Raw genomic sequence first — 57,671 nt, 5'->3', positions numbered from 1 at the left:
TCGACGACAGCAGTAAAATCTTTTCGTACCAAAGGCTCACCTCCGGTTAAACGGATTTTTTTGACACCGAGGGATGTAAATACTTTGGCAATACTAAAAATTTCATCCGTTTGCATTAGTTTTTGAGGCGGCATTAGCGAAATAGACTCTTCCGGCATACAATAGGTACACCGGAAATTACAATTATCCGTTAACGATATCCGGAGATAATCGTGGATTCTATGGTGTGTATCTTTTAGCATTTGTTCGAAATTAAGAGGGTGGGAAGTCCGTTTTTAAGTTACTTTTTCCGGTAAAAAATACAGCCATAGTACACTTGCCAGAAACAGGACTAAAGAAGCGATAAAAGTACTGTAAGCTACTTCCGGATGTCCTTCCAGGGCATTGTTAAGGGCGGTATACAACAGCCATATCTGGAGCAGCAGATTCACGAGTAAGACAGTGATCAGGGCAGACATGATCATGCTTTTTTTCTGCGGATGGGCTTGTTCCTGTGTGGTTCTGAAATTACTCATACGGTTTCATTTTTAGGATGTTGAACATAAATAGTGTCACCTTCAAAAGTGACATCCAGTTTTTTCAGAGGTCGTGGCGGTGGCCCTTGTATAACATTGCCAGTTTTTACATCAAACCATCCGTTATGACAAGGACATTCAATGGTTAATGTACCGGGTTTATAATATACAGCACAGGACAAATGGGTACATTTTTGTTCGTAGGCATAAAATTCTCCTTCTTCCGTATGGATCAGGATATAGGGGATGGTTTCATTTTCTAAAACAAACGATTTGGTTCCGCCAACGGGAATTTCATTTTTGGCGCAGATTTTTTGTTTTTTTTCATTTTTTGGCTCGTTAAAGAAAGCGGCTTTTGCTGCAATAGCGCCGTTGCCAACAACCATTCCGCCGGAAACCACAGCGAGTAACTTTGCAAAATCCCTTCGGCTTACCTGATTGGCTTGAGATCTGTTAATCGGGAAATCTTTTTTCCAGTGTTTATCCTGATGACTCATTATCGTGTTTTTTAAAATATTTTTAATTCAGTACTCCCTTTGGGCATCATAATGTTGACTTTGGTTTTTACTACCTCCTGACCAAAAACAAACTGATTGACAGGAGAGGAGTTAGGACGCATTTTTTCCATTTCTTCCCGGGTTCCGTAAAACAAGGCTCCACTAGGGCAAACGGTAGCGCACATCGGTTTTTTACCCACACTGGTTCTGTCGTAACACATATTACATTTCATCATCAGATCGTAGTGTTCTACTTTTTTCGGCACGCCAAAAGGACAGGCCATCACACAGTTAGAACATCCGATACAGCGCGATGTATTGGCCGTATGTACGATTCCGAATTCATCTTTGGTAATGGCATCTGCCGGGCAGACATTCGCACAAACCGGATCTTCACAATGCATACAAACCTGTACGGTGGTTTGAATCGTTACGGCCCGGTCTACATAATTGACGTGAATCATCGGCTCATTGCCGTTCGTTTCACATTCGGCACAGGCCGCTTCGCACGATTTGCAACCGATACAACGTTGCATATCTACAAAGAACTCTTCCTGTAGTTTATAATAGTGATGCATATTTTTGTAATTAAATTAAACCAAAGCGGATAATTGAGATCCGTTTTAGCAAAGACATAAAATGATCAGAGGGAGGGATTATTTCTATTAATTGCTTTTATAGTCGGGAGCATCTTTAGCGACATAGGCTTGTTTACCGGTCGGAATAAGCTGGCAGGCACTCACTTTAAATTCGGGTATTTTTGAAATAGGATCCAAATGACCGCTGGTTAATTGATTGGCCGATTTTTTCCCCGGCCAGTGATAAGGAATAAACACTGTATCTTCCCGGATGGTTTCGACAATATTAGCCGGAAATAAAGCTTCACCACGTTTAGTAATTACCCGGACTTCCTCATGTTGCTGTATATTATATTGTGCGGCCAGTGTGGGATGAATTTCGAGCAACGGTTGTGCAAATTGCTCGACCAGTTTTCCGATTCTGCGCGTCTGGGTTCCGCTGAGATACTGGGAAACCACACGACCAGTGGTTAGGATAACAGGATATTCTTCGTCTACCGGATCCATACTGGGATGGTACTGTACCGGATTAAAATGAGCTTTACCATCGGGTGTTTTAAATTTTTTATCTTCCCATAATCGTGGCGTACCGGGATGATCCAGATCCGGGCAAGGCCAGAAAACCCCCATATTTTTTTCAATTTTAGCGTAGGTGATCCCATAATAATCGGCCGTTCCGCCTTTGGAAGCTACGCGAAGCTCATTAAAAACGGCCTCACTATTTACAAAATTGAATTTATCCCCGGCACCCAATCGCTGTGCCAGTTCCATTAAAATTTCGGAATCGGTTCGGGCATTTTTCGGTGGATCAACTACTTTACGGATACGAACGACACGTCCTTCGGCAGTGGTTACGGTACCTTCCTCTTCCTCGTGAAGCGAACCGGGTAGGATGATGTCGCAATGACGCATGGTTTCACTCATAAAGAAGTCGATGCCAACATAAAACTCCAGTTTTTCCAATGCTTCACGAACATAATTATTGTTGGGTAAGGACACCAGCGGATTAAAGCAGAGCGAAAGCAATCCTTTGATTTCATTGCGATGAATAGCCTCAATGATTTCGTAGGCCGACAGCCCTTTACCGGGGAGTTCTTTTTCATCAATGCCCCAGACCTCGGCAATATACTTACGATGTTCCGGGTTTTCGATATCCCGGTTTCCCGGTAATTGATCACATTTATGACCGTGTTCGCGACCTCCTTGTCCGTTTCCTTGTCCGGTAATCGTACCGTAACCACAATAAGGTTTTCCGATCCTACCAGAAGCCAGTACAATATTGATACAACTCAGTACATTTTCGACACCTTTGGTATGGTGTTCAATACCTCTTGCATGTAATAAAAACGAAGTAGCTGCTTTTCCCCAAAGTTGTGCCGCTGCTTCAATTTTTTCTTTTTTAGTTCCGGTAATGGTTTCAGCCCATTCCAAAGTATAGTCTTTTACGGCTTCTTTGGCCGCTTCAAAACCGGAAGTATAATTATCTATAAAGTTATGATCAAGCATATCATGCTCAATCATATAATGGAGTATTGCTCCAAAAAGTGCCGAATCGGTTCCGGGACGTATATCGAGGTGAATATCTGCTGTTCGGGCCAATGGAATGATTCGCGGATCGACAACAATCAGTTTGGCACCATTATCCCGGGCGCGCCATAACCAATAAGTGAGTGTCGGGAACGCTTCAGACACATTTGCTCCGGTTACGATAATCACTTCGGCTTTTTCCAGATCATCATAATTATTGGATGTCCGATCCAATCCGAAAGCTTTTTTATTTCCGGCACCGGCCGATACCATGCACAAACGTCCGTTGTAATCGAGATTTTTAGTTTTTATAGCCGTCCGCGCCAATTTCCCAACCATATAGGACTTCTCATTAGTTAGAGAAACTCCGGAAAGAACGGCAAAAGCATCTTTGCCATGCAGGGACTGTATTCGCTTTATTTCCGAGACGGTTATATCCATCGCTTTTTCCCATTGTATCGGACTATAACCTTCGCCGGGCACATTTAAAAGAGGAGTTGTCAGACGATCAGGATGATTGTCCTGCATATAGCGTTGAACACCTTTTGGACATAAGCGCCCCTGATTGAACGGAAATTCCATCCAGGGTTCAAAACCAACGATTTTATTGTTTTTTGCAAGTAGTTTAATACCACATTGCATACCACAGAAACAACAATGAGTTTCGACCACTTTGTCTGGCTCGTCCCTTCCCGGAATACCTTCCGGCTTCGGAAAATTGAGTGTTGGCCCAAATTGTTCGATAATACGATCGATGTCGATAGGAAGTTTTGCCATACTAAATATAGTTTATCGTTTCAAACCGGATTTTTTATTTTTCGATTAGAAACCTGTTAGACATTTATTTTAGTAGGTTTTTTGATTTGAGTGGGTTATCCGAAGTAGGTTCCGGATTCTTGCCGGGCTTTTAAATGTGCGATCGCTAATAAATCTCTTTTTCCTTCGGGGCTGTATTCCAGTAGCGATTGTCCGTTTTTTGATTCGAGTTGGAATCCCAATTGACGGGTCAGTTTTTTTAAATCAGCAATATGGAGTTGCGTGGCATATTCTTTTCCGGTATGCTTACAAACCTGCATACCACGTTGTTTACCGACTTTCCTATAAATGTGTGCCCCGATTTGAGCCGGTCGCTGGATAATATGGAAGAATTTACCAAACGGCATCCAAACGAGAAAAACGATTACAAAAAAAGCATGGGTAACCGCCATAAATTCATACGTCTGTCCTTTCATAAATTCATAATCGAGCGTTAATCCCAGTCCGGTTAGCGATATTAATATCAGTAATAGTAAAGGTAGGATATCGCCTTCAAAGGTCTGAGTAGCGATTAGTCCGGGATCTTTTAGTCGTTTTTGCAGAAAATAGGAAGCACCGATTATTACCAGTAACGAGCACCAGTTTAAGGCTCCGAATGTTAGAAATCCAACGACAGATTTTACCGGAAAATGCATTACATCAAATCCGAAAAAATGGGCCGTATAGATAGGTTCCAGATGAGGATCTAATCCGGAAGCCGGATATAAGGAAAAGTGAATCCAGCCAAATGTAAGCGGAAAAGTAATGGCAAATGCGATTGTACAGCCTATTGCCATTGCTATGTGCGCAAGACCTCTTTTTTTTCCTCTTTTAAAAATAAAATTCTGAACGACTATATTTTTAAAGAAATCCTTAATAACATATAGCAGATAATAAACAAATTCCTTGGAAAAAAGAATCCGGAAGCTATTTTTAAAATATAGCTGGGTAGGTGGCCTTTGAATCCATACTATATAGCGATACACTATTCCGAAAATCGCGAATAATGTTCCAAACAGATAAGCGACCAAAGCGGCATCAAAATTTTGCAGGCTACGGGATCCGATAAGCACCAGCAGTAAGGTCAAAATTGTAGCAATACAGGCTACAAAAAAGGCTTTAAGGTTGATTATTTTTAACATAATATGAAAAAAAATATTTATTTTGTGATATAAAGTTATAAAAAATAAATAAATTAAATAATATGTTATAAAAATATTTTTTCTTACCTTTACAAACTAAACCCCAAGTGAACAGCTGTTTATGGCTATTCACTGGGGTTTTTTTTATTATTTGTAATCAATAAAAATTGAGTTTATGGAAAATAATCTACGATCGGCACACAAAATTCTTTTTTTGAATACATTGGCTTTTACCTTTTGTTTTGCCTGTTGGACAATGAATGGTGTTTTAGTCACATATTTGGTAGATAATGGGATATTTAACTGGTCGGTTGTTGAAACCGGATGGCTTTTGGGAATACCTATTTTATCCGGTTCCATCACGCGATTGCCTTTGGGCATACTTACCGATAAATATGGTGGGAAAGTGGTTTTTGTCTGGCTGTTGTTATGCTGCTCGGTTCCACTTTTTTTAACCTATTTTGTTAATTCCTATTGGGTCTACTTTTTATTAAGCTTCTGTTTTGGTATGGTAGGAGCCAGTTTTGCTGTTGGAATTGCATTTACCTCGATCTGGTATCCCAAAGAATGGCAGGGAAGAGCATTGGGTATTTTCGGAATGGGAAATGCGGGTGCTGCGTTAACAACTTTTTTAGCACCGGCTACTTTAAATGCTTTATCAGCCTCTGATCCGCAAAACGGATGGCGTTGGTTGCCGGTAATCTACGGCGGTATGTTAATTCTTATGGGACTTATTTTCCTCTTCTTTGTAAAAAATAAAAAAGTAACAGGTCAGGTAAAAACAACAACGGAATTACTTGCTCCGCTAAAAAAAACACGGGTATGGCGTTTCGGGCTATACTATTTCCTGGTTTTCGGTTTGTTTGTAGCTTTTTCACAATGGTTATTGCCCTACTATGTAAATGTGTACAAAACATCGTTGGTATTAGGTGGTTTACTGACCTCAGCATTTAGTTTACCGAGTGGTGTGATTCGGGCTTTGGGAGGTTATCTGTCGGATAAATTCGGCGCCCGAAAAGTAATGTACGGGGTATTGTATTCCTCGCTGATTATAAGCGGATTACTGATGTTACCCAAAATGGATATCCTAACACCGGGGAAAGGTATAGTCACTAAGAAATCGGCTGTTGTTACGGAAGTTACCGAAAATAAAATCGTATTGGGTAATGAAATAATCACGGTAAAAGAAAAGCCGGAAATTCCGGAACAAACGAAGATACTACCTGAGTTTTTTTCCTGGCAGGAAATAGTGATCAAACAAAATCAGGAAGTCCGTAAAAAAGAACTTTTAGCTGAAGGCGTTACCTTGATCAAATTTGAAGCTCATATCTGGGTGTTTTCCCTGTTGGTCATTGCTATAGGAATTGTTTGGGGAATAGGAAAGGCTGCGGTCTATAAACATATTCCGGAATACTTTCCGAATGAAGTGGGAATAGTGGGCGGAATGGTTGGACTTATAGGCGGATTAGGCGGATTTATCGGACCAATTCTATTCGGTTACCTATTGGATTTTTCAGATTTATGGACGAGTTCCTGGATTTTTGTCTTTGTCATTTCGGCCGTTTCTCTTTACTGGATGATCCACACCATTAAAAAAATGACTTATAAAGAAGCGCCTCACCTTAAACACCGTATCGAATAATTGAGTATAGGAGTTGGAACATTAACCTACCAACACAGCTATGCGAATAGAACTGTTAACATAAAACTATTTTATATGAATTCACAATGGCTGACGAATTATGATCCCAATGATAAACAGTTTTGGGAAAAAACAGGCAAAAAAATAGCCTGGAAAACACTTACTATTACAACAATTGCACTAACAATTTCTTTTATCACCTGGTTTTTGTTTAGCGTAGTAGTGATTAAATTACCAAAAATCGGATTCGATTTTTCGGATGACCAGCTTTTCTGGCTGGCGGCAATGCCTGGTTTGGCTGGCGGTTTGCTACGAATATTGAATACGTTCCTGATTCCGCTTTTGGGAACAAGAAAAGTTATTACGATTACGACATTAATTAAAATTATTCCGTTGTTAATGCTCGGTTTTGCGGTGATGAACCCGGAAACGTCGTATCGCTATTTTATGCTGATAGCCTTTTTAATGGGAATTGGAGGAGGCGATTTTTCGTCATATATGCCTTCAACCTCTTTATTTTTTCCTAAAAAAGAATTAGGTACGGCATTGGGAATACAAGCTGGAATTGGAAATTTTGGCGTTTGTTTGGTTCAGTTACTGTCGCCGTTAGTACTGAGTCTGGGGATTTTTTCCTTTGTAGGCGGTGGTGAAATTATTGCCGAAACCGGGCAGGTAATATTTTTGGAAAACGTAGCTTTTATCTATGTTGTTCCTTTGTTTCTGGTTGGAATCTGGGCCTGGGTTTCGTTAAAAAATATCCCGGTAACGGCTTCATTTAAAGAACAACTGGATATATTCGGAGACAAGCATACCTGGTATTGTACTTTGACTTATTTTATGACGTTTGGAACATTTGCCGGTTTGGCAGCAGCTTTTCCGATGATGATAAAAAGTCTATATGTACCGTTGGAAGCCGATTTGGATCCGTTAAAGTATGCTTTTTACGGTCCGTTAATCGGTTCTTTGGTTCGTGTAATTTTTGGTAAAATTGCAGATAAAACCGGAGGCGCTATTCTGACACATATTACAGGTATCGCTTTGATAATCCTATTTGCAATATTGATTTTAGGAGGCTATCTGACACCAACGGCTATCGAACAATTCCCGGTATTTGTGACGATCATATTGTTGATTTTCTTTTTCACCGGAGTAGGTAATGCCGCAACATTTAAACAATTCCCGATTATCTTTTCGGATTCTCCGAGAAGAGCTGCCGGCGTAATCGGATGGACCTCGGCCATTGCTGCTTTTGGCCCTTTTGTCTTTAATGTGTTAATTACGCAGTCCAGAACCATCACCGGTGATACCCGCTTGTTTTTCGGATTGGTGTTTATAATCTGTATATGGGCCACTTTTGTCAATTGGAAATTCTATACCCGAAAAGGGTGTGAACGACCAAGCTAAAAAAATAAAAACTCCCCTTTTAGTAAAAATTGATTTTTTCGTCATAAAGCTACCCCATAAACTAATTATTAATTAAAAATCAGGATATGTTAAAAAAAGTAATGATATTTTGCCTTTGCTGTGGCTATTATTTTACCAATGCACAGGTCGACAGTCTTAAAATGAATATTGATTTCAGAACCCGTTCGGAATTAGATAATGGTCAGAAGACTTTGATTCCGAAAGGAAAAAATGCAGAAACTACGATATTTTCCAGAGCCAGAATCGGATTGGATTATTACTATCAGAATCTTGAAGTCTATTTCTCGACTCAGGATGTAAGAGTTTGGGGGGAAACAGCATCTACTCAAATTAAAAATCAAAATTTTACGGTCAACGAAGCCTGGGCGAAATATCAGTTTAATCCGAAAGCCACACTAAAGATAGGACGTCAGATACTTTCGTATGACAATGAAAGACTGGTAGGAGCTTTGGATTGGGCTATGCAGGGAAGAAGCTTTGATGCCTTAAAAGGGATTTTCTCACTGGGAAAAAAGTCAAAGTTAGAAACAGTAGTGACCTATAATAACGATGGTGATGATACAAACGATACACCAACTAATGAAGTATATGGCATTGCTGACAGTGGTGAAAAAACAAAATCATTGCAATTGCTGCATTACCAGTATAAAGATTCGAACAAATCACAATTTTCCGTTATTGCGATGAACAATGTATTGCAAAATACAGATGGAACACATTATGATATGCTGACAGCAGGAGTGAACGCCGGAAAATATTTTGAGAGTTTCGGGATTTTTGGATCCGGATATTACCAAACCGGTAAAAATACAGCAGGACAAAGTAAAAAAGCGTATCAGTTTTCGCTTAACGCCGATTTTATTGTGAGTAAACAATTTAATATAGTAGTCGGAACGGAGTGGTTATCCGGAAATAATTATGATACGGCTGCGACCGAAAACCGATCTTTTAGTCCGATGTATGGAACCAATCATAAATTCAATGGTTTTATGGATTATTTTTATGTAGGGAACCATTTTAATACATTCGGGCTTAACGATTATTATATCCTGACAAAAACGAAATTCAGTCCAAAATCCAATCTGACAGGGAATATCCATGCTTTTATGACAAATGGAAAACAAAGTATGGATAGTAACGGAAAGGACTTATCTAAATATCTGGGAACCGAATTGGATCTGGTATTTCAGCACAAATTAAATAAGCAATTCGGACTCTTTATCGGACATTCTTTTATGTTTGCATCCGACAGCATGAATACGCTGAAAAATGTCAGTAATCCGAAAAATTTGCAAACCTGGACCTGGCTGGCGCTACACTTTAACCCGTCGTTTAAATTAAAATAAAACCATTTTGAGGTTACCTATACAAGCAAAACCCCGGAAACCATTGGCTTCCGGGGTTTGTTTTTTATAATAATCTGAATTAGTTTAGCTCAGCAAAAGTATCTCCTTTTCGGATATCGCCGGTTTGATAACCGCGTTTAAACCACTCGATCCGTTGTGCCGATGTACCGTGTGTAAAAGAATCGGGAGTAACATGGCCCTGCATTTTTTTCTGGATAGCATCATCACCAACCGCTTGTGCAGCGCTAAGTGCTTCCTCAATATCACCTTCTTCCAGGTATTTCTGATTGTAATGTGCCCATAAACCGGCATAGAAATCAGCCTGTAATTCCAATGAAACCGAAAGTTTATTAGCCGCTGTCTGACTAAGTCCCTGTTGTAATTTTCGAACTTTTCCGGACGTTCCCAGTAAGGTTTGAACATGATGACCAACTTCGTGTGCAATCACATAGGCAATAGCAAAATCACCTTCTTTGGCGCCAAAACGGGTTCGTAATTCTTCAAAAAAAGCCAGATCCATATATACTTTGCGATCGGCAGGACAATAGAAAGGACCGGTAGCAGAAGTAGCACTACCACAGGCAGTGGAAACATTGTCGTTAAACAATACCATTCCGGGTTTTTCATATGTCAGTTTATTTTCGTGAAAAACTTTTGCCCAAATACTATCATTGTTCCCTAACATGGTAGCCGCAAAATCACCTAATTCCATTTCTTTCGGAGTTAATTCGCGTTGTCGAACCTGTTCAGTAGATTGTCCCTGTTGTAACTGCTCTAAAAGAGGAGTGAGTTGCTGGGCATTTTCGCCACCAAACATATTGATCAATAAAATAATAAGACCGATAAGACCACCACCGGCAGCAATTTTACCACCGGAAGACATACCGCGACGGTCTTCTACGTTTTCGCTTTTACGTTGGCCTTTCCATTTCATAGGCTTGGATTTTAAAAGGTTAGTTAGATTCGTATCGGCCGATTTCTTCTATTTCGTTTTCATCGGAACCAAAAATATTTTTATAAATAGTGTAATGCATACAATAAATATACGGAATAGTAAAAAACACACCCAAACAAAAAGCGATAATACCTATAATAGCTCCGATACCGGCAACAATGAGTGCCAGAAAAATAGTTAGAGGCGCTTTATTGACCAGTGTAATACTGTTTATAATGGCATCTTTAACGGATAGATTTCCTAAGATAAGAAGTGGTAGGGTAAGGCAGGTCAGGAAACTAATGATCATACTCACAAATGTTCCTACGAAGTTCATATTTAGCAATTGTAATAACGCTCCGATTAAAGCTGATGTCAATGCAATGATAAGACTGGCCGTAAAAACAGGAATAAACTTCGTTGATTTATAATATTCGAAAGCCGTACCGACACTAAATTCACGATTGTTATCCGCATTGGAAGACATTTTGATGATTCCGGCCGAAAACGGAGCTGTAATAGCGGCGATTACCGTATTAACCAGGGCTGAAATAATAATAAAATTACGGGATAAACCATTTTGCTCCAAATGAGAAAAATCCTGTACATACTGCTCCAGTCCATAAAAAACGGAGACACCGCCAACCAGGAAAACAGTAATAATAATGGCTAGGATTAAAAAAGCCAACCCGGCCATCAACGCTATTTTTTTATAGTTCTCAAAACTCTGGTCGATTAGCGCACCGGTTTCCAGATGCAATCCATTTCTATTAATTTCTTCGAGCTTTTTTTTAATGTTTTGTTGCATTTTTTGTTCTTTTAATTATGATTTTGGAGTTTAAAAGCCAACCCGGAAACCTAAATAGGCATCGGCTTGTTTGGAATTATTTAATAAGGCGGTTACTATAGATCCCGAACCCAGATAAAATCCGCCTAAACGGAACCCGATACCTCCGGTTATTCCGGAAATTTCGTTGCTGGACCAGGGAGAATAAATCTCGTAGTCCTGAGCGGAAAAACGAGGTGTGATTGTAACGACATTCTGAGCCGTAGCCAGGTCATTTTTAGTATCGTCAACGACTTTTTGTTGCATATAGGCGGTTACATACCACTTATTATGGACATGTACATCGGCATAAGCTGAAATAAGTGTTGGCATTTTTACTTTAAAATCTTTGGTTGTATTATCAATGGTAACATAGCCACTGTTGATCAGGATCTGTTCGATTTCTTTTACGTTGTCAACACCTTCAAACTGGTTCAGGTCAAAACTCTGTAAACCTTCAACCGACAGGCTGTAATTTCGGGAAACATTATTATCGGCTTTAAAAGTCATACTTCCGATGTTTCGAACGGCCAGTCCGGCATTAATTTTATAGCCACTGTCATCTTGTTCTTTCCACTGGTAATTTACGCCCAAATCAACGGCATAACCATGGATTCCATTACCAAAAAACTGATTAAAATTGCTACTGTCGGTAAAACCATCGGCCAACGCACCGGAATAGGAAACATTCAGGGCGGCATGCGCATTGGTCAGTTCCACATCGCCTAAAACATTGGTTACGGTACCGCTAAATTTATCCGCGGCAATATTGGCATAAGAACCCGGGAAAAGCAATTTAAAAGTAGCACCACCGCTAAATTTATGCTGATGATCTTCAAAAATGATACGGGAAGCCGAAAAACCGATTTCACCCCATGTTAAAGCATTGACACGTTGGTTGTGGTCGAGTGCAATCACAGCCGAACCGATAAATGAGTTCCGTACGGCATTGGCTAAATTGACGTCAACATCGATTAAATTAGCTTTAATTTTTGCAGAAGAAGTAACCGCAAAAGCCCATTTATCGTGTTTCATAGCGAAAGAAGGGCCTAGAATTTCGGCATCCAGACGCATATTGACCGCTTTGTCCCCTTCAAAAATTTTATCTTCAAGATTACCACCGTTTACAATATCCTTAAAACTGATTTTATTATTGGAAACGTTTACGCTGGTATTAAAAATATTGACTTCATACCGGTTACTAAGATTACTTAATTCCGCCGGATTTACCGAAGCATTCAGAATTCCGGTTCTACGGGTGGTATTGATACCGCTGAAATGCTCCTGTGCATATAGAGACGAAATAAACAGACAACAGGAAGCGACAAGTATTATTCGCATATAAAGAAAGATTAACAATTAAGTGTTAAAAATAATAAAAAAAAATCAAATGCTTTTCCAAATACTGTCATCAGGTGTTGGTGCCGTTAGTACCAATACTTCTTTACTGACCGGATGGGTGAGTACCAGTTTTCGGGCGTGAAGATGAATACCGCCATCGGGATTGCTACGATCGGAACCATATTTCAAATCGCCTTTAATCGGACTTCCGATAGCTGATAATTGCGATCGGATCTGATGGTGTCTTCCGGTATGCAAATCGATTTCCAGAGCGGTATAATTTTGAAGTACTTTGATCACCGAATACGTAAGACGGGCCATTTTGCTATCCGGAACTTCTTTCGGATAGGCCCTGGAAGTATTGTTTTTGGGATTTCGCTTTAAAAAATGAACCAGAGTGGCAGTATCTGGTACAGGGCGGTTTTTCACCACCGCCCAATAGGTTTTTTGGGTTTCCCGGTTTTTAAACAATTCGTTCATACGGGTAAGTGCTTTCGAGGTACGGGCAAATACAACGATACCGGTTGTAGGACGATCCAGACGGTGAATAACACCCAGAAAAACTTCTCCCGGTTTGTTATATTTTTCCTTCAGATATTCTTTAACCACATCGCTAAGTGGCTTGTCACCGGTTTTATCACCCTGTACAATATCACCTACACGCTTATTGATCACAATAAGATGATTGTCCTCGTAAATAACCTGTAAATTATCTTTGTTGGAAACGGTTTTTTCGTTCACAGATACGATCGTATTAATATTGTTCGTTGGCATTCGGGAAATCCTGTGATTTTACATCACTTACATAGTTTCCGATTGCTTTGCTCATATCGTCATAAAGGTTCATATAGCGTCTTAAAAAACGCGGACTGAATTCGTGTGTCATACCAATCATGTCATGGAGCACCAATACTTGTCCGTCGACACCACTTCCGGCACCAATACCAATTACCGGTATGGAAATACTTTCGGCTACTTTTTTGGCTAATGCCGATGGAATTTTCTCCAGTACTACGGCAAAACAACCGATTTTTTCAAGCATTTTGGCATCCTCAAGGAGTTTTTCCGCTTCGGCTTCTTCTTTGGCACGAACGGTATAGGTTCCGAATTTATAAATGGATTGTGGGGTTAACCCCAAATGTCCCATTACCGGTATTCCGGCATTCAGGATTCGTTTGATACTGTCTTTGATTTCACTTCCACCTTCCAGTTTTACAGCATGAGCGCCGCTTTCTTTCATAATCCGGATGGACGAACGCAAAGCTTCTTTCGGATCCGATTGATACGTTCCAAAAGGCAAGTCAACGATAACCAGAGCACGGTCAACTGCGCGAACAACCGAAGAGGCGTGGTAGATCATTTGATCCAAAGTGATGGGCAATGTAGTTTCGTGTCCCGCCATAACATTAGAAGCGGAATCACCAACAAGAATAGCGTCGATTCCGGCACTGTCAACGATTTTTGCCATGGTATAATCATAGGCCGTTAACATGGAGATTTTTTCTCCGTTGCTTTTCATTTCAATCAACGATTTTGTTGTAATTCTTTTGTAGTCTTTTTTAGCAACTGACATAAGTTTCAAATTTTGGAAACGTAAAAGTACTACAATTTCTATCAATACTGTAACATAACCGGGATTAATCCTACTGATGATGTAACCAAAGCGTATAATTATGAAATATAAACTACTGTTAGTCATGGCCTGTCTGTCATTTGGAATGTATGGACAGGAAAAGGACGTTGAAAATACCATCCGTACTTTTTTCGACGGATTTCACGCAAAAGACACGCTAAAAATAAAGTCGGTTTGTCATGATAAAATGATTTTACAATCGATACAGGAAAGCCCGAAAGGCAACCGACTGACAGAGGAAACAGCGGGCGCTTTTTTTAAAGCGATTGCTACTTTTCCGGCACAAATGATGTTTCAGGAAAAGATCCTGAGCTATAAAATTCAGATCGATGGTATGATGGCACACGCCTGGACACCGTATGAATTTTATATCAACGGAAAATTAAGCCATTCCGGAGTCAATTCGTTTCAGTTATTTAAAGAAAACGGAACCTGGAAAATTATTTATATTGTTGATACAAGAAGAAAATAAGGATCTATAAAAAAAGCGGAACCGATTATCGATTCCGCTTTTTGGTTTTATAGCTAATCCGATTAACAATCGGCCATATTTACAGCCACGGCCAATCCGCCTTCGGAGGTTTCCTTATATTTATTATTCATATCTTTTGCCGTTTGCCACATCGTATCCACTACTTTGTCCAATGGTACTTTTGCATTTTTTGGATCGGTTTCCAAAGCCAATTCGGCTGCATTGATCGCTTTGATGGCACCCATGGTGTTACGTTCGATACAGGGGATTTGTACCAGTCCGCCAATAGGATCGCAGGTTAAGCCCAGATGGTGTTCCATCGCGATTTCGGCCGCCATTAATACCTGTTCCGGGGTTCCGCCCATTACTTCGCACAGCGCAGCGGCAGCCATTGCAGAGGAGACCCCGATTTCGGCCTGACAGCCACCCATTGCAGCTGAAATTGTGGCCCCTTTTTTAAAGATGCTGCCAATTTCTCCGGCTACCATCAGGAATTGTTTGATCTGTTTTTCGTTGGCTTCATGGTTTTCGATTACCATATAATACATTAAAACGGCAGGGATTACACCGGCACTTCCGTTGGTCGGAGCGGTCACAACACGGCCTAAGGATGCATTTACTTCGTTTACAGCCAGAGCAAAACAGCTGACCCATTTCAGGATCTGACGGAATTTTACTTCTGTCATCCGGATAATTTCCAGCCAGGATTGTGGATTTTCATAAGGTAATACGCCAATCAGATTTTTATGCATGTCGTAGGCGCGACGGCGAACATTTAAACCGCCTGGTAAGGTACCTTCGGTATGACATCCAATATACATACATTCCAGCATCGTATTCCAAATCCGTAGCAATTCGCTGTGAATTTCGGCTTCCGAACGCATGGATTTTTCATTTTCATAAACGATTTCCGAGATTTTCTTTTGTTCGGCTTTGCAATAGGCTAAAAGTTCTTCGGCTTTTTCGATCGGAAACGGAAAATTGTGTTTGGTTGTTTCTTTAGCCGTATTTTCTTCCTGCGTTTCTTTTACCACAAAACCACCTCCAATCGAGTAGAAGGTTGAAGTATATTCCTGCGTATCGGTATAAACGGTAAACGTAAGTCCGTTGGCATGAAATGGCAGGAAGTTCCGGTTAAAAACAATATCTTTTTCCGGATCGAATGGTATGATAATTTCGTTGCCTAAAAAGAGTTCTTTTTTATTCGTAATGGCAGAAATGATCACATCGATACTTTCTACCGGGATATATTCCGGATCGGCACCGCTAAGTCCAAGCATGACAGCCAGGTCGGTGGCATGACCTTTTCCGGTCAGTGACAGCGAACCGTATAGGTCTACGGTAATACGGTTTACATGATCAATAAGGTTACGATTTCTGATTTCAACAAGAAACTGTTCGGCTGCACGCCAGGGGCCTAAGGTGTGCGAACTCGAGGGGCCGACACCGATTTTAAGCATATCAAATACAGAAATACACTCCATAATACTAATCTAAATGTTTATTTGCTAAAGCAAAGATAATCCGATAATTCAATAAATAAAACGGATATAACACACTTTTAGCGCTACGGATGATTTCTGTGTGTGGTTTTGTCGTTAATTACTTCATGTTCTTTAAAATGCCGGCACTGTCAGTCGAAATAAATACGATAAACTCACAAAGGGAGTGGAGCTTGTGATATTATTTTGAAAGTCTGTAGGGATAGCAGTTGACGGTAAAAATGTCATCTTGTCAGTATTAAAAAGGTGAAAAATACGGTATTTATGACAATTTTTAACACTTTTGGCGAATGGCACAATCATTGACTTATACCAATCAAGTTGAAAAAACGAAACGAAAAAAAATATATAATAAGGAGATTTAATTATGAGTAAAATTATTGGAATTGACTTAGGAACGACTAACTCTTGCGTATCTGTAATGGAAGGTAATGAGCCGGTAGTAATTCCTAATGCAGAAGGAAAAAGAACGACACCATCTGTAATTGCTTTTGTAGAAGGTGGTGAAATCAAAGTAGGAGATCCTGCCAAAAGACAAGCAGTGACAAATCCAACGAAAACGATCGCTTCGATCAAGCGTTTTATGGGTAACAAATACTCAGAAAGCCAGAAAGAAGCAGGAAATGTTGCGTACAAAGTGGTAAAAGGAGATAACGACACCCCACGTGTTGATATTGACGGAAGACTTTATACGCCGCAGGAATTATCGGCAATGACACTTCAGAAAATGAAGAAAACAGCCGAAGATTATTTAGGAACAACAGTAACAGAAGCCGTTATTACGGTACCGGCCTACTTTAACGATGCACAACGTCAGGCGACTAAAGAAGCCGGAGAAATTGCAGGTTTAAAAGTACGTCGTATCATTAATGAACCAACGGCTGCAGCTTTGGCTTACGGATTGGATAAAGCCGGAAAAGATCAGAAAATCGCAGTTTATGACTTAGGTGGAGGTACTTTTGATATCTCAATCCTGGAATTAGGAGACGGTGTATTTGAAGTATTATCAACCAATGGTGATACACACTTAGGAGGTGACGATTTTGATCAGGTAATTATCGACTGGTTGGCAAACGAATTCAACAGCGAAGAAGGTGTTGATTTACGTAAAGATCCAATGGCTTTACAACGTTTGAAAGAAGCGGCTGAAAAAGCGAAAATTGAATTATCGGCTTCAGCGCAAACAGAAATCAACTTACCTTATGTAACGGCTACGGCTTCCGGACCGAAACACTTGGTAAAAACATTAACCCGAGCGAAATTTGAGCAATTGGCAGACGAATTGGTTCGTCGTTCGATGATCCCATGTGAAAAAGCCTTAAAAGATGCCGGAATCTCAAAATCGGAGATCGACGAAGTAATCTTGGTTGGAGGTTCTACCCGTATTCCTAGAATTCAGGAAGAAGTAGAGAAATTCTTTGGTAAAAAACCATCAAAAGGAGTAAATCCGGATGAAGTAGTAGCGGTTGGAGCTGCGATTCAGGGTGGAGTATTAACCGGAGACGTAAAAGACGTATTATTATTAGACGTTACACCATTATCCTTAGGTATTGAAACTATGGGAAGTGTAATGACAAAATTAATCGACGCCAATACGACTATTCCAACTAAAAAATCACAGGTTTTCTCGACCGCGGCCGATAACCAGCCATCTGTAGAAATCCACGTGTTACAAGGGGAAAGACCAATGGCAAACGATAACAAAACAATTGGTCGTTTCCACTTAGACGGAATTCCGCCTGCACCAAGAGGTGTACCGCAAATTGAAGTAACATTCGATATCGATGCCAACGGTATTATTAAAGTATCGGCTACTGATAAAGGAACCGGTAAATCACACGATATCCGTATCGAGGCTTCTTCAGGATTAACTCCGGAAGAAATCGACAGAATGCGTAAAGAAGCGGAAGCAAATGCGGAAGCCGACAAAGCAGCTAAAGAGAAAGTGGATAAATTGAATGAGGCCGACGGAATGATCTTCCAGACCGAAAAACAATTAAAAGAATTCGGAGATAAATTATCAGACGGAAACAAATCGGCTATCGAAGGTGCTTTGGAGGAATTGAAAAAAGCGTACGATACAAAAGACGTAGATACAATCCAACCGGCATTAGACAAAATCAACGAAGCATGGAAAAATGCATCGGAAGAATTGTATAAAGCACAGGCTGACGGTCAGGCTTCTCAGGCACAACCACAAGGTGGCGATGCAAACCAGGGCGACCAGACACAGGATGTAGATTACGAAGAAGTAAAATAATCCAAACCTTACAGGTAAAAAACCGGGACATTTGTTCCGGTTTTTTTTATGTTCTATCGCGAAATACAGCCTGATATGTTAAAAAAATGTTATAATAAGATTTTTCCTGTAACGAAATAAAAAGTGTCGCGTCTAAACTGTAACAATCAAAAATAATTTAAAAAATCAATCATCATGAAAAAAACGATCTTTATTTTAGGAATGGCTTTAGTAGCTTTTACAAATGTTGCTACAGCTGCTACAGTTACAGAAACAAAAGTGTATGCTGTAAATGCCTATGGTGCCACACCACTTTGTACAGCAATCAGCAAAGGTGACGTTGAAACAATTAAAAAATTCATCGAGTACGGAGCTGATGTTAACGAAAGAACCAACAATCTTACTCCGTTAATGTATGCAATCCGTTACAACAACCTTGAAATTGTAAAATTATTGGTTGAAAAAGGAGCCGATTTAACAGCAGTGGATCAAAATGGAAATACCGCTTTAAAAATTGCTGAAATGTTTAAAAACAATGACGTTATTGAAACATTAAAAACGGCTGGTGCCAGAAAATAATTGAAACGTAAAAAACAGGAATAGGGAGTCGGAAGGCTCCCTTTTCTTTTTTAATTCATGACCATCACATCAAAATAAAATTGACCGGTCCAGCAATTCGATGTCTGACTGGCAAAAAGATCGGCCCGTGCAATATTGACCGTTATTGAGTTTTGCGATTTATTAGCATAATTGATCACAAAGGTATCCGGATAGCCACTTGAATTATAGGCGTTAAAAATAATTCCCAGCGGATTAAAAGGCAATTGTGGCGAAAAATCATAGCGTACCTGTAGACGTTCGGCGGTTACAGGAGCCAGTGCAACCGTATTGCCCGATAATGTAGCAGAACCGCTTCGGATTTGTTTGGCCAGTATCGTCCAGGTAACCGTAGTGGTTACACCTCGGATTGGAATTGTAAAAGAACCCGTACTTCCATTCGAATAGGAATCACAAACAGGAATGATCATCCCTTGAAAAGTAGCAATATCCGGTAGGTTGGTACTCTTCCAACTCGCATAACCATTGGCATCCGAAGTCAAAACTTTCCCATTTCCCTGACTACCATCCACAATACGAACCGCCGGTAAAAGCGTTTGTGTATTGGCAATCACTACCTGATCGATAAAAGCGGCATCCAAACCGGAATTGGAAGAACTATCTTTTTCATAACGCCAGGATAAGGTATGACTGCCTGCTGTTAAGCTTCCGGAATAAGTTGCCCAGGCCACCGTTCCGGACCATTGATTTTGTTGAACACCATCGATATAAAAACGAAGATAATCATAACCCGATTCACTATCCACACGATAATTAAAGGAAAAAGACGAACCACCGGCAGGAATAGCAACACTCAGATCCAGATTGGAGGAACTGCTATGAATACCGGAACCGGATTTAATTCCGGAAGAACCGGCATTAAACTGACCGGCCGTTGTGGTAAGAGTCCACGCTCCACCGCTACCCGAAGTACTAAAAGGAGAAATGGTACCACTTTCGAATCCGCCTGAAAAAGGAGCGATACTCGCACCGGCGGTATTTTCAACATGCAATTTAGCTGTAGGTGCAGTGACGCCAACACCCACATTTCCGGAGTTGGCATTATACATGTCATTCCCCACAATAACCCAATCGTTATGCGCTCCGGATATCGGAACCCATTTGCTGCCATTCCAGTAATAAAAACCAACACCGGTAGTTGTATTGGTATTGTAAACGAGCAGACTATTGGCCGGACTGGAAACCGGAGCGGCAGCGTTTAGATTCGGAATGGCAATACGAGGAACAAGTAAACCTTTATCGGTTGCCGTTACATCGAGGATTGAACTGGCATGAGGAGTAGTGGTGTTGATTCCGACTTGTGCAAAAAGCAATATTGGGCATAGAAGGATCAGATGTAGTAGATTTTTCATAAAGTAATTATTATTTAATAATTTATTAACACAAAAATTATTAAAACGAATTACCGTTTAAAAAAACTGGGATATAATCCAATACTTCCGGGATAAAAGTTTCGATGCCTACTGTTTTAAGGACGAATGGTGTAAGCTATTGAAAACAATGTCTTTATAAGTCTTAGAAACTGGTATTTTTTGGCCGTTAATAGTAACCACATTTGACGAAAAGCTTTGTATCTTGTCGGTGTTAACGATAAAACCTTTATGAGTTTTAATAAAGTTTTCGGGAAGTTTTTCCAGAAAATCCGTAACAGTGGCGCGAATTCGATATTGTTTGTGGGAAGTGGTAAGAATCAGGTAGTTTTTCTGACTCTCGATATAATAAAGATGATCAAGGGGTACCTTTTCAAAAATGTCCTGATGTTTTACAACAATGGAAGCCGGAATTTCCTTTTTGACCTGTTGGCATTTATTAAAATTGATTAGTGCAATTTCGATTGCAGAAAATAAAGCCGCTTTTTGAAATGGCTTAACCAAATAACCATAGGGATTGGTGGCGATCGCATTTTTTACCGTCACTTCATCCACGTAGGCGGTCAGGAAAATATACGGAATCGCATAATGTTGTTGCAGTTTTTCGGCCAGCCAGATTCCGTCTTTTTCTCCTTTGATGGTGATATCCAGAATTACAAAATCGACCTTATGAAGGTTTAAGTAACGGAGTGCTTCATCGGCCTGCATGGCACAACCCACCACATGATAACCCATTTCCCGTAGGAAAACGGTAATTGTTTTCTGCGTGATATATTCGTCTTCAACAATAAGAATTTGTAGTGGTGCGCTCATGATTGGGAAGTTATTTCATTAAACGTGATATTGATTTGAGTTCCGTTTCGGTTTTGCCAGGTTAATTCACCGTCGAGTTGTTTGGTCAGACCCATGATCAAATCAAAACCGATGGAATGTAAATTCATAGGATCAAAATGATCCGGAAGTCCGATACCATTATCGCTAATGCTCAGTTTGTAGTGATTATTTAATTTGGAAAGCCGGATGACGATACGACCTTCGGACCGATTTTTAAAAGCATGTTTAAAGCTATTGGTTATGATCTCGTTAATAATAAGACTTAACGGTATAGCGGTATTGATGTTGAGTTCGATTTGTCCGGCATCGACTATACAATGTATGGTTTTGGCTTCGTTTTGATAGGTTTTTTGTATGGCAGTAACCAATTCGTTCAGGTAGGATTCAAAAGAAACCCGGGCAAAGTTATCCGAATGATACAAAGCTTTATGAATAAGGGCAATGGACTGGATACGCGCCTGGCCTTCTTGCAATATGAGTCGTATCGAATCGTCGGTATTGTACATTTGCTGAAGTGCCAGAATACCGGATATCATCTGAAGATTGTTATTGACCCGATGATGTATTTCACGTAACAAGGTCTCCTTTTCGGAAAGAGATTCTTTGATCACTTTATTTTTAGCCGAAATTTCTGCATTCATCTTCTGAATTTTCAACTGCTTTTTACGTGAGTTGATCATATAAATAAAAGCAAATAAAGTGATGATCAGTAAGGCGGAAAGGATAATCTGTAAAATATATTTTTGTTTGTGCTGAATGGCAGTTTGTTGTTGTGCGATCAAATCGTCCTGTTGTTCCAGATGGTATAAAATTTCGTTTCCACCCAATAATCGGGATTGATTTTGTTTGTTAATCGAATCGTTCAACCGGAACGCTTTTTTATAGTAGGCATATGCCTGATCGGTTTGTTTAAGGGCTTTGAGTAATTCGGCTTTGGTTTTGTAAAAATAAACCAGAGTAGCGGGTTGGGAAATATGAGGAAGAAATCGTTCCGCATCCAGTAGAACTGTTTTCGCCCGGTCGTATTGCTGTAATCGGGAATAGCATTCGGAAAGTAATATCCGACTGGTGGCACTGCCCAAATCATCGTCTTTGTTTCCGGAATTAACCGAAATATCTTCCTGTAATAATGGAATAGCCGTTTTATAATCGTTCCTTTTACAATATAAAACCGCCATATTCCCTTTAACGGTTCCGGTAAGCCGATTGTAGGCTTCGGGTTGTGACTTTTTTAAATAGCGTTCGGATAATTGAAGGCTACGTTTGTAGTAATAAAAAGAGCTATCAATATTATCATTGAGCGAATAGTAAAAGCCAAGGTCGTTATAGGCCGAAGGAATGATCAAAGGATCATTTTGCACGTAACGCTCTAAATCCCGTATTTCAGATTTTAACTGACGGATCGCTTTTTCGTATAAATAAAGTCTGGCGTATAACTGACTTTTGATATTATAGCTCCAAAGCGGAAAATAAGCTCCCCTTTTTCGGAGGTTTCCAATTTCGGAATTGATCTGAAATACATTCGAATAGAGATTCAGATTCAGATAGGATTTTTGCAACGCCACCAGCAGATTCATATATTCGGTATCGGACAATTTGTACTCTTTATCGTTTCGGATACTTTTGAGCACATTAATTGCATTAATCTCGTCACCCTTTATATTATAGACTTCGGCGAGAGCAAACCGATAGCGGATATCATTTTTTTTGGAATTTTGAATAAGCGGATCCTGGGACAATCCTGGAAAGGAAGTATAAAAGAAATCCTGATAGGATCTTTTCGTATTCAGATCCAGTTTTTCATAAAAAAGGACCTTATCAATAGCGTTTTTAGAACCGTAAGCGTTCCTGATACTGTCTTTTTCTTCGGCCGCATGGCAAACCGAAACAAAAAGCAATACTATTGATAAGGCCGTTTTGAATATTCCGAAGCGGAACATTTTAATTATTTGAAATACGAAAAAGTCGCATTATTTTCAATTTTTAGGATGCTTTCATAAATTAAGCGGATCACATTTTCCACATCTTCGCGGTGAACCATCTCTACCGTAGTGTGCATATAACGCAGCGGAAGTGAAATCAATGCCGAAGCCACGCCACCATTACTGTAGGCAAAAGCATCCGTATCGGTACCGGTTACCCGTGAAGACGCCAACCGTTGGAACGGAATCTTATTGGTTTCGGCTGCATCGATGATCAATTCTCGTAATTTGTTTTGTACGGCAGGCGCATAGGTAATTACCGGGCCTTTTCCGATTTTGGTATCACCTTCAATTTTCACGTCGATCATCGGTGTGGACGAATCGTGACATACATCGGTAACGATCGCAACATTCGGTTTGATTGTTTTTGTGATCATTTCAGCACCACGCAAACCGACTTCTTCCTGTACGGAGTTCGTGATATATAATCCGAAAGGCAGTTTCTTTTTATTTTCGTGTAACAAACGAGCTACTTCCGCGATCATAAAACCACCCATACGGTTGTCGATAGCACGGCAAACAAATTTATTTTCATTTAGAATCATAAAATCGTCCGGATAGGTGATCACACAGCCTACATGTACGCCCAGTTTTTCAACTTCTTCCTTGGTTTCGCATCCGCAGTCGATAAAAATATTGTCAATACGAGCCGCTTCCTCTTTGCCACGGTTACGCGTGTGAATGGCCGGCCAACCGAAAACGCCTTTTACAATTCCTTTTTTGGTATGAATATGAACCCGTTTGGAAGGTGCTATCATATGATCACTTCCTCCGTTACGGATCACATAAATCAAACCGTTATCGGTTATATAGTTTACATACCAGGAAATTTCATCGGCATGTCCTTCGATTACTACTTTATAAGGTGCGTCGGGATTAATCACACCCACAGCTGTTCCGTAGGTATCGGTAATAAAAGTGTCAACGTAAGGTGTAAGATATTCCATCCATATTTTCTGTCCATTTTCCTCATAACCCGTAGGAGAGGCGTTGTTTAGGTATTTTTCCAGAAAAGTCAGCGATGATTTTGTTAATATAGATTTTGTTGCCATAAATATTTTTTTGCTAATTTATAAATTTGGTATTATAGTTGCTCAGAATATTGTCTAATTTTACATATTAATTAGTATTATATGAAGCACTTATTTATTCTATCAGGATTTCTATTTTTCCCCGCTTTTTTTTACGCACAGGTTAATCCTCAGGATACCCTTAAAACGGAACTTCCGATTACAGTAAAAGATACTTCGGTGAGTTACATGATTCAGATGGATGAAGTGATCGTTGGAAAGAACACGGCTTATGCCGAAGAAATGAAAAAAATACGGATTCTGGAACGAAGAGTGTTAAAAGTATACCCGTATGCAAAAGTAGCCGCAGAGAATCTGACCATTTTAAATGCGAATATGGCGAAACTGTCTTCGGATCGCGAAAAAAAGAAATACTTTAAAATCGTAGAAAATTATTTACAGAATGAATTTGAAGACCGGCTAAAGAAATTTTCCCGAAAAGACGGTCAGATCCTTGTAAAACTGATTCACCGTCAAACAGGTATGACAACTTTTGAACTAATTAAGGATTTAAAAAGTGGATGGAAAGCATTTTGGTCGAATAATACGGCCCGTTTGTTTGATATAAACCTTAAAAAGGAATATAATCCTTTTGATGATCTGGAAGATTTCTATATTGAAAGTATACTGATCAAATCTTTTAAAAGTGGAAAACTTCAAAAACAGGATCCGGCCACACCGATTGATTTGGCGGAATTGGCTGCGACCTGGCGTATAAAAGCGGAAAAGTCGAAGCAGATCCGAAGTGAAAGGGAGGCCAAAGCGAAAGAAGAGGTAGAAAATTAATTACAATATATATAAGGATACCCCGGTTTTACCGGGGTTTTCTGTTTTTATAGCTTTCCAGTACGTTTTTCGAACCGAATATATTAGTGAATTGTCCTATATATAGGTATGATTGTACTAATTTTGGAAGACCTGACAGGTTTTTGGAATCTGTCAGGTGTTTTTTTACCCGGTATATATAGTTTAAAAATGCGTAAAACCTGCCCAATCCTTGGATTTGCGCGAGCAAAGCCCTGGAGAAAGAAAAAAAGGTATTGCTGTTATGTCTTTGTAATGAGGTTGTTAAGAAAAAGATTTAAAAAAAGGTTTGATAAAGTTTGTAAAGATGGAAAAAGGTTCTAGTTTTGCAGCCGCAATAAGGGAGTTCATTGAAGTATAGTACGGCAGATTGGGATTGACTAAGGTTAGAAAAAAAGTCAAAAAAGATTTGCGAGAAATAAAAAAGTGATTTACCTTTGCCACCCGCAAAACAGGGAAGTTCTTAAAGATATTGAGTAAGATAAACGAAGAAAATTTTTTCAAAAAAAAACTTCAAAAAAATCTTGCGAGAAACAAAAAGAATTTTTAGTTTTGCAGCCGCTAACAAGGAGACGCGTTAGTGGTAAAATAAAGAGAATTAAGTTCATAGACATATTGGATTGACAGCATACAAAGAGAGAGTAAGATTTTTCGAGTATAACAAATTAGACCTAGAGATTATCGTAAAATATTAAAAATATACGATGAAGAGTTTGATCCTGGCTCAGGATGAACGCTAGCGGCAGGCCTAACACATGCAAGTCGAGGGGTAGGGTTAGCTTGCTAACCTGAGACCGGCGCACGGGTGCGTAACGCGTATGCAATCTACCTTGTACAGAGGGATAGCCCAGAGAAATTTGGATTAATACCTCATAGTATTATTGAATGGCATCATTTGATTATTAAAGTTCCAACGGTACAAGATGAGCATGCGTCCCATTAGTTAGTTGGTAAGGTAACGGCTTACCAAGACGATGATGGGTAGGGGTCCTGAGAGGGAGATCCCCCACACTGGTACTGAGACACGGACCAGACTCCTACGGGAGGCAGCAGTGAGGAATATTGGACAATGGGCGCAAGCCTGATCCAGCCATGCCGCGTGCAGGATGAAGCATCTATGGTGTGTAAACTGCTTTTATACAGGAAGAAACCCTACCACGTGTGGTAGATTGACGGTACTGTAGGAATAAGGATCGGCTAACTCCGTGCCAGCAGCCGCGGTAATACGGAGGATCCAAGCGTTATCCGGAATCATTGGGTTTAAAGGGTCCGTAGGCGGTTTTGTAAGTCAGTGGTGAAATCTGGTCGCTTAACGATCAAACGGCCATTGATACTGCAAGACTTGAATTATTGGGAAGTAACTAGAATATGTAGTGTAGCGGTGAAATGCTTAGATATTACATGGAATACCAATTGCGAAGGCAGGTTACTATCAATATATTGACGCTGATGGACGAAAGCGTGGGGAGCGAACAGGATTAGATACCCTGGTAGTCCACGCCGTAAACGATGGATACTAGCTGTTGGGCGCAAGCTCAGTGGCTAAGCGAAAGTGATAAGTATCCCACCTGGGGAGTACGAACGCAAGTTTGAAACTCAAAGGAATTGACGGGGGCCCGCACAAGCGGTGGAGCATGTGGTTTAATTCGATGATACGCGAGGAACCTTACCAGGGCTTAAATGTAGTGTGACAGATTTGGAAACAGATTTTTCTTCGGACACATTACAAGGTGCTGCATGGTTGTCGTCAGCTCGTGCCGTGAGGTGTCAGGTTAAGTCCTATAACGAGCGCAACCCCTGTTGTTAGTTGCCAGCGAGTCATGTCGGGAACTCTAACGAGACTGCCGGTGCAAACCGAGAGGAAGGTGGGGATGACGTCAAATCATCACGGCCCTTACGTCCTGGGCTACACACGTGCTACAATGGCCGGTACAGAGAGCAGCCACTGGGTGACCAGGAGCGAATCTATAAAACCGGTCACAGTTCGGATCGGAGTCTGCAACTCGACTCCGTGAAGCTGGAATCGCTAGTAATCGGATATCAGCCATGATCCGGTGAATACGTTCCCGGGCCTTGTACACACCGCCCGTCAAGCCATGGAAGCTGGGGGTACCTGAAGTCGGTGACCGCAAGGAGCTGCCTAGGGTAAAACTGGTAACTGGGGCTAAGTCGTAACAAGGTAGCCGTACCGGAAGGTGCGGCTGGAACACCTCCTTTCTAGAGACACGATAATTAGGGTTTATGCATACAAGAGATTTTACTCTCGCTGTTAGTTCAAAAAAAAAGAAGAATAAGTAAAAAAAAGAGTTTATACTATTTTTAAAGAGTGATGCTTAGATTTTAGATATATCATTTAAAATTTAACGTTCAAAATTTAAAATAATTTAAAAATAGTCTCGTAGCTCAGCTGGTTAGAGTACTACACTGATAATGTAGGGGTCGGCAGTTCGAGTCTGCCCGGGACTACAATTTTTACTTATAAGGAAATTCTGGAAGTTGGGATTTGGATTAGGGATTAATTCAAAATTCGAAATTCAACATTCAAAATAAGAAAGAATGGGGGATTAGCTCAGCTGGCTAGAGCGCCTGCCTTGCACGCAGGAGGTCATCGGTTCGACTCCGATATTCTCCACTATCTTAGGAGGTAGAAAAGAGAAACAAGAATCAAGATAAAAGACGTTGTCTTTGATCTTTGTTCTAGACTCTTTCCTCTAAAAGAAACCGTTCATTGACATATTGAGATAAGAAAACAAAAAAATTAGAAAGCACAGAATTTAGGGTGTACCGTTAAGGTATATTTTAAAAAAAGTAAGTACAATAAGCAAAATAAGGGCGTATGGGGGATGCCTAGGCTCTCAGAGGCGAAGAAGGACGTGATAAGCTGCGAAAAGTTACGGGGATTGGCACATACGAATTGATCCGTAAATATCCGAATGGGGCAACCCACTATGTTGAAGACATAGTACATCGATAGATGGGCGAACCCGCTGAACTGAAACATCTAAGTAGGCGGAGGAGAAGAAAACAAAAGTGATTCCGTAAGTAGTGGCGAGCGAACGCGGAAAAGCCCAAACCAGAGCTGTTACGGCAGTTGTGGGGTTGTAGGACCACGATATTTCTTGCGGATTGAATTGGAATAACCTGGAAAGGTTAACGATATAGGGTGATAGTCCCGTACAAGTAAGAGAAGATAAGAATAGTGGTATCCTGAGTAGGGCGGGGCACGTGAAACCCTGTCTGAATCTGGCGGGACCATCCGCTAAGGCTAAATACTCCTGAGAGACCGATAGTGAACCAGTACCGTGAGGGAAAGGTGAAAAGAACCGTGAATAACGGAGTGAAAAAGATCCTGAAACCATACGCCTACAAGCGGTCGGAGCCCTTAAGTGGGGTGACGGCGTGCCTTTTGCATAATGAGCCTACGAGTTACCGTTGCTGGCAAGGATAAGCACTTCAGGTGTGGATCCGTAGCGAAAGCGAGTCTGAATAGGGCGCTATAGTCAGTAGTGGTAGACGCGAAACCGTGTGATCTACCCATGGGCAGGATGAAGCTGTGGTAACACACAGTGGAGGTCCGAACCGGTTGACGTTGAAAAGTCTTCGGATGACCTGTGGGTAGGGGTGAAAGGCCAATCAAACTCGGAAATAGCTCGTACTCCCCGAAATGCATTTAGGTGCAGCGCTGATTTAGTTATATAGAGGTAGAGCTACTGATTGGATGCGGGGGCTTCACCGCCTACCAATTCCTGACAAACTCCGAATGCTATATAATGATTTTCAGCAGTGAGGGCATGGGTGCTAAGGTCCATGTCCGAGAGGGAAAGAACCCAGACCATCAGCTAAGGTCCCCAAATGTATGCTAAGTTGAAAAAACGAGGTTTGTCTGCCCAGACAGCTAGGATGTTGGCTTGGAAGCAGCCATTCATTTAAAGAGTGCGTAACAGCTCACTAGTCGAGCGGACGAGCATGGATAATAATCGGGCATAAGTATACTACCGAAGCTATGGATTTGTATGTATATACAAGTGGTAGGGGAGCATTCTAAACTGGGTTGAAGGTGATATGTGAGTATTGCTGGACTGTTTAGAAAAGAAAATGTAGGCATAAGTAACGATAATGCGGGCGAGAAACCCGCACACCGAAAGACTAAGGTTTCCTCAGCTATGCTAATCAGCTGAGGGTTAGTCGGGTCCTAAGGCGAACCCGAAAGGGACAGTCGATGGCCAACGGGTTAATATTCCCGTACTACTTATAATTGTGATGGGGTGACGGAGTGATGAAAGTACCGCGAACTGACGGAATAGTTCGTTAAAGCACCTAGCTATAGGTCCCGTAGGCAAATCCGCGGGAACTGGTGAAATGCGATAGTACACGGAGTCTTCGGACAAAGTGATAGTGTACCTAAGGGCTTCCAAGAAAAACCTCTAAACTTAGATTATAAGTACCCGTACCGTAAACCGACACAGGTAGTCGAGGAGAGAATCCTAAGGTGCTCGAGAGATTCATGGCTAAGGAATTAGGCAAAATAGACCTGTAACTTCGGGAGAAAGGTCGCCAGCAGCAATGCTGGCCGCAGTGAAAAGGTCCAGGCGACTGTTTATCAAAAACACAGGGCTCTGCCAAATCGTAAGATGAAGTATAGGGCCTGACACCTGCCCGGTGCTGGAAGGTTAAGAGGAGATGTTATCTTCGGAGAAGCATTGAATTGAAGCCCCAGTAAACGGCGGCCGTAACTATAACGGTCCTAAGGTAGCGAAATTCCTTGTCGGGTAAGTTCCGACCTGCACGAATGGTGTAACGATCTGGACACTGTCTCAGCCATGAGCTCGGTGAAATTGTAGTATCGGTGAAGATGCCGATTACCCGCAGTGGGACGAAAAGACCCTGTGCACCTTTACTATAGCTTAGTATTGACCTTGGATAAGTGATGTGTAGGATAGGTGGGAGACTATGAAGCGGCTTCGCCAGGAGTTGTGGAGTCATTGTTGAAATACCACCCTTTGCTTATCTGAGGCCTAACTCTTCGATGAAGAGGACATTGCTTGGTGGGTAGTTTGACTGGGGTGGTCGCCTCCAAAAGAGTAACGGAGGCTTCTAAAGGTTCCCTCAGCACGCTTGGTAACCGTGCGTAGAGTGCAATGGCATAAGGGAGCTTGACTGAGAGACATACAGGTCGATCAGGTACGAAAGTAGAGCATAGTGATCCGGTGGTTCCGCATGGAAGGGCCATCGCTCAAAGGATAAAAGGTACGCCGGGGATAACAGGCTGATCTCCCCCAAGAGCTCATATCGACGGGGGGGTTTGGCACCTCGATGTCGGCTCGTCACATCCTGGGGCTGGAGAAGGTCCCAAGGGTTGGGCTGTTCGCCCATTAAAGTGGCACGCGAGCTGGGTTCAGAACGTCGTGAGACAGTTCGGTCTCTATCTACTGTGGGCGTTAGAAATTTGAGTGGATCTGACTCTAGTACGAGAGGACCGAGTTGGACAAACCTCTGGTGTATCTGTTGTTCCGCCAGGAGCACCGCAGAGTAGCTACGTTTGGAAGGGATAAGCGCTGAAAGCATATAAGCGCGAAACCCACCACAAGATGAGATTTCTTTAAAGGGTCGTGGAAGATGACCACGTTGATAGGCTATAGATGTAAAGGCAGTAATGTCATAGTCGAGTAGTACTAATAACCCGTAAGCTTATGTACGTGTCCTTCCGCCTTCGGGCGGAAGGGAAGTCTTTCTGAAAATTGTTTTTGATTTTTTATCTCAATATGTTACAATATTAGTGTTATACCTGAAGTATAATCAACGATTTAAGGTGGTTATTGCGGCGGGGCTCACCTCTTCCCATTCCGAACAGAGAAGTTAAGCCCGCCTGCGCAGATGGTACTGCAATCCTGTGGGAGAGTATGTCGCCGCCTTTCTTTTGAAAACCCTATCCATACGGATAGGGTTTTTTGTTTTATAAGATTACCAAAAAGGAGCTGATCATATTATGATAGCTCTTTTTTTTGCTATAAACTACACCTGACAGGTTCTAAAAACCTGTCAGGTGTTCACCATAAACCATAAAAAAACCGGAGCGAACCTCCGGTTTTGATATTTTATTGAATTGAAAATCAATTAATTATTGTGATATATGCAATGTTGGTGAATCGGGCAAATTGTACATTTTGGACTCGTTGGCCGACAAATTTCACGTCCTAAAAACGAGATGCACATCCCAATATCTTCCCAAATATCGCGTGGCAAAAGTTGCATTAATAATTTTTCAGCTTTAGTACCATCCTGAGTAGCAGGGATTAAGCCAATCCTCGGGGCTACGCGTAAAACATGAAGGTCAACGATAATACCAACAGCTGGTCGAACCTGTAACTCCTTCATGATCACATTTGCGGATTTACGACCAATACCTTTTAACTGTGTTAATACTTCCATGGAAAGCGGGATATTGGCATCTGATTTAAGCATTTGTGCGGTTTCCAGTATCCATCCGGCTTTCATCTGAAAATGACGAACCCCACTGATATAGGGAAATAAATCCTCAAAAGTAGCCGAAACAAGACTTTCAAAATTCGGAAAACGATTAAAAAGTGCCGGAGCAATTTTATTAATATTGGCATCGGAATCCTGAGCGGAAAGAATTACCATGATCACTAATTGATACGGATTTTGATAGGCCAAAGGGTGTTTGCGATCCTGATATTGAACGACAATAGGATTTAATTTTTCTGACCAAGGCATCGGATCACTAAATAAATCCATTTTTATTCGTCTTTAAAATCGATAGAAAGCGAATTAACACAATAGCGAATACCAGTAGCCGTAGGACCATCGTTAAAAACATGACCCAAATGTCCGCCACAATTGGCACAAAGAATCTCAGTCCGGATCATGCCATGGGATAAATCCTGAATATATTCGACTTTTCCGGGAATGGACTCGTCAAAAGAAGGCCATCCGCAATGGGAATCAAATTTTGAATTGCTTTCAAAAAGCGGTTCACCACAAGCACCACAACAATAGGTACCCTCTTGAAAATGAAGGTTGTATTTTCCGGAATTTGGAAATTCAGTTCCTTTTTGGCGTAGAATGCGATAACGCTCCAGGCCAAGTTCTTCTTTCCACTGTTCTTCAGTTTTATTTACGGGATATTTCATTTTTTAGCAGGAATAAATTTGATGGATACAGAATTGGTACAAAAACGTTTGCCTGTAGTATTGGCAGGACCATCGTCAAAAACATGTCCCAAATGGCTACCACAGTTAGAGCACATCACCTCAGTACGCACCATCCCAAGACTAGTGTCGGTTTTATAAATCACCGATCCTTTTATGGCTTTGTCAAAAGAAGGCCATCCGCAATCGGATTTGAATTTCGAATCGGAATTAAATAATACCTGTCCGCAAGCGGCACAAACATACTTTCCTTTGTCGTATGTATTCCAATATTTTCCGGTAAAGGCACGTTCGGTTCCTTTATTTCGCAATACTTCATATTCTTCCTTAGAAAGTTGCACTTTCCATTCTTTATCGGTTTTCTGAACTTTAAACTTCTGATTTTGCCCAAAAGAAGCAAAGCAACTACACAAAACGATTAACAATACTAACTTTTTCATGTTGAATTAGGATATAAATTGAACAATCCGACGGATTACTTTACTGTCACCCAGTATTTTGCGATGTCCCAAGCCATTTGTAATCATCAGATCACCATTTTTTAGATGCTCGTGGATATGAAAAGCCGCTTTAACGGGAACGTCATCATCGATTTCGTCGTGGATTACCAAAACTGGAATTGTGACAGTCTTTGCTGCTATATACGAAGAATAACTATCCATGGTTTGATTAAATTTCTTTTCGAATTTGGCTTTCATGCGTACGCCGATTTCCGGTTTTAGTCCGAGTTTTAAAATAAAATCCGAAATAATATCCGTCACAATATCACCACTTCCAATGATAATCGCTTTTTGGACGTTAAATTTTTGTTTAATGGCATTCATAACCGACATACCACCCAATGAATGCCCTACTGCAAATTCAAATGGGCCGTATTGCTTTTCAATTTCGAGTATAGCAGCTATAAATTCGGTCATATTACTGGTTTTTCCGGGTGCTTTTCCATGTGCCGGGGCGTCAAAACTAAAAACAGTATAGCCCATTTTTACGAATTCATCGGCAATTTTAACCAATTGCGTTCCGCGTCCGCTCCATCCGTGAACCAATAAAACCTTTTTGTCACCAGTTCCATATTGATATAACATCACTTTTTTCTGAATAGCCGGTATTTCCAACAACTCCTGTTGGCTGTTCCGATCCATTTCAAACTCTCTTTTCGGTATTGTATAACGAATAGGAGTGGTAAATAATTTCATCGCAAATTGCGTTGCGAGTTCCGGAGATATTTTTTCAAAAAGTCTCGCGGTAAACAGAATTACTTTGGGTATTTCCAGAGATTGCTGGTGTTTTGGTTTGTTTTCTTTCATTTCAGTATACTAAAACAGTTGCAAGTTAAGTTATAACTGTCGTTTTATTGATAAATTAATCTTAAAAAATCAGCCAGAAAAAAAGAAGTGACGCGACTATTTTGTTAGGAGATTCACTACTAATTTATCAGGAATTGTTAATTTTGTTATACTAAAATCACATCATATGAAAAGGAATTATCGTTTGTTAGTAGCCGGTTTGTTAGTATTGGGAATTTCCTGTGCTAAAAACCCATTTACCGGAAAAAGTACCTTGGCATTAGTACCGGACAGTGAAATTTTCCCGTCGTCGTTCCAGCAATACAATCAATTTCTAAGTGAAAATAAGGTTGTCAAAGGAACGAAAGATGCACAACGTGTTACGGATGTAGGGATGAAAATCAAAGCTGCTGCTGAAAAATGGTTAAATGCCAATGGCTATCAGGGCTATCTGAAAGATTACAAATGGGAATACAATCTGGTCGACAGTAAAGAAGTGAACGCCTGGTGTATGCCGGGAGGAAAAATCGTTTTTTATAGCGGTATCATGCCGATTTGTAAAGACGATGCCGGAATGGCAACGGTAATGGGACACGAAGTAGCACACGCCTTGTTAAACCACGGACAACAACGAATGAGTGCCGGATTATTACAACAATTGGGCGCGGCAGGAGTGAGCGCAGCGGTAGGAAATAAAAGTGCGCAAACCCAACAAATTGCGATGACGGCCTATGGAGCGACCACACAATATGGCGGAATGTTACCGTTTAGCCGTAGTCATGAAAGTGAAGCCGATAAAATTGGTTTGACATTAATGGCGATTGCCGGATACAATCCCGACACGGCTGTAGCGTTTTGGCAACGGATGGCAGCCAATTCCGGAGGACAATCGCAACCGGAATTTTTGAGTACGCACCCGAGCAATGAAACCCGTATTGCAGAAATCCGAAATCTGATTCCTCAGGCAAAAGCCGAAGCAAAAAAATTTGGTGTTGCTTTTAAATAAAAAAATATAGTATCTTCGAAGCTGTTCTAATTGAACAGCTTTTTTTATACCTATTTATGAAACAACTTGAAAAAGGAAGCAAAAAATTATTAAATGCCTGGGCATTTTATGATTGGGCGAATTCGGTTTATGCACTTGTAATTTCATCGTCTATTTTTCCGCTGTATTACGGTGCTTTATTCCGTATAAAAGGAATCGAAGAAATCCCGCTTTTCGGACTATCGATCCGGAGTGAATCGTTGATCAGCTATATAACGGCACTGGGCTTTTTCTTTGTAGCGATATTATCGCCGCTGCTTTCCGGTATCGCGGATTATATGGGTAATAAAAAAACATTTTTAAAATTCTTCTGTTATATGGGAGGATTGTCCTGTATGGGATTGTATTTTTTCTCCCTGGATAATATTATTATCGGTTTACTAACCTATATGCTGGCGCTGATCGGTTTTTGGGGAAGTTTGGTGTTTTACAATTCCTATCTCCCCGATATTGCTTTTCCGGAACAACAGGATAGTATTAGTGCCAAAGGCTACGGATTAGGCTATATTGGTAGTGTAATTTTATTGATCATCAACCTTATAATGGTCATGAAATCTGAGATGTTCGGATTTGAAAGCCAACTTAAAGCCATGCAGTTTTCGTTTGTAATGGTGGGTTTGTGGTGGATTGGATTCAGTCAGTATACCTATCGTTACCTTCCGGATTATAAAAACGGAAAAAAGATCAAAGGCCACATTATTTTCAATGGTTTTAAAGAACTGCAAAAAGTTTGGAACCAGTTAAAAGAAATCAAACCGTTACGTCGCTATTTGGGAGCCTTTTTCGTGTATAGTATGGCGGTACAAACAGTGATGATCATCGCAGCTTATTTCGGCGAACAGGAAGTGGAGTGGGGAAGCGATGAAAAACGAACCATGGGATTGATCGTGAGCATCTTATTGATTCAGTTAATTGCGGTATTTGGTGCGATTATGACTTCAAAAGCCTCGGCTAAATTCGGAAATATTAAAGTGTTAATGGTGATCAACTTCCTATGGATATTGATCTGTATTTATGCCTATTTTGTCGTAACACCAAATGAATTTTATATCGCAGCCGGTTGCGTTGGTTTGGTAATGGGAGGAATACAGGCGTTATCGCGATCGACCTATTCCAAGTTTATCCCGAAAACACAGGATACGACCTCTTTTTTTAGTTTTTATGATGTAGCCGAAAAAATAGGTATTGTGATTGGAATGTTTTTATACGGTTACATTGCCGACATCACCGGAAAAATGCAGAATGCTATTTTATTTTTGGTAATCTTCTTTGTGGCAGGATTATTGTTATTAACCCGGGTACCAAGAGAATAAAAATCAAATTATTACGTTACAGTATTAACCCAACAAGATTAACCCCACATGAAAAAAATTAAAACTATTGGCCTTATGCTCCTGTTTACGGGAGGACTATTATTAACAAGCTGTGAAACGGAACCCGTTGATTCGGGTTTACTAACAAATACCGGAAATACCGGCGGAAATAATGGTGGCAACAACGGCGGAAATAACGGCGGAAATAACGGTGGTAACAATGGCGGAAATAACGGAGGCACTACAGTTGTCGGAATCTATAAAATGACGGCATTTAATACTTCGGTTCCAACCGATCTTAACGGCGACGGAACACCATCGACCAACCAGATGAACGAAACGAGTTGTTTTAATAACAGTATTCTGGTATTAAACGCCAACAACACTTTTACCGCTACGGGAAGTTCCCTTGAAATCGTTTTCGATGGTACAACCAGTACATTGGAATGTACAGACGATCCGGATTTTAGCGGGACCTGGTCCTTAGCAGGAAACGTATTATCGGTGACCTATACCGACGAAGGCGATACGTTTACAGATCAGTATATCGTTAGCGGAAATACGCTAAAAGCATCTATTCAGCAAGGCGAAGTGGTTGGTACAGCAAACGGAGGAGAACCGGTTTACCTGACCGCCAATATCGATATTATCTATACCAAACAGTAAGATATGCCAACACGATTTTAAAGCTGCCTTCGGGCGGCTTTTTTTTATCACAAATGATTTGTTTTTTTTAAATATATTCACTCGGAAAATCTGTTAAAATGTTAAAAATAAAATTATATTTGGAACGTTTTTTAACTAACTCATCCACTATGAAGAAAATTACTTTTTTAACAACAATTTTGTTGGTATTTACAGCTATTACTTTTGTATCCTGTGAAGTTGAATCGATCGATCCGGCTTTGAGCAATAATGGAGCAAATAACGGCGGAAACACTGGAGGTGGAAACACCGGTGGTGGTACCGGCGGTAATGGCGGAACATCTTCCGGGGATTATTGGCCAACTGCCATTAATAATATCTGGAACTATGACCAGGATGGAAATGCGACGGAGATGAAAATCATTGGAACGGATAATTTTAACGGAGGTACTTACTATAAATTCTCACCACAATCCGGATTTTTCGAAGGAAACGGTGCTACAGATGTAACAACCTGGATTCATAAAAACGGAGGGAACTATATCATGAAAATGGGGGATCTGAATATTAATGCCGGAGGATTAACAGGTACACAAACCGGATATGAGATGGTTATGTTTAAAGATAATATTGCTGTAAATGCAACATGGTCGGGATCGTATACGCAAACAACAACTTATAGTATATTGCCAACCAGTATCGTAATGACAACAAATTATACCGGTAAGATTTTAGAAAAAGATGCTACCGTAACGGTTAATGGGGTAACCTACACCAACGTTATTAAAATGAATTTACGTCAGGTAGTATCCACGATGGGTGCAAATACTGTTACCGATATAGATTACTGGTTTGCCAAAGACATTGGACCGGTTCGCGCATATATGAACACAGAAGGAACTACTTTCGAGACTAAATTAATTAGTTATACCTTAAATTAATCTTTAGATAAAAGATACGAAAGCTGCCTTCGGGCGGCTTTTTTTATAGTAGCTTAAATGTTTAATTAAAAAACTTTATACAGTAATAATAAGCCCGGTTGTTACCGGTTTTTTTTATGGCATAGAGATTGATTTATTAGCATAGCGGTATAGGTGTTATGCCAAAGAACCGTTAATTATCAAGGTAATAGCAATAAAGACTTTTATCTTGCAGTACTATTTAATGACAAAATGACTTAAAAAAAAACATGTCAAATCAAAAGATACTCACATTAGACAATTTGTCACTTCATGAAATCGATACCGATGCGGAATTAATCCCTTTAATGACGCCGGAAGACGAGGAAGAAATGAACAACGAAGTGCTTCCGGATGATCTGGCCATCTTGCCATTGCGCAATACGGTGTTGTTTCCGGGTGTTGTGATTCCAATCACAGCGGGAAGAGATAAATCCATTAAATTAATCAACGATGCAAATGCTGCCGGTAAAATCATCGGAGTAGTGGCGCAAAAAGATGAAAACGTTGAAGAGCCAACTGCGGCCGATATTAATACAATTGGTACCGTGGCACGTATTTTACGCGTATTAAAAATGCCGGACGGAAATACTACGGTGATCCTTCAGGGGAAAAAGCGTTTTGAAATCGACGAGATCACAACCGAAGAGCCGTATTTAAAGGCTACGGTTAAAGAAGTACCGGAAAAAAGACCGTCAGATAAAGACAAAGAATTCAACGCCATTATCGATTCGATAAAAGAACTGGCGATTCAGATTATTAAAGAGAGTCCGAATATCCCTACGGAAGCGACTTTTGCGATCAAAAATATCGAAAGCAAATCCTTCCTGGTCAATTTCGTTTCCTCGAATATGAATCTGATGGTTCACGAAAAACAGGGATTACTGGCAATTAATGATCTGACAGATCGAGCGCTGGAAACGCTGCGTTATATGAACCTGGAATTGCAGAAGCTGGAGCTGAAAAACGATATTCAGTCCAAAGTGCGTTTTGATCTTGATCAGCAACAACGGGAATACTTCCTGCAACAGCAGATGAAAACCATTCAGGAAGAATTGGGCGGTGTTTCCTATGAGGAAGAAATCGAAGAAATGCGTCAGAAAGCCAAATCTAAAAAGTGGGACGATAAAATAAAAGCTCATTTTGAAAAGGAATTGGCGAAAATGCAACGCATGAATCCGCAGGTGGCCGAATTCTCGATTCAACGAAACTATCTGGAGTTGTTTTTAGAATTGCCTTGGAATAACTATTCCAAAGATAAATTCGATTTAAAACAGGCGCAGAAAATATTGGATCGCGACCATTTCGGACTGGAAGATGTTAAAAAGCGAATCATCGAACATTTAGCCGTATTAAAGTTACGTAACGATATGAAATCGCCGATTTTGTGTTTGTACGGCCCTCCTGGTGTCGGAAAAACATCGATCGGAAAATCGGTAGCCGAAGCCTTGGGAAGAGAATACGTTCGTATTTCCCTGGGGGGATTACGCGATGAAGCGGAAATCCGCGGACACCGTAAAACCTATATCGGAGCAATGCCGGGACGTATCATTCAGAGTCTTAAAAAAGCGGGAACGTCCAATCCGGTATTTGTACTGGATGAAATCGATAAATTATCAAGTAGTCATAACGGTGATCCGTCATCGGCTTTATTGGAAGTGTTGGATCCGGAGCAAAATTCCGATTTCTATGATAATTTCCTGGAGATGGGTTACGATTTGTCAAAAGTGATGTTTATTGCAACATCCAATAATATGTCGACCATACAACCGGCCTTACGCGATCGTATGGAAGTGATCAACATGACAGGTTATACGATTGAAGAAAAAATAGAGATTGCCAAACAGCATTTGGTTCCAAAGCAATTAAAAGAACACGGACTGACAACTAAAGATCTTTCGATTGGTAAAAAACAAATCGAAAAAATTGTGGTGGGTTATACCCGTGAATCCGGAGTGCGAGGATTGGAAAAACAGATTGCAGCTATGGTGCGCAATGCAGCCAAATCGATCGCAATGGAAGAAGAGTACAATGTTAAGGTAACCGATGAAGATGTTATTAAAGTATTGGGTGCTCCGAAAATGGAACGCGACAAATACGAAAATAACGAAACAGCAGGTGTGGTAACCGGATTGGCATGGACCAGTGTAGGTGGTGATATTTTATTTATCGAATCGATTATTTCCAAAGGAAAAGGAAATATGACCATGACCGGTAATCTGGGGACGGTTATGAAAGAATCGGCAACCCTTGCGCTGGAATATATCAAATCGAATGCCGAGCAATTGGGTATTAATCCGGAAGTGATTGCGAATTATAACGTACATATTCACGTACCGGAAGGTGCAACGCCAAAAGACGGACCAAGTGCCGGTGTGGCGATGTTAACGTCACTAGTATCCAGTTTTACGCAAAGAAGGGTTAAAAAGAGTCTGGCGATGACCGGTGAAATTACCCTACGTGGAAAAGTATTACCGGTTGGCGGCATCAAAGAAAAAATTCTGGCGGCAAAAAGAGCCAATATTAAAGAGATCATCCTGTGTTATGAAAATAAAAGAGATATCGATGAAATCAAACCGGAATATCTGGAAGGATTAACGTTCCATTATGTAAAAGAAATGAGTGAAGTGCTGGAAATCGCGATAACAGATCAAAAGGCAAAACATGCCAAAAAACTGATCGCCGAATAAAAACAGCTAATGCATTATAAAAAAGGCATAAGTCGCGCGAATCGGCTTATGCCTTTTGTCTTTTATTTTTTACTGTAAATAAAAAAATAATATCTTCGCATTTGCGTTATATAATTTCAGAAACGACCACCATAAACAATGGCAAAAAAAATACTGACTTCATTTTTTCTAATCCTGACAGCTCTTTCCTATGGGCAGATTGGTGGAAAATATACCTATCAGTTTCTGAATTTAGTGACATCACCCCGTCAGGCAGCGTTGGGAGGGAAAACCGTTACGATTTATGACAACGATGTAAACCAGGCTATTTATAACCCCGCTACGATTAATGTGGAAATGGATAACCATCTTTCGGTTAACTATGGTAGTTACTACGGAGAAGTGACCTATGGTACGGCGGCCTATGCCTATACCTGGGATCGTCACGTGCAAACCTTTCATGCCGGTGTAAACTATGTAAATTACGGTACTTTCGAAGGATATGATGAAACCGGAAACCGTACGTCCGATTTTACCGGTAGTGAAATCGCCCTTTCCTTCGGGTATGCTTATAATATTCCGTGGACCGACATTCATATCGGTGCCAATGCCAAACTAATCTCATCCACGCTGGAAAGCTATAACTCTTTTGGAGCCGCGGTCGATCTGGGTGCCATTTATGTAGATGAAGACAATGATATTAACATCGGTTTAGCAGTGCGAAATGTAGGAATGCAGATCACGACCTATGCCGGTTTACAGGAAAAACTACCATTGGAAATCATCGCCGGAATTTCGCAGCAAATGGAAAATGTACCTATTCGCTGGCACCTGACACTCGAAAACCTACAACAATGGAATATCGCTTTTTCCAATCCGAACCGGGCCGAAAGCAGTATCGATGGAGAAGTACAGGAAGAAAAAGTATCCTTTATCAATAATGCCTTGCGCCACGTAATTCTGGGAGCCGAATTATTTCCGGGAAAAAGTCTTAACTTCCGTTTGGGCTATAATTTCAGAAGAGGAGAAGAACTTTCGATAACCGATCAACGTACCTTTGCCGGAATTTCTGCCGGTTTCGGATTGCGTTTCAACACCGTAAAATTTGACTATTCCTATTCGCGTTATACTTCGGCAGGGAATACCAGTCTTTTTGGACTTACCATTAACTTACAATAAAATACAAACGTTTTGAAAAAAATTACCATAGCAATAGATGGGTTCTCATCCACGGGGAAAAGTACGCTGGCCAAACAACTGGCAAAAGAACTGGGATATGTTTATGTGGATACGGGAGCCATGTACCGTGCGGTAACCTTATTTGCCATGCAACAGGGATTGATTTCCGATAGCCATTTCGATAAAGAACAACTCATTGCTGCTTTACCGCAAATTAGTCTGCAGTTTCAGTTTAATCCGCAATTGGGATTTGCCGAAATGTATCTGAACGATCAGAATGTGGAAACCGAAATCCGTACACTCGAAGTTTCACAACAGGTAAGCCGGATTGCTGAAGTATCGGAAGTACGGGCAAAACTGGTCGAACAACAACAGAAAATGGGCGCCGATAAAGGTATTGTAATGGATGGACGGGATATCGGCACGGTCGTATTTCCGGATGCTGAATTAAAAATCTTTATGACTGCCAGTCCGGAAACCCGCGCACAACGCCGTTTTGATGAGTTAACAGCTAAAGGGCAACAGGTTACCTATGAGGATGTGTTGCAAAATGTAGTGGGACGTGACAAAATCGATACGAGTAGGGAGGATTCTCCGTTGGTAAAAGCCAATGATGCGTATGAAGTAGACAATTCCAATTTAAGTCGGGAGGAACAATTTGCGTTAGTGTTAAAACTAGCGATGGAAAAAGGATCCTGATTCATTTAAAAATAAAATCCAGAATAGGATGCGGTTCGTTTTATAGCGCATTTTATTTTGGATTTCCTGTTTTTATTAATAGATTTACCAGCTTTTTTAAAAATTAAAACGAATCTAATACACAAAATTACACCACATAATGACTATAAAAAATCGTCTTATCCTGATGAACTTCTTCCAATTCTTTGTTTGGGGGGCGTGGCTTATCACCATAGCAAATTATTGGTTTGGAACTAAAAACTGGGAAGGAACCCAATTTGGTTTGGTTTTCGGAACCATGGGAATTGCTTCTTTATTTATGCCAACACTAACGGGGATCATTGCCGACAGATGGGTGAATGCGGAAAGATTATACGGGATATTGCATATATTATACGCAGGGGTATTGTTTTCGTTACCACAGGTAGCTACACCAACGACTTTTATTTATGTGATGCTTTTGGCGATGTGTTTTTACATGCCAACCATTTCGTTATCCAATTCCATTTCCTATACGGCTTTAAAGCAAAACAGTAATGATGTGGTAAAAGATTTCCCGCCCATCCGTGTTTTCGGAACGATTGGATTTATTGTAGCGATGTGGATTACCAATCTTACCGGAAATAAAGCAACCGAATACCAGTTTTATATTGCCGGTATTGCAGCATTAATTCTGGGATTATACGCTTTTACATTACCAAAGTGTAAGCCACAGCGATTAATTAGTGAGAATGCTTCTTTATCGGAAACCTTAGGATTGGAAGCCTTTAAATTGTTCGCCAACTATAAAATGGCATTGTTCTTTATCTTTTCCATGTTTTTAGGCGGCGCTTTACAGTTAACGAATGCCTATGGTGATGTGTTTTTAGATGAATTCAAACATTTTCCAAAATACGCCAATTCGTTTGTAGTAGAATATTCTACCATTATCATGTCGATTTCACAGATCTCGGAAACCTTGTTTATTTTGGCAATTCCGTTTTTTTTAAAACGATTCGGAATCAAACAGGTAATGTTGATCAGTATGTTGGCCTGGGTATTGCGTTTTGGATTATTTGCCTTTGGTGATCCGGTAACCGGTTTGTGGATGATTGTGATGTCGTGTATCGTTTACGGTATGGCCTTCGATTTCTTTAATATTTCGGGATCGCTATTTGTAGAAACCAACACCAGTGCTAAAAACCGTTCGTCGGCTCAGGGATTGTTTATGATGATGACCAATGGTTTCGGAGCGGTATTGGGTAGTTTTACTTCCGGATGGGCAATTGATAAATATTTTACCAAATCGTTTTCAAACACTACAGACTTAGCTGCGTATTTACAAACGGAACCAACCAACGGATTAATGAATGAATTTGTAAAAGGACATGGCGTAGAAATTTCGGCAGATGGACTTTTCAGTAATCCGATTTTTATGAAAGACTGGCATCATATCTGGCTGACATTTGCAGCTTACGCACTGATTATCGCTATTGCTTTCGCACTGATGTTTAAACACAAACACGATCCGAAAGACGTACAAAATATAGGACATTAACAAAGAACCGGTTAAAAGCCGGTTTTTTTGTATCCGTTTCCGGGAAAAAGATTTTAAATACGACGGTAAGCTGTTGTTTTGGAACGGAATAAAGTTTTGTAAATCAAAAAAATAGTTTTACCTTTGCACACCTTTTGGCGAAGACGAGTTTCCTTTAGGTATCAACAATTTATGTAAAACACTTCTGTTGTTTTCGATCGCATTAAGAGACTCAGGAAAACACAGAATACAAATTTTTTATCAGACATGTCTGAACAAACAAAAACACAAGACGAGTTTTTAGCGAATTTTAACTGGCATAACTTCGAAGAAGGTATTGATGCTGTTGACGAAAAAAACTTACAAGAATTTGAAGATTTAGTAGCAAAAACTTTTATCTCTACTGACGCTGAGGAAGTAGTAGAAGGAGTAGTAGTAAGAATTACTGAAAGAGATGCTATCGTTGACATCAACGCTAAATCTGAGGGTGTAATTTCATTAAATGAATTCCGTTACAACCCGAACTTAAAAGTAGGTGACAAAGTAGAAGTATTGATTGACGTTCGTGAAGACAAATCAGGTCAGTTAGTATTATCTCACAAAAAAGCACGTACCATCAAAGCTTGGGACAGAGTTATCGCTGCTAACGAATCAGGTGAAATTGTTAACGGTTTCGTTAAATGTAGAACTAAAGGTGGTATGATCGTTGACGTATTCGGAATCGAGGCATTCTTACCAGGATCTCAAATCGACGTGAAACCAATCCGTGACTACGATCAGTATGTGAACAAAACAATGGAATTCAAAGTTGTTAAAATTAACCACGAATTCAAAAACGTTGTTGTATCGCACAAAGCGCTTATCGAAGCAGATATCGAAGTACAGAAAAAAGAAATTATCGGTCAGTTAGAAAAAGGACAGGTGTTAGAAGGAGTTGTGAAAAACATCACTTCTTACGGTGTATTCATTGACTTAGGAGGTGTAGACGGATTAATCCACATCACTGACTTATCTTGGAGCCGTATCAACCACCCAAGTGAAGTATTGGAATTAGACCAGAAATTAAACGTTGTAATCCTTGATTTCGATGATGAGAAAACAAGAATTCAATTAGGTTTAAAACAATTAAACGCACACCCATGGGACGCTTTAAATCCAGACTTAAAAGTTGGTGATAAAGTAAAAGGTAAAGTAGTTGTAATCGCTGATTACGGTGCATTTATCGAAGTTGCAGAAGGTGTTGAAGGTTTAATCCACGTTTCTGAAATGTCTTGGTCTACACACTTACGTTCGGCTCAGGACTTCGTAAAAGTTGGAGATGAGGTAGAAGCTGTAATCCTTACATTAGACAGAGAAGACAGAAAAATGTCTTTAGGTATCAAACAATTATCGCAAGATCCTTGGACGGATATCACTGCTAAATACCCTGTAGGTTCTAAACACACAGGAATCGTTAGAAACTTCACTAACTTCGGTATTTTCGTAGAGTTAGAAGAAGGAATCGACGGATTAGTATATATTTCTGACCTTTCCTGGACTAAGAAAATCAAACACCCATCTGAATTTGTTAACGTAGGTGATAAATTAGATGTAGTAGTATTAGAATTGGATGTTGAAGGACGTAAATTATCGTTAGGTCACAAACAAACAACTGCTAATCCTTGGGATCAGTATGAGGATGCTTTCGCTGTTGGAACAATCCACAACGGAACAATCTCTGAAATCGTTGACAAAGGAGCTACGGTAGAATTTGGTGATGATATCGTTGCTTTCATTCCTACACGTCACTTAGAAAAAGAAGACGGAAAGAAATTGAAAAAAGGTGATGTAGCTGACTTCAAAGTAATTGAATTCAACAAAGAATTCAAAAGAGTAGTAGCCTCTCACACAGCTATCTTCCGTGAAGAAGAAGAGAAAAATGTGAAAACTGCTGAAGCAACTATGACATCGACTAATAATGCTGAAAAAACAACATTAGGAGATATCGATGCATTAGCTGAATTAAAAGCTAAAATGGAAAAAGGAGAGTAATCCCTTATCTGAATAATAATTTTAAAAGTCCCGGGTAATCGGGACTTTTTTTTGTTTTATTACATTTGAAAAAAAGTAGTTTAAGTTTTTTTTATCTTTTTTAAAACCATAGTTACAAAAGTTCCGTAAATGACTATATAAACAATTAAAAAAATCATTTATGAAAACTTCAAAAATTTTATCCGTAGCTTTTGTGGCTTGCGCATTATTCTTCGGAACAGCATCTTTTGCACAAAAAGAAAAAACCGTAACCGTAGGAGGTGCTCCGATGTACCCTTCCAAAAACATCATTGAAAATGCAGTAAACTCAAAAGATCATACCACATTAGTAGCCGCTGTTAAAGCCGCCGGATTGGTAGAAACATTGGAATCAAAAGGGCCTTTTACGGTATTTGCGCCAACCAATGCAGCCTTTGCCAAACTACCAAAAGGAACCGTGGAAACACTTTTAAAACCCGAAAATATAAAACAACTGCAAACCATTCTGACCTATCATGTTGTGGCGGGAAAAATGAATGCTGCTGATGTGGATAAAGCCATTAAAGCCGGAAAAGGAAAAGCCACGCTAAAAACCGTTAGTGGAGGAACGTTAACGGCCTGGATGAAAGGAAAAGATCTGTATATAACGGATGAAAACGGTAAAAGCGCAAAAGTGACTATTGCCGATGTGAATCAGTCCAATGGAGTAATCCATGTTGTAGATGCGGTTTTATTACCGAAATCATAATAATGTCTGTTACAAATTAATATTCTCCTGATTGACTTTTATGTATAAAAGCATCCTCCAGAAATTGAAAGTCCCGATTTATTCGGGACTTTCTTATTTTGGATTGGAAATAAAAATAGCTGAATTGGGATGGAAATGTCTTGTTTTGGGGGTGATTGTTTAGTAGGTAATGGGCTTGATTTCAATAATTTATTTGTAAATTAGTGTATCTGTGCCCATAAAATAAGTTTTCGCCAAAAGAGGAGTATGAATTGTCAGAAAAATGAAGAACTTGATATTTTTGCAGTAAAAGCATTTATACAGAATTCATGTCATGAATATGTTACAACACATCAGGTAGTGTGTTTTGCTATAATTAAGCGTATCTACCGACGGGTTTTGGCCGGATATCGGTTTGGATCGATTAAAGTGAACAACGGAGCGTTAATAACCGATGGAAATCATCGTTATATTGCTTATAAATTAGCCGGTATTGGTATCGATACTATCAAATCCGGTTGTTCTTTTTCGGATATAAGGCGGTCATTTAAAGATATAAAAATCGATACAAAAGAAGATTGGGATTACAATTGTCCGTATAACAGAAAGTATTGTGATGATGATTTTCTTTCCGATTTTGAAAAAATAATATAGAATACTAAAATGAAAATTTTTCTCGACATCGACGGGGTAATGGTACATGCGAATCCGCAAAGAAAAGTGGATATGGCACAGGATGGTTTTTATCAATTCAATACAATAGCAGTTGCGATATTAAATGAGATTATCGGTAAAGTAAAAAAAGTAGAATTGATTTTATCGACGTCACATCGCTTTCGTTTTCCTGTTTTAGAATGGATAGAAATCTTTAAAAGAAGAAAGATATATGCCGATACGATTTCTATTTTAGATATTCCGCAGGAAGAAAGATTTACAAGAAAAACCGAAATTGTAAATTGGATGAATAAATGTAAGTATAGTCCGGAAGAAGTACTTATTATTGACGATGACAAATCGTTAAACGGATTACCTCAAAACTTAAAAGAAAGATTAGTACTGACCAATCCTTATACCGGTTTAAATAGCACCAGTTACAGTGATTTGGACAGAATTCTAAAATAAAATACCGGGCTATAAATAAAAAGTCCCGAATAAATCGGGACTTTCATTGTATTGGTAGTTCTTATCGCAAAGTAGCGCCCAATTCCTTTTCGAAATTGGCTTGTAATTTTTGCATAATTTTATCGATCTGAACATCGGTTAGGGTTTTGGAATTATCCTGAATCGTAAAGCTTACAGCGTACGATTTTTTACCTTCCGGTAAGTTGTTACCTTCGTATACGTCAAATAAATTAACGTCTTTTAAAAGCGATTTTTCAGTCTGTTTAGCGATTGTCAGGATTTGATCAAAAGCAACGGACTGATCCAGTAATAACGCTAAATCACGACGTACTTCCGGATATTTCGGGATTTCCACAAACTTGATCTTAGTGGATAGTAATTTTAAGATAGCACTCCAGTTAAAATCGGCAAATAAAACCTCCTGTTTGATGTCGAAATGTTTTAAAATCGATTTTTTAGTCGTACCCAATTCTACGATAATATCTTTTCCAACCGATAGCGCGGTACCTTCTGCAAAAATATCATTATCCAAAGGTTGTGTAGTGGTTTTCTCAATTCCTAAACGGGAAAGAATACCGGTTATATAGCCTTTAAATAAGAAGAAATCCGAAGGTTGTTGCGGAGTGATCCAGCTTTCCATTAATCGGTTTCCGGTAACAAACAGGGTTAGGTGTTTGTTTTCTTCATAACCGGATGGTAATTTATGATAACTTTTTCCGAATTCAAATAATTTCAAGTCGCTGCGTTTTCTGTTGATGTTAAACGAAATGGCTTCCAATCCGCTGAAAAGTAACGACTGACGCATAGCGGAAAGGTCATTACTCAAAGGATTTAACATTAATACATTAAATTCTTCTTTTAATTTTTCAGACAATTTTACATACTCCGGAGACGTTAGTGAATTGGCCATCATTTCATTAAAGCCTTGTGAAACCAATTGGTTGGCAATAATATTCTGAATTTTATAATCTTCCGTACGGGACGAATTCGAAATCGAAGCGTTTAATTTTGGTGTAAAATTAATGTTGTTGTAGCCATAAACCCGTAGGATTTCCTCAATTACATCAATCTCACGATGTACATCCACACGGTAAGCAGGAATCGTTAATCCCAAACCGGCATCGGATACACTGTTTACTTTAATGTCTAGCGAAACCAGGATTTTTTTGATGGTTTCTTTGGATAATTCCTGTCCGATGATTTTGGTTACGTTGTTAAAATTTAACAACACGGAAAAATCCTCGATCTTTTTCGGATACAGGTCAATTACATCAGAAGTGATTTCACCACCGGCAACCTCCTGAATTAATAAAGCGGCACGTTTTAAGGCGTATTCTGTAATTGTGGGATCGATACCTCTTTCAAAACGGAACGACGCATCAGTGCTTAACGTATGACGTTTGGCTGTTTTACGAACGGAAATCGGATTAAAATAAGCACTTTCCAGGAAAATCGCAGTTGTGTTTTCGGTAACACCGGAGTTTTTACCGCCAAATACACCGGCAATACACATTGGACCGTTATCGTCGCAAATCATTAAATCTTCTTCGTGTAAGGTGCGTTCTACATCGTCAAGCGTAACGAATTTGGTACCGGCTGCAACCGTTTTTACGGTTACTTTACCACCCTTTATTTTTGCCGCGTCAAACGCATGTAGTGGTTGTCCCAGTTCATGTAGAACATAATTGGTAACGTCAACGACATTGTTTTTCGGAGTTAATCCGATTGCTTTCAAACGGTTTTGCAACCATGACGGTGATGCTTTTACCGTAATACCAGAAATGGTAACACCGCAATAACGTGGTGCCAGTTTATTATCTTCGACCTTAATGTCGATTTTTAAGGTACGTTTTTCAACTTTAAATTTGCTCACAGAAGGTGTGATCAATTCTGTATGATTGATGTTTTTCTGAATCAATCCGGCTCTCAGGTCACGGGCAACACCCAAATGACTCATCGCATCGGCACGGTTTGGCGTTAATCCGATTTCGAAAACTTCATCCGTTTCAATATTAAAAACTTTAGAAGCCGGCGTACCTGGTTTTAAATCCTCGGCAAGGATCATAATTCCGTCGTGGCCTTCGCCTAAACCTAATTCGTCTTCGGCACAAATCATACCGTGACTTTCCTCACCGCGAATTTTCCCTTTTTTAATTTCGAAAGCAACACCTTCTTTGTCGTATAATTTGGTCCCGATCGTCGCTACGGCCACTTTTTGTCCGGCAGCAACATTCGGCGCACCACATACAATCTGTACCGGAGTACCTTCGCCCAGATCAACGGTAGTTACCCGTAATCGGTCGGCATTTGGATGCGGAATGCAAGTCAGTACATGACCCACAACAACACCTTCAAGTCCTCCTTTTAAACTTTCATACTTATCCACGCCTTCTACTTCCAGACCTAAGTCGGTTAGTAAAGCAGCGGTGTCTTCAGAATTCCAATCTAATTTTATGAATTGTTTTAACCAATTGTATGATATACGCATTGCAGTAAAATTTAAGGATGCAAATATACGTATTGTCGGGCGTAGAATAAAGAAAAGTTGCGCTTTTTTAAACCGGATATGATCTTTTTTAGATTGATGATTGTTTGTGAAATCGCAGGATTTATAAAGGAATGTTTAAAAAATTAAAACAAAAAAAATGCAACTGAAAAAAATATGCTATTGATTGAAAGAATAATGCTATTTTACTGTTTGCAGAGCCCGTAAATTTGAATAAACGCAAAAAACAATTTTATGAGCAATGTAATTCAAAGACCACAATTTAAAGAAAAATATGATAATTTCATCGGAGGTAAATTTGTTCCTCCTGTAAAAGGCGAATACTTTGACAATGTATCCCCGATTGACGGAAAGGTATTTGCCAAAGCGGCCCGATCGACCAAAGAAGACATTGATCTGGCACTTGATGCAGCCCATGAAGCTTTTAAAACCTGGGGAAAAGCATCGCCCGCTTACAGAAGTCAGGTCTTAAATAAAATTGCCGATATTATGGAAGCCAATCTGGAATATCTGGCTACCGTAGAAACGATTGATAACGGTAAAGCGGTTCGCGAAACCCTGGCGGCCGATTTGCCTCTTTGTATTGATCACTTTCGCTATTTTGCCGGTGTAATCCGCGCCGAAGAAGGAACGATATCCGAACACGACGAGAATACTGTAAGCATTTGTCTGCACGAACCATTAGGAGTTGTTGGGCAAATTATCCCGTGGAATTTCCCATTGTTAATGGCCACCTGGAAAATTGCACCGGCTATTGCGGCAGGTAACTGTACCGTTGTAAAAGCAGCGGAGCAAACCCCGGTTTCGATTTTGGTGTTAATGGACCTGATTAAAGATGTCGTACCACCGGGAGTGATCAATATTGTAAACGGATTCGGAATTGAAGCCGGAAAACCATTGGCGACTTCGCCTCGTATTGCGAAAGTGTCTTTTACCGGAGAAACAACGACAGGTCGATTGATCATGCAGTATGCGGCGGAAAACATCATCCCGTCGACAATGGAGTTAGGAGGAAAGTCACCGAATATTTTCTTTAAATCCGTAGCCGATGCTGATGATGCCTTTTTTGATAAAGCGGTAGAAGGTGCGGTGATGTTTGCGTTAAACCAGGGCGAAATTTGTACGTGCCCGTCGCGTATGCTGGTACATGAAGCTATCTACGATCGTTTTATGGCGAAAGTAATTGAAAGGGTAAAAGCGATTAAAATTGGACATCCGTTGGATAAAACCGTGATGATGGGAGCGCAAGCCTCGAATGATCAGTATGAAAAAATCCAATCGTACCTAAAAATCGGAAAAGAAGAAGGTGCCGAAGTATTGGTTGGAGGTAATGTTAATCAGTTGGAAGGGGAACTTTCAGGAGGTTATTATATCGAACCAACCGTTTTTAAAGGAACGAATACAATGCGAATCTTCCAGGAAGAGATTTTTGGCCCGGTAGTTTGTGTGACGACATTTAAAGACACGGAAGAAGCGATTGCTATTGCCAACGATACACTATACGGATTAGGTGCCGGTGTCTGGACACGTGATGCGCATGAGTTGTATCAGGTTCCGAGAGCCATTCAGGCCGGAAGGGTTTGGGTAAATAATTATCATGCGTATCCGGCACATGCGCCGTTTGGTGGCTATAAAAAATCCGGATTCGGAAGAGAAAACCACAAAATGATGCTGGAACATTACCGTCAGACTAAAAACATGCTGATTTCATACGATAAAAATAAACTAGGATTCTTTTAATTTTTTTCAAAAACAAAACCACAATTAGTTTTCCTCCCAATGGGCCCGGCAGGAGTAATCTTGTCGGGCTTTTTAAAAATAATAAAATGGTAGCACGAGTAGCTGTAACGGAAGCAGCAATAGTCTTAATAGAAGAATTAAAATCCCGTAATGGAGACCTGATGTTTCATCAGAGTGGTGGCTGTTGCGACGGATCACAGCCCATGTGTTTTCCGGAAGGAGAATTTAAACTGGGATATAGCGATGTTTGCCTAGGTGAAGTTGCCGGATGTCCGTTTTGGATGAGTAAAGATCAGTTTGAATACTGGCAACATACGCATTTAACGTTGGATGTGGTCGTAGGACGCGGCGCGAGTTTTTCATTGGAAATCCCGTATGGCAAGCGTTTTATTATTCATTCCCGTTTGTTTACGGACGAAGAGCGAACTAATCTGGAACCGTTGCGTTATAAGGAGGATGAATAATTAGCTGATATAAAGAAGTTGGTATTGTTTGGGAGTGATTCCTTCGTATTTTTTAAACAGTCGGATAAAATAATTGCAATCTTCAAAACCCGACTGGAAGCAAACTTCATTGATTTGTAGTGACGGATTTTTTAATAACTGTTTGGCTTGTTTGATCTTTTCGGTCAGGATAAACTCGATTGGACTCATGCCCATTTCGCGTTTAAAAAAACGATAAAAAGAAGTGCTACTCATACAGGCTTTATCGCTTAAATCTTTTAAATTGATATTCCCCTGAAGGTTTTTTCGGATATATTCCACTACAGGAACAATAGGACTGTTGTTATTTAGAAAAGTGTTGGTGTCGATCGCTTTTACCGTTTGTGTCTGAATAATGCGAATGAGTAATTCCTGTAACGTCAGGTCGGCCAGAGCATCTTTGGTTATCGAAGTGCTCATGCATTCTTTGATCAGTTTGCTGATGGTGGTGGCCAGTTCGATATTGTTATAAAAGAAATAATTTTCGTGATCCAGTTTCCAGAAATCGCCGTCTTTGGGATAGCGTTCGTTCAGGAACTGCAACGTCTCGTTAATTTTTGCCTGATCAATAGCTAACGCCAAACATTGTGTCGGGTTGTTTGGAGACGCTTCCGGGAAATCAATTTTCATTTCCACATTGGAAGGAACCACTACGGTTTCGCCTGGCAGGTATACAAAACCGGGTTCGTCAAACAGATGCATTACTTTTTTACCGCGCAACATACTGGTAACCACCAGGTCGTTAAATTTTAACGGAACCATCTCGGTGGTTTTGTACGTTTCAAAAATATTTAACTCGCAGTTATTTAGTGAGTAAATGGTTCTGTTCTCAACTAAAGTCTTAAGTGACTTTTCCTGAGTTAAACGCGGTGTTGGTAATAAGGATCTGGATAAACTCATCGGGATTCTTTCAAAATAAACATTCCGTTTGCCTGAAAAAACAAGCTAATAAATTTACTGAAAATATCCCGATATGAAAAAATAGTTGTCGAAATTAACGTTCTTTTATAGAATTTCTTCTACATGGATTTTAATATTGCTGGCGATTTTGGCTGTAGGTAAATCGTTGGCATCATCCCCAAACGGATCTTCAATTTCTTCGGCAATCAATTCAAGACTCGCTAATACATAAAAAATAAAAACCACCACCGGCACGACATAATAGCCAAGGCTAAATACATAACCAAACGGAAGTGTCATCACGTAGAAAAAGATAAACTTTTTGATAAAAGCACTGTATGAATAGGGAATAGGCGTGTTTTTAATCCGTTCACAGGCACCGCAGATTTCGGTAAACGACTGGATTTCGCTATTTAGGATGATTAACTGGTCGCCGGTGATCTTTTTGGAATCGTACAACTCGTTGATTTTATTAAAAAGCATACGCGCTACCTGATTCGGTTTGTGCTTATTGTGATCCAGGCTGAGGTCGAAATCTTCAGCCAACTGTTTGCCGGTGTCGGCATTTTTTAAATGACGGTTTAAAATAGAGGCATATCCCGGTATCATCGTACGAAAGTAGTTACGGTCGCGTTCGTCTTTTAGCATTGCAGCCAGTTTTATAGACAAATTCCGACTATTGTTGACCAATCCGCCCCATAATTTTCGTCCTTCCCACCAACGATCGTAGGCAGTATTGGTGCGATAGGCCAGTAATAACGAAATTACAAAACCCAACATATTATGCATTATGGTGACGTTCTTGACATGGCTGCTTTCCGTCAGTTTCCAGTATTCCATTTCGAGGTAACCAACACCTGCGGAATAAAGTCCAATGGTGATCATCATAGGAATTAACTGGCGAAAGGTATCCGCTTTGTGGAAACGGAAAATAAATGTAATCCAGTCTTTAGGATTGTAGGCTACCATATATTTATTTGTTTGTAATAGATTATTTTAATTTACTTTATATGAAGTTTTAAATAAGGTTAACTGATATGATTCCAAATGTTTCTTTTTTTGGATAATTCAATAAAAACCTGCTTTAAAACCTGATGTTCCGGTTTGTTCATCGACGGATCGTCTTTTAAAAGTCGGATGGCTTCATGGCGGGCCAATTGTAAAATATCCCGGTCTTTTACCAGATCAGCAATCTGTAAATTGAGTACGCCACTTTGTTGTGTTCCCATAATATCGCCCGGTCCGCGAAGCTTTAGATCGACTTCCGAAATTTCAAAACCGTCATTGGTACGACACATGGTTTCGATCCGTATTTTGGAGTCATTACTCAGTTTATGACCGGTCATTAGAATACAATAACTCTGTTCGGCACCTCGTCCCACGCGACCGCGGAGCTGGTGTAATTGCGAAAGACCAAAACGTTCGGCACTTTCAATGATCATTACACTGGCATTTGGAACGTTTACCCCCACTTCGATAACCGTAGTGGCGACCATAATGTTGGTTTTTCCGGAAGCAAAACGTTCCATTTCGGCATCTTTTTCGGCCGGTTTCATTTGCCCGTGAACAATACTCACACTGTATTGTGGTAGCGGAAAGTCACGTGAAATCCCCTCATAACCGTCCATCAGGTCTTTGTAATCCATTTTTTCACTTTCCTGAATCAACGGATATACGATATAAATCTGTCGGCCTTTGGCGATTTCATCTTTAAGAAACTTCCAAACCTTCAATCGGTTACTATCGTAACGGTGCACAGTTTGTATGGGTTTCCGGCCGGGAGGAAGTTCGTCGATAACCGAAATGTCGAGATCGCCATAAAGACTCATGGCCAGCGTTCGTGGAATAGGTGTGGCCGTCATCACCAACACATGTGGCGGAATGGCGTTCTTTTTCCATAATTTAGAACGTTGCTCGACACCAAAACGATGTTGCTCGTCGATAATAGCGAGTCCGAGGTTATGGAATTTTACTTTGTCTTCCAACAATGCATGCGTTCCGATTATGATATGCAGACTACCGTTTTCCAGTTCTTCATGGATGATCTTCCGATCGGCTGTTTTGGTGGAACCGGTTAGTATTTTAATATTCAGATTGAGTTCTTTAGCCAGTTCGCGGATTCCTAAAAAATGCTGATTGGCTAAAATTTCCGTAGGCGCCATTAAACAGGCCTGAAAACCGTTATCCAAAGCCAGAAGCATGGTCATTAGGGCAACGATGGTTTTACCGGATCCTACATCACCTTGCAAAAGGCGGTTCATTTGGGCATTGCTTCCCAGATCGTTGCGGATTTCTTTTAAAACCTTTTTCTGTGCGTTCGTTAAGTCAAACGGAAGATAATGGTTGTAAAAAGTTGTAAAATACGCGCCAACACTATCAAAAGGATGGCCTTTAATTTTGTGTTTCCGGATGAGGTTTTTGGTGATGAGTTGTAACTGAATAAAAAACAACTCTTCAAATTTTAATCGGAATTGCGCTTTTGCCAACAGCTCCTGACTTTTAGGAAAGTGAATGTTGAATAAGGCGACATTTTTCGGAATCAGCTTTAATTCGTCGATCAGATTCGTCGGTAAAGGTTCTTTAAATAACGCCTGGGTTTCGATAAACAATTGCTGCATCAGGCGGTTTACCGTTTTATTGGTAATTCCTTTTTGCGTTAGTTTTTCGGTAGACGGATAAACGGATTGCATAGCCGAGCGCAAACTTTTTTCGTGATCGGCGAGTAATTCCATTTCCGGGTGCGCCATATTAAACAGACCGTTAAAAGCGGTTACTTTTCCAAAAATAACATAGACGCTATTTAACTTCAGATTTTCACGAATCCATTTCTGACCCTGAAACCAAACCAGCTCCATTTCGCCGGTATCGTCTACAAAAGTGGCTACAAGCCGTTTGCCACGCTTTTGTTCTACGGTTTTGATATGGATCACACGACCTATAATTTGTACTTCCGAATTACTGTTTTGTAATTCGTTGATTTTATAGTAGCGCGTACGGTCGATATAACGGTTGGGGTAGAGGTTAAGCAGATCGGCATAACGGTGAATGTTTAACTCTTTACGTAATAACTCCCCACGTTGTGGACCAACGCCTTTGAGGTATTCTATAGGAGTTTCGAGAAGGTTGTTCATTCAGGAATCACGATTAGTAAAAAATCACATTACGAAGATAGATTTTAATTGGGAAAATTAAAAATACCCCGGATGAAAATACAGGATCGGAATCGATTTTTTATCGCGTATAGTAGTCAGGAAGTCGTCTGAAAAAAGGTAATTACGGAAAAACAGGTAAAAACACGTATAAAAAATATAGTATGGATTTATAGTTTTATCCCATAAAATGCTGTAGCAAGATCATACTGTTAGCTAATAGGTTAAGTATTTTTTGACGACTAAACTGTAACCAAAAAAGATAGTAGAAATGAAGATTCCCCAAATTGCCGTAGTACTAATTGCGTTCCTTTTAATTAGCTTCTGTCGGGAAACACCCGCGACAGCGACAGTTGTAGTAAAGGAAAAACAAAGCCGACAATTGGTTAAAGATTCGAATCCGACAGCGATCCGGAACCTGATTAAAGATACTTCTACCGAAGCCTCTTTACTGGCGCTGAATGTATTGCATAGCAAACGTTCCGGAAATAACGGATCAACACCAGACAATTCTCTTGATCATTTTCCGGATGTACAGGAAACAGATGATGATTTTCAGCATTTACCGCCTGTTGATACCTATTGGTTGCAAAATCTTAAAATTAGTTTAAGACAGTAATAATCAAAATGTGACTCAAGATGGTAAAGCGAATATATGAATTCGTAACGGATTGGGACAGCGTTCCGGGGAAAAAGAAAAATACAGGTAGCGTAGTGGAACTACTTGGTTTTCTGGCATTATTTTATCCTAAAACCGGAATGTGCTGGACCGTATATATGAGTATGCTGGGAAGCTTCGGAATGGCAAAATTATCGCCAAAGGTGTGGTTTTTCCCGGCACTCCTGCTTTTTTTAATGCTCCATTTATGGGCGTTGTTAAAAAACGTGCGACAAAAAAAAATATACTTTCCCTTTTTACTCAGCCTGATTGGAACCTTATTTATATTGACAGGAAGGATGTTTTTACCTGTAGCGCAATGGCCTGTTATTGCAGGAATACTATTATTGGTTTTAGGATCGTTGGCGAACTGTCTTGTCGATTCCAAAAAAACTGATACCGTAACGGTTCCGGTTGTTTAACTAAAAAATAAGAACCCTAAATAAAATAATAACTCAAAAGCAAAAAGTATGGATGGAATATATATAGTGTCGGCATTTGCGACGATTAACGGAAAAAAATATTATCTGGGAACAGAAACCGTTAGCAACAGGAGTTATGATAATCCGGCTTCATCGGATGTTGTTTTAAAAGAAATCAAAGCCGATTATGGTTTGCGTGGTTTTACAGAAGAGTCATTAGCAAAAGCCCGATTTGATTTTATTGTTCACGGAAAACAGGATCACCTGCCGGTATTGGAAAAACCGGTAATTGTATCCAAAAAATTTAGCAGAATAGGAGTATCATAACTTTTCATAGATGTCATAGTGTAGGCATAATTTAGAGTTCCATAAATAAATTGTGTTTATAGACAGGAGAGGGTAGG

General features: G+C 40.1%; 48 protein-coding genes, 2 tRNA genes and 3 rRNA genes (1 of these 53 only partly in view). 29 read left to right on the top strand and 24 right to left on the bottom strand.

Annotated elements, in window-relative coordinates; genetic code table 11:
• From moaA to ABFU83_RS07685, 6 genes are all read right to left on the bottom strand, one after another.
• Window positions 1-242 carry the beginning of a GTP 3',8-cyclase MoaA gene (gene moaA / locus ABFU83_RS07710; RefSeq protein WP_347069948.1) on the bottom strand. 736 nt of this gene lie to the left of the window's left edge, so the window shows 242 of its 978 coding nt (coding positions 1-242); its start codon is at window positions 240-242; its stop codon lies off the left edge, out of view.
• Between the two features lie 33 nt (window positions 243-275).
• Window positions 276-515: a DUF6755 family protein gene (locus ABFU83_RS07705; protein WP_347069947.1), complete on the bottom strand. Its 240-nt coding sequence runs from the start codon at window positions 513-515 to the stop codon at window positions 276-278.
• Complete coding sequence (locus tag ABFU83_RS07700; RefSeq protein WP_347069946.1) at window positions 512-1,012, bottom strand: Rieske (2Fe-2S) protein; 501 nt, start codon at window positions 1,010-1,012, stop codon at window positions 512-514. The genes ABFU83_RS07705 and ABFU83_RS07700 overlap by 4 nt, the downstream gene beginning before the upstream one ends.
• 11 nt (window positions 1,013-1,023) lie before the next feature.
• Window positions 1,024-1,590, bottom strand: coding sequence for a 4Fe-4S dicluster domain-containing protein (locus ABFU83_RS07695; RefSeq protein ID WP_347069945.1), 567 nt, complete (start codon window positions 1,588-1,590; stop codon window positions 1,024-1,026).
• 87 nt (window positions 1,591-1,677) lie between these two features.
• Window positions 1,678-3,894 carry a molybdopterin oxidoreductase family protein gene (locus ABFU83_RS07690; protein ID WP_347069944.1) on the bottom strand — a complete coding sequence of 739 codons (2,217 nt, stop codon included), beginning with the start codon at window positions 3,892-3,894 and terminating at the stop codon, window positions 1,678-1,680.
• Window positions 3,895-3,989: 95 nt separating this feature from the next.
• On the bottom strand, window positions 3,990-5,054 hold the full coding sequence (locus tag ABFU83_RS07685) for an MFS transporter (RefSeq protein WP_347069943.1): 1,065 nt from the start codon (window positions 5,052-5,054) through the stop codon (window positions 3,990-3,992).
• A gap of 175 nt (window positions 5,055-5,229) precedes the next feature.
• On the opposite strand from ABFU83_RS07685, the gene ABFU83_RS07680 reads away from it, so the two are divergent.
• From ABFU83_RS07680 to ABFU83_RS07670, 3 genes are all read left to right on the top strand, one after another.
• Window positions 5,230-6,696 (top strand): MFS transporter, encoded by a 1,467-nt coding sequence (locus ABFU83_RS07680; RefSeq protein ID WP_347069942.1) that lies wholly within the window; start codon window positions 5,230-5,232, stop codon window positions 6,694-6,696.
• A 75-nt stretch (window positions 6,697-6,771) separates the two neighbouring features.
• Window positions 6,772-8,100, top strand: coding sequence for an MFS transporter (locus ABFU83_RS07675; protein ID WP_347069941.1), 1,329 nt, complete (start codon window positions 6,772-6,774; stop codon window positions 8,098-8,100).
• Between the two features lie 86 nt (window positions 8,101-8,186).
• A complete protein-coding gene (locus tag ABFU83_RS07670; RefSeq protein WP_347069940.1) occupies window positions 8,187-9,467 on the top strand; it encodes an alginate export family protein in 1,281 nt (426 codons plus the stop codon).
• 79 nt (window positions 9,468-9,546) lie between these two features.
• Here the strand turns inward: ABFU83_RS07670 and ABFU83_RS07665 are convergent, their stop codons facing one another.
• The 5 genes from ABFU83_RS07665 to panB are packed head-to-tail and all read right to left on the bottom strand — an operon-like array spanning window position 9,547 to window position 14,141.
• Window positions 9,547-10,401 carry a neutral zinc metallopeptidase gene (locus ABFU83_RS07665; RefSeq protein WP_347069939.1) on the bottom strand — a complete coding sequence of 285 codons (855 nt, stop codon included), beginning with the start codon at window positions 10,399-10,401 and terminating at the stop codon, window positions 9,547-9,549.
• Between the two features lie 19 nt (window positions 10,402-10,420).
• Window positions 10,421-11,209, bottom strand: a complete 789-nt coding sequence (locus ABFU83_RS07660) for a hypothetical protein (protein WP_347069938.1) — start codon at window positions 11,207-11,209, stop codon at window positions 10,421-10,423.
• Window positions 11,210-11,239: 30 nt separating this feature from the next.
• Window positions 11,240-12,568, bottom strand: a complete 1,329-nt coding sequence (locus ABFU83_RS07655; RefSeq protein ID WP_347069937.1) for a hypothetical protein — start codon at window positions 12,566-12,568, stop codon at window positions 11,240-11,242.
• A 45-nt stretch (window positions 12,569-12,613) separates the two neighbouring features.
• A complete protein-coding gene (locus ABFU83_RS07650; RefSeq protein ID WP_347069936.1) occupies window positions 12,614-13,342 on the bottom strand; it encodes an RNA pseudouridine synthase in 729 nt (242 codons plus the stop codon).
• Window positions 13,323-14,141 carry a 3-methyl-2-oxobutanoate hydroxymethyltransferase gene (gene panB, locus ABFU83_RS07645; RefSeq protein WP_136404276.1) on the bottom strand — a complete coding sequence of 273 codons (819 nt, stop codon included), beginning with the start codon at window positions 14,139-14,141 and terminating at the stop codon, window positions 13,323-13,325. Before panB ends, ABFU83_RS07650 begins: the two co-directional genes overlap by 20 nt.
• Before the next feature lie 100 nt (window positions 14,142-14,241).
• On the opposite strand from panB, the gene ABFU83_RS07640 reads away from it, so the two are divergent.
• Window positions 14,242-14,673, top strand: a complete 432-nt coding sequence (locus ABFU83_RS07640; protein WP_347069935.1) for a nuclear transport factor 2 family protein — start codon at window positions 14,242-14,244, stop codon at window positions 14,671-14,673.
• Window positions 14,674-14,735: 62 nt separating this feature from the next.
• Here ABFU83_RS07640 and ABFU83_RS07635 read toward each other — a convergent pair whose 3' ends face one another.
• On the bottom strand, window positions 14,736-16,157 hold the full coding sequence (locus tag ABFU83_RS07635; protein WP_347069934.1) for an L-serine ammonia-lyase: 1,422 nt from the start codon (window positions 16,155-16,157) through the stop codon (window positions 14,736-14,738).
• Window positions 16,158-16,542: 385 nt separating this feature from the next.
• Between ABFU83_RS07635 and dnaK the strand changes: the two genes are divergently transcribed.
• On the top strand, window positions 16,543-18,435 hold the full coding sequence (gene dnaK, locus ABFU83_RS07630) for a molecular chaperone DnaK (RefSeq protein WP_347069933.1): 1,893 nt from the start codon (window positions 16,543-16,545) through the stop codon (window positions 18,433-18,435).
• 174 nt (window positions 18,436-18,609) lie between these two features.
• Complete coding sequence (locus ABFU83_RS07625) at window positions 18,610-18,993, top strand: ankyrin repeat domain-containing protein (protein ID WP_347069932.1); 384 nt, start codon at window positions 18,610-18,612, stop codon at window positions 18,991-18,993.
• Window positions 18,994-19,043: 50 nt separating this feature from the next.
• Here the strand turns inward: ABFU83_RS07625 and ABFU83_RS07620 are convergent, their stop codons facing one another.
• The 4 genes from ABFU83_RS07620 to ABFU83_RS07605 form a co-directional block, all read right to left on the bottom strand.
• Window positions 19,044-20,384 (bottom strand): hypothetical protein, encoded by a 1,341-nt coding sequence (locus ABFU83_RS07620; RefSeq protein WP_347069931.1) that lies wholly within the window; start codon window positions 20,382-20,384, stop codon window positions 19,044-19,046.
• A gap of 108 nt (window positions 20,385-20,492) precedes the next feature.
• The gene (locus ABFU83_RS07615; RefSeq protein ID WP_347069930.1) at window positions 20,493-21,215 is read right to left on the bottom strand and encodes a response regulator; all 723 of its coding nucleotides are present in this window, start codon (window positions 21,213-21,215) and stop codon (window positions 20,493-20,495) included.
• Entirely contained in the window at window positions 21,212-23,176 is a 1,965-nt protein-coding gene (locus ABFU83_RS07610; RefSeq protein ID WP_347069929.1) for a histidine kinase dimerization/phosphoacceptor domain -containing protein, read from the bottom strand. The genes ABFU83_RS07615 and ABFU83_RS07610 overlap by 4 nt, the downstream gene beginning before the upstream one ends.
• A gap of 5 nt (window positions 23,177-23,181) precedes the next feature.
• Window positions 23,182-24,270 (bottom strand): M42 family metallopeptidase, encoded by a 1,089-nt coding sequence (locus ABFU83_RS07605; protein WP_347069928.1) that lies wholly within the window; start codon window positions 24,268-24,270, stop codon window positions 23,182-23,184.
• 81 nt (window positions 24,271-24,351) lie between these two features.
• Here ABFU83_RS07605 and ABFU83_RS07600 point away from each other — a divergent pair, with 81 nt between their 5' ends.
• The 6 genes from ABFU83_RS07600 to rrf all read left to right on the top strand — a co-directional run bounded on the left by ABFU83_RS07600 (window position 24,352) and on the right by rrf (window position 31,007).
• Window positions 24,352-25,074: a DUF4294 domain-containing protein gene (locus ABFU83_RS07600; protein ID WP_347069927.1), complete on the top strand. Its 723-nt coding sequence runs from the start codon at window positions 24,352-24,354 to the stop codon at window positions 25,072-25,074.
• Between the two features lie 719 nt (window positions 25,075-25,793).
• A 16S ribosomal RNA gene (locus tag ABFU83_RS07595) occupies window positions 25,794-27,309 on the top strand.
• A gap of 175 nt (window positions 27,310-27,484) precedes the next feature.
• Window positions 27,485-27,558, top strand: a tRNA-Ile gene (locus tag ABFU83_RS07590).
• 92 nt (window positions 27,559-27,650) lie between these two features.
• A tRNA-Ala gene (locus ABFU83_RS07585) sits at window positions 27,651-27,724 on the top strand.
• A 183-nt stretch (window positions 27,725-27,907) separates the two neighbouring features.
• Window positions 27,908-30,788 (top strand): 23S ribosomal RNA (locus tag ABFU83_RS07580).
• A gap of 109 nt (window positions 30,789-30,897) precedes the next feature.
• Window positions 30,898-31,007: ribosomal RNA gene (gene rrf / locus ABFU83_RS07575) — 5S ribosomal RNA — on the top strand.
• The 16S, 23S and 5S rRNA genes sit together here with 2 tRNA genes alongside, the layout of an rRNA operon.
• Window positions 31,008-31,206: 199 nt before the next feature.
• On the opposite strand, the gene nth is transcribed toward rrf, so the two are convergent.
• Genes nth through ABFU83_RS07555 form a run of 4 tightly spaced genes read right to left on the bottom strand, consistent with a single transcriptional unit; the run spans window position 31,207 to window position 33,568 of the window.
• Entirely contained in the window at window positions 31,207-31,848 is a 642-nt protein-coding gene (nth, locus tag ABFU83_RS07570; RefSeq protein ID WP_347069926.1) for an endonuclease III, read from the bottom strand.
• Window positions 31,849-31,850: 2 nt separating this feature from the next.
• Window positions 31,851-32,243, bottom strand: a complete 393-nt coding sequence (gene msrB / locus ABFU83_RS07565) for a peptide-methionine (R)-S-oxide reductase MsrB (RefSeq protein ID WP_347069925.1) — start codon at window positions 32,241-32,243, stop codon at window positions 31,851-31,853.
• Window positions 32,240-32,701 (bottom strand): peptide-methionine (R)-S-oxide reductase MsrB, encoded by a 462-nt coding sequence (gene msrB / locus ABFU83_RS07560; protein ID WP_347069924.1) that lies wholly within the window; start codon window positions 32,699-32,701, stop codon window positions 32,240-32,242. Before msrB (ABFU83_RS07560) ends, msrB (ABFU83_RS07565) begins: the two co-directional genes overlap by 4 nt.
• A gap of 6 nt (window positions 32,702-32,707) precedes the next feature.
• Window positions 32,708-33,568 carry an alpha/beta hydrolase gene (locus ABFU83_RS07555; protein ID WP_347069923.1) on the bottom strand — a complete coding sequence of 287 codons (861 nt, stop codon included), beginning with the start codon at window positions 33,566-33,568 and terminating at the stop codon, window positions 32,708-32,710.
• A gap of 166 nt (window positions 33,569-33,734) precedes the next feature.
• Between ABFU83_RS07555 and ABFU83_RS07550 the strand changes: the two genes are divergently transcribed.
• The 12 genes from ABFU83_RS07550 to ABFU83_RS07495 all read left to right on the top strand — a co-directional run bounded on the left by ABFU83_RS07550 (window position 33,735) and on the right by ABFU83_RS07495 (window position 47,410).
• Entirely contained in the window at window positions 33,735-34,553 is an 819-nt protein-coding gene (locus ABFU83_RS07550) for a M48 family metallopeptidase (protein ID WP_347069922.1), read from the top strand.
• A 56-nt stretch (window positions 34,554-34,609) separates the two neighbouring features.
• Window positions 34,610-35,905, top strand: a complete 1,296-nt coding sequence (locus ABFU83_RS07545) for an MFS transporter (RefSeq protein WP_347069921.1) — start codon at window positions 34,610-34,612, stop codon at window positions 35,903-35,905.
• Window positions 35,906-35,953: 48 nt separating this feature from the next.
• A complete protein-coding gene (locus ABFU83_RS07540; protein ID WP_347069920.1) occupies window positions 35,954-36,571 on the top strand; it encodes a lipocalin family protein in 618 nt (205 codons plus the stop codon).
• 149 nt (window positions 36,572-36,720) lie between these two features.
• On the top strand, window positions 36,721-37,491 hold the full coding sequence (locus ABFU83_RS07535; protein ID WP_347069919.1) for a hypothetical protein: 771 nt from the start codon (window positions 36,721-36,723) through the stop codon (window positions 37,489-37,491).
• A gap of 248 nt (window positions 37,492-37,739) precedes the next feature.
• The gene (lon, locus tag ABFU83_RS07530) at window positions 37,740-40,199 is read left to right on the top strand and encodes an endopeptidase La (RefSeq protein WP_347069918.1); all 2,460 of its coding nucleotides are present in this window, start codon (window positions 37,740-37,742) and stop codon (window positions 40,197-40,199) included.
• Window positions 40,200-40,337: 138 nt separating this feature from the next.
• A complete protein-coding gene (gene porQ, locus ABFU83_RS07525; protein WP_347069917.1) occupies window positions 40,338-41,357 on the top strand; it encodes a type IX secretion system protein PorQ in 1,020 nt (339 codons plus the stop codon).
• Between the two features lie 12 nt (window positions 41,358-41,369).
• Complete coding sequence (cmk, locus tag ABFU83_RS07520; RefSeq protein ID WP_347069916.1) at window positions 41,370-42,056, top strand: (d)CMP kinase; 687 nt, start codon at window positions 41,370-41,372, stop codon at window positions 42,054-42,056.
• Window positions 42,057-42,195: 139 nt separating this feature from the next.
• Window positions 42,196-43,572 (top strand): nucleoside permease, encoded by a 1,377-nt coding sequence (locus ABFU83_RS07515; RefSeq protein WP_347069915.1) that lies wholly within the window; start codon window positions 42,196-42,198, stop codon window positions 43,570-43,572.
• Window positions 43,573-43,818: 246 nt separating this feature from the next.
• Window positions 43,819-45,582: a 30S ribosomal protein S1 gene (rpsA, locus tag ABFU83_RS07510; RefSeq protein ID WP_347069914.1), complete on the top strand. Its 1,764-nt coding sequence runs from the start codon at window positions 43,819-43,821 to the stop codon at window positions 45,580-45,582.
• A 160-nt stretch (window positions 45,583-45,742) separates the two neighbouring features.
• On the top strand, window positions 45,743-46,309 hold the full coding sequence (locus ABFU83_RS07505) for a fasciclin domain-containing protein (RefSeq protein ID WP_347069913.1): 567 nt from the start codon (window positions 45,743-45,745) through the stop codon (window positions 46,307-46,309).
• Window positions 46,310-46,555: 246 nt separating this feature from the next.
• Complete coding sequence (locus ABFU83_RS07500) at window positions 46,556-46,942, top strand: hypothetical protein (protein WP_347069912.1); 387 nt, start codon at window positions 46,556-46,558, stop codon at window positions 46,940-46,942.
• A 9-nt stretch (window positions 46,943-46,951) separates the two neighbouring features.
• Window positions 46,952-47,410: an HAD domain-containing protein gene (locus ABFU83_RS07495; protein ID WP_347069911.1), complete on the top strand. Its 459-nt coding sequence runs from the start codon at window positions 46,952-46,954 to the stop codon at window positions 47,408-47,410.
• Between the two features lie 61 nt (window positions 47,411-47,471).
• Here ABFU83_RS07495 and pheT read toward each other — a convergent pair whose 3' ends face one another.
• The gene (gene pheT, locus ABFU83_RS07490; protein ID WP_347069910.1) at window positions 47,472-49,898 is read right to left on the bottom strand and encodes a phenylalanine--tRNA ligase subunit beta; all 2,427 of its coding nucleotides are present in this window, start codon (window positions 49,896-49,898) and stop codon (window positions 47,472-47,474) included.
• Window positions 49,899-50,150: 252 nt separating this feature from the next.
• Here pheT and ABFU83_RS07485 point away from each other — a divergent pair, with 252 nt between their 5' ends.
• Both ABFU83_RS07485 and ABFU83_RS07480 read left to right on the top strand, forming a co-directional pair.
• Window positions 50,151-51,656: an aldehyde dehydrogenase family protein gene (locus ABFU83_RS07485; protein ID WP_347069909.1), complete on the top strand. Its 1,506-nt coding sequence runs from the start codon at window positions 50,151-50,153 to the stop codon at window positions 51,654-51,656.
• Between the two features lie 86 nt (window positions 51,657-51,742).
• Window positions 51,743-52,120 carry a DUF779 domain-containing protein gene (locus ABFU83_RS07480; RefSeq protein ID WP_347069908.1) on the top strand — a complete coding sequence of 126 codons (378 nt, stop codon included), beginning with the start codon at window positions 51,743-51,745 and terminating at the stop codon, window positions 52,118-52,120.
• Here ABFU83_RS07480 and ABFU83_RS07475 read toward each other — a convergent pair whose 3' ends face one another.
• From ABFU83_RS07475 to recG, 3 genes are all read right to left on the bottom strand, one after another.
• Entirely contained in the window at window positions 52,121-53,038 is a 918-nt protein-coding gene (locus ABFU83_RS07475) for an AraC family transcriptional regulator (RefSeq protein WP_347069907.1), read from the bottom strand.
• Between the two features lie 105 nt (window positions 53,039-53,143).
• Window positions 53,144-54,007: a bestrophin family ion channel gene (locus ABFU83_RS07470; RefSeq protein WP_347069906.1), complete on the bottom strand. Its 864-nt coding sequence runs from the start codon at window positions 54,005-54,007 to the stop codon at window positions 53,144-53,146.
• Between the two features lie 59 nt (window positions 54,008-54,066).
• Window positions 54,067-56,169: an ATP-dependent DNA helicase RecG gene (gene recG / locus ABFU83_RS07465; protein WP_347069905.1), complete on the bottom strand. Its 2,103-nt coding sequence runs from the start codon at window positions 56,167-56,169 to the stop codon at window positions 54,067-54,069.
• A 289-nt stretch (window positions 56,170-56,458) separates the two neighbouring features.
• Here recG and ABFU83_RS07460 point away from each other — a divergent pair, with 289 nt between their 5' ends.
• From ABFU83_RS07460 to ABFU83_RS07450, 3 genes are read left to right on the top strand one after another with little or no spacing between them, the layout of a single operon-like run.
• Complete coding sequence (locus tag ABFU83_RS07460) at window positions 56,459-56,806, top strand: hypothetical protein (protein WP_347069904.1); 348 nt, start codon at window positions 56,459-56,461, stop codon at window positions 56,804-56,806.
• A 20-nt stretch (window positions 56,807-56,826) separates the two neighbouring features.
• The gene (locus ABFU83_RS07455) at window positions 56,827-57,267 is read left to right on the top strand and encodes a hypothetical protein (protein WP_347069903.1); all 441 of its coding nucleotides are present in this window, start codon (window positions 56,827-56,829) and stop codon (window positions 57,265-57,267) included.
• 48 nt (window positions 57,268-57,315) lie between these two features.
• Window positions 57,316-57,594, top strand: a complete 279-nt coding sequence (locus ABFU83_RS07450) for a hypothetical protein (RefSeq protein WP_136401285.1) — start codon at window positions 57,316-57,318, stop codon at window positions 57,592-57,594.
• Window positions 57,595-57,671: the final 77 nt, after the last annotated feature.

It is taken from the genome of Flavobacterium sp. WV_118_3 (assembly GCF_039778605.1).
GTDB lineage: Bacteria > Bacteroidota > Bacteroidia > Flavobacteriales > Flavobacteriaceae > Flavobacterium.
Note: the sequence above shows the minus strand (reverse complement) of the source record. Positions and strands in the feature narration are given on the sequence as shown.

Excerpts from the sequence above, each read along its gene's own strand:
- ABFU83_RS07705 (WP_347069947.1), bottom strand. The coding sequence starts at position 515 with ATGAGTAATTTCAGAACCACACAGGAACAAGCCCATCCGCAGAAAAAA.
- ABFU83_RS07700 (WP_347069946.1), bottom strand. The coding sequence starts at position 1,012 with ATGAGTCATCAGGATAAACACTGGAAAAAAGATTTCCCGATTAACAGA.
- ABFU83_RS07695 (WP_347069945.1), bottom strand. The coding sequence starts at position 1,590 with ATGCATCACTATTATAAACTACAGGAAGAGTTCTTTGTAGATATGCAA.
- ABFU83_RS07690 (WP_347069944.1), bottom strand. The coding sequence starts at position 3,894 with ATGGCAAAACTTCCTATCGACATCGATCGTATTATCGAACAATTTGGG.
- ABFU83_RS07685 (WP_347069943.1), bottom strand. The coding sequence starts at position 5,054 with ATGTTAAAAATAATCAACCTTAAAGCCTTTTTTGTAGCCTGTATTGCT.
- ABFU83_RS07680 (WP_347069942.1), top strand. The coding sequence starts at position 5,230 with ATGGAAAATAATCTACGATCGGCACACAAAATTCTTTTTTTGAATACA.
- ABFU83_RS07675 (WP_347069941.1), top strand. The coding sequence starts at position 6,772 with ATGAATTCACAATGGCTGACGAATTATGATCCCAATGATAAACAGTTT.
- ABFU83_RS07670 (WP_347069940.1), top strand. The coding sequence starts at position 8,187 with ATGTTAAAAAAAGTAATGATATTTTGCCTTTGCTGTGGCTATTATTTT.
- ABFU83_RS07665 (WP_347069939.1), bottom strand. The coding sequence starts at position 10,401 with ATGAAATGGAAAGGCCAACGTAAAAGCGAAAACGTAGAAGACCGTCGC.
- ABFU83_RS07660 (WP_347069938.1), bottom strand. The coding sequence starts at position 11,209 with ATGCAACAAAACATTAAAAAAAAGCTCGAAGAAATTAATAGAAATGGA.
- ABFU83_RS07655 (WP_347069937.1), bottom strand. The coding sequence starts at position 12,568 with ATGCGAATAATACTTGTCGCTTCCTGTTGTCTGTTTATTTCGTCTCTA.
- ABFU83_RS07650 (WP_347069936.1), bottom strand. The coding sequence starts at position 13,342 with ATGCCAACGAACAATATTAATACGATCGTATCTGTGAACGAAAAAACC.
- panB (WP_136404276.1), bottom strand. The coding sequence starts at position 14,141 with ATGTCAGTTGCTAAAAAAGACTACAAAAGAATTACAACAAAATCGTTG.
- ABFU83_RS07640 (WP_347069935.1), top strand. The coding sequence starts at position 14,242 with ATGAAATATAAACTACTGTTAGTCATGGCCTGTCTGTCATTTGGAATG.
- ABFU83_RS07635 (WP_347069934.1), bottom strand. The coding sequence starts at position 16,157 with ATGGAGTGTATTTCTGTATTTGATATGCTTAAAATCGGTGTCGGCCCC.
- dnaK (WP_347069933.1), top strand. The coding sequence starts at position 16,543 with ATGAGTAAAATTATTGGAATTGACTTAGGAACGACTAACTCTTGCGTA.
- ABFU83_RS07625 (WP_347069932.1), top strand. The coding sequence starts at position 18,610 with ATGAAAAAAACGATCTTTATTTTAGGAATGGCTTTAGTAGCTTTTACA.
- ABFU83_RS07620 (WP_347069931.1), bottom strand. The coding sequence starts at position 20,384 with ATGAAAAATCTACTACATCTGATCCTTCTATGCCCAATATTGCTTTTT.
- ABFU83_RS07615 (WP_347069930.1), bottom strand. The coding sequence starts at position 21,215 with ATGAGCGCACCACTACAAATTCTTATTGTTGAAGACGAATATATCACG.
- ABFU83_RS07610 (WP_347069929.1), bottom strand. The coding sequence starts at position 23,176 with ATGTTCCGCTTCGGAATATTCAAAACGGCCTTATCAATAGTATTGCTT.
- ABFU83_RS07605 (WP_347069928.1), bottom strand. The coding sequence starts at position 24,270 with ATGGCAACAAAATCTATATTAACAAAATCATCGCTGACTTTTCTGGAA.
- ABFU83_RS07600 (WP_347069927.1), top strand. The coding sequence starts at position 24,352 with ATGAAGCACTTATTTATTCTATCAGGATTTCTATTTTTCCCCGCTTTT.
- nth (WP_347069926.1), bottom strand. The coding sequence starts at position 31,848 with ATGGATTTATTTAGTGATCCGATGCCTTGGTCAGAAAAATTAAATCCT.
- msrB (WP_347069925.1), bottom strand. The coding sequence starts at position 32,243 with ATGAAATATCCCGTAAATAAAACTGAAGAACAGTGGAAAGAAGAACTT.
- msrB (WP_347069924.1), bottom strand. The coding sequence starts at position 32,701 with ATGAAAAAGTTAGTATTGTTAATCGTTTTGTGTAGTTGCTTTGCTTCT.
- ABFU83_RS07555 (WP_347069923.1), bottom strand. The coding sequence starts at position 33,568 with ATGAAAGAAAACAAACCAAAACACCAGCAATCTCTGGAAATACCCAAA.
- ABFU83_RS07550 (WP_347069922.1), top strand. The coding sequence starts at position 33,735 with ATGAAAAGGAATTATCGTTTGTTAGTAGCCGGTTTGTTAGTATTGGGA.
- ABFU83_RS07545 (WP_347069921.1), top strand. The coding sequence starts at position 34,610 with ATGAAACAACTTGAAAAAGGAAGCAAAAAATTATTAAATGCCTGGGCA.
- ABFU83_RS07540 (WP_347069920.1), top strand. The coding sequence starts at position 35,954 with ATGAAAAAAATTAAAACTATTGGCCTTATGCTCCTGTTTACGGGAGGA.
- ABFU83_RS07535 (WP_347069919.1), top strand. The coding sequence starts at position 36,721 with ATGAAGAAAATTACTTTTTTAACAACAATTTTGTTGGTATTTACAGCT.
- lon (WP_347069918.1), top strand. The coding sequence starts at position 37,740 with ATGTCAAATCAAAAGATACTCACATTAGACAATTTGTCACTTCATGAA.
- porQ (WP_347069917.1), top strand. The coding sequence starts at position 40,338 with ATGGCAAAAAAAATACTGACTTCATTTTTTCTAATCCTGACAGCTCTT.
- ABFU83_RS07515 (WP_347069915.1), top strand. The coding sequence starts at position 42,196 with ATGACTATAAAAAATCGTCTTATCCTGATGAACTTCTTCCAATTCTTT.
- rpsA (WP_347069914.1), top strand. The coding sequence starts at position 43,819 with ATGTCTGAACAAACAAAAACACAAGACGAGTTTTTAGCGAATTTTAAC.
- ABFU83_RS07505 (WP_347069913.1), top strand. The coding sequence starts at position 45,743 with ATGAAAACTTCAAAAATTTTATCCGTAGCTTTTGTGGCTTGCGCATTA.
- ABFU83_RS07500 (WP_347069912.1), top strand. The coding sequence starts at position 46,556 with ATGAATTGTCAGAAAAATGAAGAACTTGATATTTTTGCAGTAAAAGCA.
- ABFU83_RS07495 (WP_347069911.1), top strand. The coding sequence starts at position 46,952 with ATGAAAATTTTTCTCGACATCGACGGGGTAATGGTACATGCGAATCCG.
- pheT (WP_347069910.1), bottom strand. The coding sequence starts at position 49,898 with ATGCGTATATCATACAATTGGTTAAAACAATTCATAAAATTAGATTGG.
- ABFU83_RS07485 (WP_347069909.1), top strand. The coding sequence starts at position 50,151 with ATGAGCAATGTAATTCAAAGACCACAATTTAAAGAAAAATATGATAAT.
- ABFU83_RS07480 (WP_347069908.1), top strand. The coding sequence starts at position 51,743 with ATGGTAGCACGAGTAGCTGTAACGGAAGCAGCAATAGTCTTAATAGAA.
- ABFU83_RS07475 (WP_347069907.1), bottom strand. The coding sequence starts at position 53,038 with ATGAGTTTATCCAGATCCTTATTACCAACACCGCGTTTAACTCAGGAA.
- ABFU83_RS07470 (WP_347069906.1), bottom strand. The coding sequence starts at position 54,007 with ATGGTAGCCTACAATCCTAAAGACTGGATTACATTTATTTTCCGTTTC.
- recG (WP_347069905.1), bottom strand. The coding sequence starts at position 56,169 with ATGAACAACCTTCTCGAAACTCCTATAGAATACCTCAAAGGCGTTGGT.
- ABFU83_RS07460 (WP_347069904.1), top strand. The coding sequence starts at position 56,459 with ATGAAGATTCCCCAAATTGCCGTAGTACTAATTGCGTTCCTTTTAATT.
- ABFU83_RS07455 (WP_347069903.1), top strand. The coding sequence starts at position 56,827 with ATGGTAAAGCGAATATATGAATTCGTAACGGATTGGGACAGCGTTCCG.
- ABFU83_RS07450 (WP_136401285.1), top strand. The coding sequence starts at position 57,316 with ATGGATGGAATATATATAGTGTCGGCATTTGCGACGATTAACGGAAAA.